We start from the raw sequence: 54568 nt of genomic DNA on the forward strand, positions 1-54568 counted from the left end.
AGCACCCATATCCACGGAGTGTGCTGGTCCGGGGGCCGCCGCACACGGCCGGTCCGGGTCGTGTGTCAACTCACCGGGCCGCGGACCGCGACCGGTGCGGCGCCCGCGAGCCGGGCCAGGCGGGCCATCCGGGAGCCCAGTCGGCGCGCGGCGTCCAGCACCGGGTCCGGACCCGGCCCGACGAAACGCCCCGGCGGCGCCGTCGGCCCGATCCAGCACATGTCCAACGCCTCGGCGAGAGCGGCCAGTTCGCGGAGGTGGCCCCGCGCGTCCCCCTCCGGGCGCACGAAACCGGCGGCCGGCTTCCCCCGCCAGTCCCCCCGCCCCAGCATCTGCGCCAAGGGGAGCGGGGCGCCGAAGAGGATGCCATCGGCCTGGGCCAGCACCTCCCACTGCGCCTCCCCCAGGTCGCCGGCGGCGACGAGGTGGCTGCGCGCACCGGCTTCCGCGGCGCCGTCGCGCGCCACGAAAGCCTGTGCGCAGGCCCGCCCCGCCCGCCCTTCGTGGACGACCGCGATCAGCGGGGGTGGGGTCACCCCCATCCCGTGTCACCGGCGGACGGGTGGCCGAGCGGGGCGGCCTGGCGGGTACGGGAGGTGGTGGCGTGGCTCATGAGGTGCACTTTCTGCGAGGAACCGGAGAAACATACCCGCCGGAATGGTGAGTGTTCGGGCGGGGCTAGGAAAAAAGACCGCAGTGGAGGAAAGCCCCCGCAAGCCCGTCAGACCGGCGCAAACCGCAGGTCAGGCAGCCAGTGGCAGGCTGGACGGCGGACCCGGCAGCAGCGCCCGGCGCAGGGCGCGGGTGGTGTCGCCCGGAGAGGACCCCAGGTCCGAACCGAGTGCTTCTGCGAGGGTTCGGTATGTTTCGAGGGACTTTCCGGCCGTTACGGCCCGCAATGCGGTCCGCAGCTCCCCGTGCCGGCCCAGCGCCAGCTCGGCCTCCACCCACTGCTTCAGCGCCGAGAGCCGGGTCGCCTCCAGGTCCGCGATGCGCGCCGCCAGCCGCGGACCGGCCTCGATCCCCTCGAAGGCCGGGCCCCGCCACAGGCGCAGCGCCCCGCGCAGCCGGTGGGCGGCGGTGGCGAAGTCCCCCCGTGCCATGGCCCGGTAGCCCGCTCCGGTCTCCCGGGCGAAGTCGCCCTGGTCACTGCGGCCGCCGTCGGTGTCCAGTAAGAATCCGCCGGGCAGCGAGACCAGAACGGCCTCGGGGGTGCGCCGCCCGGCGGAGTCGGTGGCTCCGGCCAGGAGTTCGCGTATCCGGCGGACCGAGGTCAGCAGGACCGAGCGGGCGTGTTCGCCGTCCTGCCCGTACGCCGACAGCTCCGCGGCCAGGACGTCGGTGGGCACCATCTGGTCGGCGTGGGCGGCGAGTACGGCGAAGACCTGGCGGGCGGGCTCTGCCTGCGGGACCACGGGAACGCCGTTTTCCAGGGCGCGAAACCCGCCGAGCACCTCGATGTCCATGAATCCCTCCCCAGGGTGCGACGCGTCACGGTCCACGCTCACGAGCGGACCCCGCCGGAAAAATGATACCCGGAAGTTTTTTTCATGGAAATGCCCCGGGCATCACGAATCACGTGAGCCGGGGCACAGGTGGCCCGGGGCGCGAAAAAAGGTCCTCCCCGCGAGGACGGGGAGGACCGGCGAGCCACGGGCGGGGACGCCCGTCAGGCGACGTTCCCCTCGGCTCCGGCATCGCCCGGGAACTGCCGCAGGTCGTCGCAGTCGCACAGGTGCGCGCCCTGCACCCCGTGGAGCGCCCGGCCGCCGCGGCCGGGAGCGGTGTCCAGCCGGATCGCCACGGCCGAGACGACCAGGCTGGGCATCACGCTCGTGTAGAGCGCCGAGACCTCGTCGTCCAGCGTGAGGCCGAGGGTCTGCGACATGACGTTGAGCCCGGCGAAGGAGCCGACGATCAGCCGGGACGGCTGCGCCGGGTCCACGTGCGAGAGCAGCTCCCCTCGGGCCTTGGCCTCGGTCATCAGCTCGGTGTGCAGGTCGATCCACCCCTGGTAGGGCGCGGCCCGGTCCAGGGAGCGGCCGTTCTGCTCCAGCGTGAGCCGCGCGCTGCCGCGCATCAGGACGTCGTGCTGGAGGCGGTGGGAGAAGATCATGCCGATGTCGACGAACTGCTGCGCCTTGAATTCCTGCGGGGTGAACACCGGATCGACGTTGACCTGGGCGTCGATGACCGCCTGCGCCAGGTCTTCCTTCGAGTCGAAGTGGAAGTACAGGGCGCCCTTGGTGACCCTGGCGATCTTGACGATGTCCGTCAGTTTCGCCGCGTCGTAGCCCCGGTCCTCGAAGACCAGCGCCGCGGCCTCCAGGATCGCCTGGCGCGTCCGCACGGCGCGGTCCTGCTTCACCTGGGGTCGTTCAGTCCTCATCAGCCGTTCTGTCCCTCTCCATGCCCCCGTTCGATCGGCATTACATGCCCCCGGGTACGTACCTCTGAGTACAGCTTCACACCATCGTGAAGCCTCCGTCCACCGGCATGGTGACGCCTGTGACGAAGGAGGCACGCGAGCTGCAGAGCCACGCGGCCGCCTCCGCGATCTCCGAGGGTTCCGCGGTCCTCGGCTGCGGGGTGGAGGCGTGCAGTTGCGCCTCGACGCCCGGTACGGCGGCGAACCACTGCTCGACCACCTCGGTGCGGGTGGTCCCCGGGGCCACCGCGTTGACGCGGATGCCCTGGGCGGCGTACTCGGCGGCGGCGGCCTTGGTCAGGCCGATCACGGCGTGCTTGGCGGCCACGTAGGGAGCGGCCACCGGGGTCGCCAGCAGGCCGCCGACGGAACTGTTGTTGACGATCGTGCCGCCGCCGGTCAGCAGCATGGCCCCGATCTCGTCCCGCAGGCAGTTCCAGGTGCCCCGGACGTTCACTTCCATGATCTGCTCGTACAGATCGTCACCCATCTCGTGCAGCGGCGAACGCCCCACGCCCCAGCCCGCGTTGTTGAAGGCGCAGTCCAGCCGTCCGAAGCGGCGCACCGCGACGGCGACCGCCGCGGCGGTGTCGGCGGCACGGGTCACGTCGGTGACGGCGTACTCGACCTCCGCCCCCTGCGCGCGCAGTTCCTCGGTCAGCGCCCCGAGGCGGTCCTCGCGGCGGGCGGCCAGCACCAGCCTGGCCCCCTCGCGGGCGAAGACGCGGGCGGCGGCGGCTCCGATGCCGCTGCTGGCTCCCGTGATCAGTGCGACCTTGCCGTCGAGCATCCGCTCCCCTGCCATTGCCGTCCCCATTTCGATGTCACCGCTCGTCTGATGTCTGTGGCTTGATCCGGCCGGTCCGTCCGGGTCCGACGGCCCGCTCCCGCGAGGTCACGCCGCCCAGGACCGCCCCGCCGCGGCCTCGTGGTCGAGGGTACGCAGGAGCCGCTCGTCGATCTCCTCCAAGGAGCCGACCAGGTGCCGGACGCCCGCCTCGCGCATCAGACCCGCCTGGTAGCCGTGCTCGAAGGGGCTCGGGTGGCCGATGAACGGCACCCGCAGCGCGCGGGCGGCCTCGGAGACGCGGGCGACGTCGTCGATGAAGAGCGCCCGGTCGTAGTCGACGCCGAAGGTGTCGACGGCTATCTCGCGGATGCCCGGCCGGAAATCGTTGGTGCAGACGTAGCCCGGCTCGTCGAAGAGGTGCGCGTAGCGGCCGAGGTACGTGTCGAAGTGGGCCCGGTCCAGGCCGCCGTAGCAGACCGTCCGCAGGCCCAGGGCGCGCAGCCGGTGCAGCAGCTGCTCGGCGCCGGGGAGCACCTCCAGCGGGTGCTCGGCCAGGTGGGCGGCGCGCTCCTCGAAGTACACCTCCAGCACCTTCTCGGGTGACCAGTCGACGCCGGCGGCGGCGCCGAGCGCGCGGGCGGCGACGGTACGGGACTGCGAGAAGACCGCACGCTCCACGCCGGCGTCGTAGGTGCCCCCGCGGCTGGTGACGAACCGGTGGATCACCGGGCTGAAGGTGTCGTTGAGCAGCACCCCGTCGATGTTGACGGCGGCGAGCCTCAAGTGCCCCAGCGGGCGGACGGCGTGGCGGGCGGGCATCGGTGTCTCCCATCGGCGGGGACCGCTTGGGGTGGCGGGTGGTGCGGGCGGGGCGGGTCGGCTGCCGACGGGCCCGTTCCGGACAGTTGCAGCCACCGGTGTACCAGGGCCCCCCAGAAAAATACTCTGAGGTACGCGGCGACTGCTCGGTAAAAGATACCGGACGCGTGTCCGGTTTCCTCCGTCAGGCCGAAAATCGACCGAGGGTGACAGGGTGATCCCTTTCCAGTGACTGACCTGCACATATGGCGCCCATTGCGGTCGGTTTCGCCCCCCGCACAGGTGTGGAGTGTGTCACTTCGAAGCCCTAGGCTGACCGATCATCGGGTAATTCTCTGGCTGTCAACCAAACCTGGAAGTACGTACTTGGTGACGGCACATCCGAACGACTTCCGGCCAAGATCCCAAGGGGCTCCATGACCACGACCCTGGAACCGGCGGCCGCGTCCGCGTTCCCCCACCCCTCCCTGAAGTGCGTCTGCCCGGGCGCGACCGGGCAGACCCGGACCAGCACCGTTCCCCGGGAACTCGTGCACCGGGCGGCCGTGGCCGAGGTCTTCCTCACCGGAATGTGCGCGCCCGCCCCCGACCGCTTCCACGTGCGCGCCCAACTCCCGCGCGGTCACAGCTTCTTCACCCCGATCGCGGGCACCCACTACGACCCCATGATGATCTGCGAAGCCATTCGCCAGGTCGGCTCCTACATCGCCCACGAGGCCTACGGGGTACCGCTGGGCCACCAGTTCCTGCTCTGGGGCCTCGACTACACCACGGTTCCCGAGCACCTCCTGATCACGGACGCCCCGGCCGACCTCGACCTGGAGGTCAGCTGCTCCGACATCCGCATGCGCGGTACCCACCTGCAAGCGCTGCGGTACGAAGTGACCGTGCTCCGGGGCGGCGTGGTCGTCGCCACCGGCGACGTCGGCTACACCGTGACCTCGCCGGCGGTCTACCGGCGGCTGCGCGCCGAGCAGCTGGACCGCCGTCCGATGCCCTCCCTGCCGTCCGCGCCCCTCCATCCCGCGCAGGTCGGCCGCTTCTCCCCCTTCGACGTGGTGCTCGCCGCCACCGCGCCGGCCGCCACCGGCGTCACCTGGCAGCTGCGGTACGACACCCGTCACCCGGTGCTCTTCGACCACCCCGGGGACCACCTGCCGGGCATGGTCCTGCTGGAGGCCGCCCGCCAGGCCGCGCTGGCCCTGACCCCGGCGCCCGCCGTCATGCCGGTGTCGGTCGAAAGCACCTACCAGCGGTACGCGGAGTTCGGCATACCGCTGTGGATCCACGCCGAGCGCACCGATTCCACCACGGTGCGCGTGACCGGCACGCAGGACGGGGAGCAGGTCTTCCTCGCGGTCGTGGGCACCGGTCAGGTGCAGGCGATGCCGTTCGGGATGACGGCCTGAGCGTACGGGCACGGGGGCACGTACACGCAGAAGGGCCCTGATCCACCGCTGACGACGCGGTGGATCAGGGCCCTTCCGACGTTTCCGCCGCCTACTTCAGGCGGGTACCGGTCGAGCGCAGGTTCGCGCACGCTTCGGTGACGCGCACGGCCATGCCCGCCTCGGCGGCCTTGCCCCAGGTGCGGGGGTCGTACTTGGACTTGGTGCCGACCTCGCCGTCGACCTTCAGGACCGCGTCGTAGTTGCGGAACATGTGGTCCGCGACCGGACGGGTGAAGGCGTACTGGGTGTCGGTGTCGAGGTTCATCTTCACGACGCCGTTCTCCAGCGCGGTGGCGATCTCCTCGGCGCTGGAGCCGGAGCCGCCGTGGAAGACGAAGTCGAACGGGGAGGACTTGCCGTACTTCTCGCCCACGCCGGCCTGGAGGTCCTTGAGGAGCTCGGGGCGCAGGACGACGTTGCCCGGCTTGTAGACGCCGTGCACGTTGCCGAAGGAGGCGGCCAGCAGGTAGCGGCCCTTCTCGCCGAGGCCCAGCGCCTCGGCGGTGCGCAGCGCGTCGTCGACGGTCGTGTACAGCTCGTCGTTGATCTCGTGGCTGACGCCGTCCTCCTCGCCGCCGGTCGGGGTGATCTCGACCTCAAGAATGATCTTGGCGGCGGCGGCCTTGGCCAGCAGCTCCTGGCCGATGGCCAGGTTGTCGGCGAGGGTCTCGGCGGAACCGTCCCACATGTGCGACTGGAACAGCGGGTTCAGCCCACGGGCCACGCGCTCGGCGGACACCTCGAGCAGCGGGCGGACGTAGCCGTCCAGCTTGTCCTTGGGGCAGTGGTCCGTGTGCAGCGCGACCGTGATGTCGTACTTCGCGGCCACGATGTGGGCGAACTCGGCCAGGGCGACGGCGCCGGTCACCATGTCCTTGTTGTACTGGCCACCCAGGAACTCCGCGCCACCGGTGGAGATCTGGATGATGCCGTCGCTCTCGGCCTCCGCGAAGCCGCGCAGCGCAGCGTGCAGGGTCTGGGTCGAGGTCACGTTGATCGCCGGGTAGGCAAACTTGCCTGCCTTCGCCCGGTCGAGCATCTCGTTGTAGACCTCGGGGGTTGCGATGGGCATCTGTCCGCTCCTTGGATGTGCGGGGAGTGTGCTTATTGCGGGCCCTGACCTGGGGTGCGACGTTGCCGTCGGGGCTATCTTTCCAGACTCCGCACCACACTCCACCTCGCCCGGCGGCCGGGCCCGGCCCGGGCGGGCGGAGTGTTTCACGTGAAACACTCCGCCTCCCGGTAAAGGCCCAGGTCAGAACCGGTACACGGAATTCCGGGACCTCAAGTCACCGGCTCCCGGGGGAGGCCTTCGCCGGGGAGAGCGTCTCGTCAGGAGAGACCGAGGTCCCCGAGCCGGTACCCGGTGAGGTAGGGCAGTCCGGCGTCGGCGATGGCGTCGGCCGCGCCGCGGTCCACGATCGTGGCGACGGCCACGACCTCGCCGCCGGCCTCACGGACGGCCTCGACGGCGGTCAGCGGGGACCCGCCCGTGGTGGAGGTGTCCTCGACGACCAGGCAGCGACGGCCCTTCACGTCGGTGCCCTCGATCCGCCGCTGCATGCCGTGGGCCTTCTGCGCCTTGCGGACGACGAAGGCGTCCAGGCGCCGGCCGCGGGCGGCGGAGGCGTGCAGCATCGAGGTCGCCACCGGGTCGGCGCCCAGGGTCAGACCGCCGACGCAGTCGAACTCGAGGTCGGCGGTGAGGTCGAGCATGACCTGGCCGACCAGCGGGGCGGCCTCGCCGTCCAGGGTGATCCGGCGCAGGTCGATGTAGTAGTCGGCCTCCCGCCCGGAGGAAAGCGTCACCTTGCCGTGCACCACGGCCTTGTCCTTGATCTGCTGGAGCAGCTCACCACGTACGTCACTCATGCCCATGAGCTTAGGGGGTGTCTGATGGCCCCCTAGAGCCCCGCGTCGGAGTCGAGGCCGGACGCCCGCAGGCGGCGCCAGGTCCAGGTGGTGGACAGCTCCAGCGGGTCGACGGGCGTGACCAGCTGCGGGAGGGTGTTCAGGCCGTTGGGCGGGCCGGACTGCGGCTCGACGCAGACGTACTCCTCGGGCTGGTCGTAGACCACCAGCCATTCGGCCCTGCTGGTCATGCGCAGCTCCAGGGCGCCGGGCCAGGTCAGGGTGACGTCGACGCCGTAGGGCATGCCGAAGCAGTCGTCCCAGGGCCCGGGCAGCGGCTCGATGCGGCGGCCGGTCGGGAGGTAGTCCTCGCCCCGCTCCTCCTGCCAGACCGGCTCGAAGGCGAGCCGCAGGTCCTCCCCCACCCCGAGGTTGCGGCGGAACCAGGGGTGCCAGCCGACCTGGGCCGGGAAGGAGTCGTCGTACGTCTCCACGCCCAGGGCGAGCGTGAGCGCCTCCGGGGTGAGGGCGAAGGTCTGGGTCACCCTGCCCGAAAACGGCCACGGTGCGGCGAGGTCGTAGGTGAAGGAGGCCTCGGCCCGGGCGTCGTCGGCGCCGGTTCCGGCGGGGCTCCAGGCGGCGTGGCGGCCGAAGCCGTGGATGGCGTGCGGCGGGTGGTCCAGCGGCATCTGGTGGAGCACGCCACCGTCCCGGAAGCGGCCCTCGCCCAGCCGCCCGCACCAGGGCACCATCGGGAAGGACCCGAAGTCATCCCCTTGGCGCAGCAGTTCCAGCCCGTCGACGCGCAGACTGCTGATCCGGCAGCCGTTCTTCTGGTCGACGGTCAGTTCGGCGCCACCGGCGCTCAGTCGCGTACTCATGCCCCGACCCTACGGGTCAGCGGCGGCGTCGCAGGGCACGCCCGAGGACGACCGCCGAGGCGAGGGCGAGGGCCGCGGCGGGGGCCAGCCAGCGCAGGTTCAGGGCCGGGGAGCCGGAGTCCGGCGCGGGGACCGGGGCGTAACGGCCGCGCGGGGGTGCGTGGTCGACCTCTTCGGCGCTGCGGCCGATCATCGTGCGGCGGGCGTGGGCGGCTTCGGCGGGCGCGCGCGGCGTGTCCCCCAGGTCGCCGAACTCGCTCAAGTCGTGGTCGAGGAAGGGGTCCAGGGACGGGGGCGGCACCTCGGCGTCGAAGACCGTGGCGGACACCTCGATGACGCCGGGCCCGTCCGGCCCGTCCGCGGGGTCCGTCCCGTCCGCCGGGTCGCCTTCCGCCGCTTCCGCGGCCTCCCCCGCTGCCACGGCGTCCTGGGGATCGTCCACGACCGGGGCGCCCGCGATCGGCGCGTCGACGACCGGCCCGTCCGCGGCAGACGAGGGCGCGGTCGGGGGCGTGGCGGCGGTCGTCAGGTTCGCCGCGGTCCGGTCCAGCAGCCGGTGCACCGAGGTCGCGGTCGCGTCCGGGGCGAAGCCCGCCGCCCGGCCCTCCGCGCTGCCTGCGGCGGTGACGGCCAGCAGGGTGCCGCCCTCCGCCGGGGCCAGCCGCAGCGTGAGCGAGACCTTCACGGAGCCCGAGCCCCGGACCTCCGCGCCCTCCCCCTCCGCCTCGAAGGTGTCCTCGCCCCGTTCGGTGACGGTCAGCGCGCCCCGGTAGGTCACGGTGCTGCCGCCGACCCGCAGCTTCAGCCGCCCGGCCAGCGGCCCCGAGGCGCCGTCGGCGTCCTGCTGGAAGCCGGGGACGCACCGGGCCAGGCGGGCGGGGTCCCGCAGCACCGCTCGGAGGTCGGCTGCCGGTACCGGAACGAACACCTGATGCTCCATGGCGCCGAGCCTACCGAGGGCTCGGCCCAACCGGGAGCTTTCGCCGCCCCGGGCCGCCGCCTTTCCAGGCGCCCGGCGGACGCCCCGGCACCCACCCGGCGCCTGCCCGCGCCCCGGGGTCCCGGGACTCCTAGGACGCGTAGCGCGGGTGCGGGAGGGTCGAGGGGGGCAGGTCGCGCATCCGGACCCGTTCGGTGTCGCGGGCCGCGTCCTGCAGGGCGCGGGTGGACAGCGAGCGCAGCACCGGGGCGTCGCTCTCGACCCGCAGCGCGGGGGTGCGCTCCCGGGCGGCCAGGACGAAGCCCCAGTCCTGCGCCGGGGTGACCGAGCCGCCCTGCGCGCGGTCGGGGCCCGCCGCGAAGCCGGTGAGCCGCCCGCCCGCGCTGTAGGGCGCGGTCCGCAGCCCCGCCGCGCGCAGCGTGGCCTCCACGGTCCAGTAGCTGCGCGGCCGGGAGGTCAGCGGTCCCGCGTGCACCGCGAGCCGCCCGCCCGGGCGCAGCGCCCGCGCGGCCAGCCCGTAGAACTCCTGGGAGTACAGCTTGGTGCTGGGCGTGATGCCGGGGTCGGGGAGGTCGGAGACGATGACGTCGTACCGGCCGGCCGCGCCGGGTCCGCGCAGCCAGCGGAAGGCGTCCGAGGCCACCACCCCGATGCGCGGGTCGGCGTACACGTGCGCGTTCAGCCGCGACAGCATCGGGTCGGTGCGGGCGAGCCGGACCACGCCGGGGTCGAGTTCCACGACGGTGACGGATTCGACGTCGCGGTAGCGCGCCACCTCGCGGGCGGCCAGCCCGTCGCCGCCGCCGAGGACGAGCACGCGGGCGTGCGGGCCCGCCATCGCCGGGTGCACGAGGGCCTCGTGGTAGCGGTACTCGTCGTAACCGCTGACCCGCAGCCGCCCGTCGAAGTAGAGGTCGAGGGAGCGCGGTGAGCCGGCGGCCGGCCCGGTGACGACGAGTTCCTGGACGCCGGTCTGGACGGCGACCCGCACCTCGTCCCCGTAGACCGCGCGCCGGGCCACCCGTTCGAAGTCCCCCGCCAGCACGGTGGCCGCGGCCAGGACGAGCAGCACGCTCACGTTGGCGGCGAGCAGCACCCAGCGCGCGCGGCGGCTCAGGTCGCGGCGGAACAGCCACAGGACGAGGGCACCGCCCGCCAGCGCGTTGACGGTGCCGGTGAGCATCGCGCCGGTGAGCTGGCCGAGCAACGGCAAGAGCAGGAAGGGGAAGGCGAGGCCGCCGACGAGCGCTCCGACGTAATCGGCGGCGAAGAGGTCGGCCACCGCGCCGCCCGCGTCCTGCCGCCGCACCCGCTGGATGAGGGTCATCAGCAGCGGGATCTCGGCTCCCATCAGCACGCCGATCACGAGCGAGAAGGCGACCAGCGCCGGTCTGGACTCGCCGAACCAGGCGAAGCACGCGTACAGCGCCATGGCGGAGAGCCCCCCGACGAGGGCGAGCAGCGCTTCGACGGCTCCGAAGCCGAAGGCGGGCCGCCCGCGCAGCCGTTTGGCCAGCAGGGAGCCGACGCCCATGGCGAAGACCATGACGGAGAGCACCACCGACGCCTGGGTGACGGAATCACCGATCAGGTACGAGCCGAGGGCGAGCAGTTCCAGCTCGTAGACGAGCCCGCAGGCGGCGCAGACGAACACGGTGGCCAGGACGAGGAGTCGGCCGGTCCGGGGCCGTACGGGGAGGGCGGCCGGGACCGTGACCCTGCCCCTCGGCTTCGCTGCCGGGAGCACGCCGCCGGGGGTGGAACGGTCGATCATGCAGCGAACCGTACGTCACAGCCCGCCCGCACCCCGTCACCCACATGGGTGCAAGTGGTGTGCCATGCCTGCCAGTTGGAGTAACCGCGGAGCACCGCGCGGGCGGTCGCGCGCCGGATCGCGCGCCACGCGGTCCGGGCCGCCGGTGCACCGGCCCGACCGGTACGCGCCCGCCCGACGCACGACACCGCCCTACAGCGCGGCGGCCGCCATCCGTACGCCCACCCGGGTCCGGGTCGCGACCAACTGCCCTTCCTGCGGGTACGCGTGCCAGGTCCGCCAGCGCACCTGCCCCTCGCACCGCTGCACGAGCAGCGCCGTGAAGGCGTGCGGACTGCCCGGAAAGGTTCCGGCGAGCCCGTTCGGGTGATCCGCGACGAGGGCGAGCAACTCCTGCGCGCGCCCCGCGAAAGAGCCCTCGGAGAGGGTCTCCACGCGGGCGGCGAACTCGTACTCCCAGTCACCCACCCGCTTGGCCACGCCGAGGGGCAGCGGGGTGCTGCTGCCGGGCATGCAGGCGACCGTCTCCGAGCAGAGCACCGCGCCTTCCTCCAACAACACCTGGTGGGAGGCGCCGAGCAGGCGCAGCTCCACCTTCGCGCCCTCCAGTTGGAGGTTCAGTACGGCCAAGGCGGGCAGCCGCTCCCGACCCAGGGCCCAGGCGAGGTCGGCGGCACGCGTGTCGGTATAGGTGGTCTGGAGGGTCGTGAGCATGAGTCGGCTCCGCAAACGCGCGAGGGGAGATGGGCCGGGTCCCGCCAGCGGTAGGCAACGGGTGGGGGATCACCGGCGGGTCCACAGGAAGTCCAGCGAGGTCCGAGGACTGGTCTACTCAACCGAGGGAATCATGAAAGGCACGGCATCCACAGCGTTTTTACCCAACTTGAAGGGGTTTACATCCCCCCGGGGGCTCCACAGTTCAGGTGTTCAACCAGCGGTCCCGCGCGGCGGTCCCACCACCGGCCCCAGCAGGGAATTACCGGGAAGGTGCCCGGCGGAAACCACGTCCGCCGGGCACCTTCCCTCCGCATATCCCATCCGCCTACTCCGGCCCGCCGGTCAGCTGCCCCCGCACCCGCCGCCCCCGCAGGAGGAGGACGATCCGCAGGAGCTGCTCGAACAGGACGACGACGAGGACGAGGAACAGGACGAGGACGATCCGCCGTCCGAGGACGCCCCGCCGTCACCCGCCCACCAGCTGCCGGAGCCGCAGGACGAGCCGGAAGAGCCGGAGGAGCCGGACCATCCCCGGGCCCCGCCCCGCACCAGCCACCAGAAGAACCCCACCAGCACTGCCGCGATACCAATGAAAAAGGCCAGGAACACGGTCCTCGCCCCCCTCCTGTACGCCTCGGTCCCCCGAGGAGCGGGATCCCCGCGTCCCGCGTGACGAGGGGATTCCCGCGGCCCGTTCCGGCCAAAGCACACTTGAGCAACTCCAGAGCTTGGCCAAGGATGACGCCCATGAGCGCACCCGCGGGCGGCAGCCGCCCCTTCCTGAACCGCCGTCTCGCCTCCTTCGGCACGACGATCTTCGCGGAGATGTCCGCGCTGGCCACGAGCACCGGATCGATCAACCTCGGGCAGGGCTTCCCCGACACCGACGGGCCCGCCGAGATCGCCGCGGCGGCCTCCCGCGCGGTGCTCTCCGGCCGCGGCAACCAGTACCCGCCCGGCCCCGGCGTCCCCGAGCTGCGCGCCGCCGTCGCCCGCCACCAGCGGCGCTTCTACGGCCTGTCCTACGACCCGGACACCGAGGTCCTGGTCACGGCGGGCGCCACGGAGGCCATCGCGGCCTCCCTGCTGGCCCTCCTCGAACCGGGCGACGAGGTCATCGCCCTCGAACCGTTCTACGACTCCTACGCCGCCTGCATCGCCATGGCCGGCGCCACCCGCGTCCCGGTCACCCTGCGCCCGCACGCCGGGGCCTTCGCCCTCGACCTCGACGAGCTGCGCGCCGCCGTCACCCCGCGCACCCGGCTGCTGCTCCTGAACACCCCGCACAACCCCACCGGGACCGTGCTCGGCGCCGAAGAACTGGCCGGGGTCGCCGCCCTCGCCGTGGAGCGCGACCTCCTGGTCGTCACCGACGAGGTCTACGAGCACCTGGTCTTCGAGGGCGCGCACATCCCGCTCGCCTCGCTGCCGGGGATGCGCGAGCGCACGGTGACGATCTCCTCCGCCGGCAAGACCTTCTCCTTCACCGGCTGGAAGGTCGGCTGGGTGACGGCGCCGCCCGAGCTGGTCGCGGCGGTCCGCTCGGCCAAGCAGTTCCTGACGTACGTCTCCTCGGGCCCCTTCCAGTACGCCATCGCCCAGGCCCTGGACCTGCCCGACGCCTACTACGAGGGCTTCCGCGCCGACATGGCCCGCAAGCGGGACATCCTCTCCACGGGCCTGAAGGCGGCCGGCTTCGAGGTGTACGCCCCTGCGGGGACCTACTTCATCACCACCGACATCGCCGCCCTCGGCGAGCGCGACGGCCTCGACTTCTGCCGCCGCCTGCCCGCCCTCTGCGGGGTCGTGGCCATCCCCAACCAGGTCTTCTACGACGACAAGGCCGCGGGCGCCACCCAGGTCCGCTTCGCCTTCTGCAAGCAGGACTCCGTCCTCCAGGAAGCCGCCACCCGGCTGGGCCGCCTCTCCCGGCTCTGAGGGCGCCGCCGGGCTGCCCGGAGGCCGCCCGGGCGCGCGGCCGGGCCGACTCGTAGGGTCTCCCCTGACGGCCTTCCATCAGCGGACGGACGCAGCACCGGAAGGCCGGGAACATGACCACGCGCACGGTGACGGCTGCGCCGCGGACCCGGGCGGCGGGGGCCCTGTCGGCCGGGGTGACCGCGCTGGCGGTGTTCGCCGCGGTGCGCGCCGCCGGGGTGCTCGTGATCGCGCTCGGCGCCTGGTGGGCGGGCAAGGACCCGCTCGCCGTGCTCGGGACCTCCTGGGACTCCGGCTGGTACGTCGCGATCACCGAGCACGGCTACGGGCGCAGCCTCGCCTGGCCGCACAGCGGCTCCGTGCAGAGCGATCTGGCGTTCTTCCCGCTCTACCCCTCCCTGATGCGGCTCACGACCCTCCTGCTGCCCGTGGGGGCCGCCGGGGCGGGGCTGCTGGTCGCCTGGGGGGCGGCCGCCGCGGCCGCGGTCGGGGTCTACCGGGTCGGCGAGCGGGTGGCCGGGGCGCGGACCGGGGTGCTGCTGGTGGCGCTGTGGGGGGTCCAGCCGCACGCGGTGGTGTTCACCACCGGGTACACGGAGTCGCTGCTGGCCGCGCTGGCCGCGTGGTCGCTGTACGCGCTGCTGCGGGAGCGGTGGCTGTGGGCGGCGGGGCTCGCGGTGCTGGCCGGGCTGACCCGGCCCACCGGCATCGCGGTGGCCGCGGCGGTGTCGGTGACCGCCCTGTACGCGCTGCTGGCGCGCGGGGGGCTGCGGCGGCCCGCGGTGTGGGCGGCCGGGCTGCTGGCCCCGGCGGGCTGGGCGGCGTACCTCCTGGCCGTGGGCGTCCGGCGGCGCGACCTGCTGGGCGGCTACTTCGCCGTGCAGGACTCCTGGGGCTCGCGCTTCGACTTCGGGGCCTCGGCGGTGCGCTCGGCCTCGCGGGTGCTCATGGGCCAGGGCTCGCCCAACTCCGCGATGACGCTCGTCGTCCTGGCGCTGGCGGTGGGCCTCGGCGTGCTGCTCGCCCTGGACCGGGCACCGCTGCCGCTGCTCGTGTACACCGCCGTGCTGCTGGTGATAACCCTCGGCGGCGCGGGGTTCTTCGACTCCAAGCCGCGCTTCCTGCTGCCGGCCTTCCCGCTGCTGCTGCCGCTCGCGGCCGCCATGGCGAGAGCCCGGCCGCGGACTGCGGTCGTGGTGACCGGGGTCCTGGCCGGGCTCTCGTGCGGCTACGGGGCCTATCTGATGCTCGTGTCCCACGTACCGCTGTAGGGCTCGTCCGTGCGCGCGGGACTCAGTTCCCCGAGTCGTCGCCCTCGGCGTCGCCCTTCTCGTCGGCGGAATCCGCCGAGTCGACGTCCTTCTCCAGGCCGAACTGCTCCAGGAGCCACTTGTCGAACTCGATGGAGGCGCGGACCCAGCTGACCGTGGAGGACACGAAGTGCTCCAGGGAGACGCCGGTGCCGATCAGCATCTGCGCCTCACCGATCAGACGGACCGAGCCGTCGTCGTGGGTGTGACTGTAGACCTTGGGCCACAGGGTGCGGCGGTTCCAGTCGTCGATGGCCTCGAGGAGCTGGTGCTTGTCCTCGATGGCGTGCGGACGGTCGTAGAACGTCCGCACCGAGAAGACCTGCTGCTCGTCTTCGCCCCGGAACATGAAGTACGTGCGGAAGTCCTCCCACGGCGCCGCGAGGTCACCCTCGTCGTCGACGACGTACTTCAGCTCCATCTGCTCCAGGAGCTGCTTGACCAGATCCTGGTCGGGGACGACGGGTCCCGCCGATCCTGTGGCCTGCGGTTCGGGCTGACCCCCGAAGTTCGGAATCGAGGCCGGGTCGATGCTCACCGTGTACTTCCCTTCGTGCGGATACCTTCATCCTCCCCCATCGCGCCCACCCCGTGTCCACCCCCGGACGCGCGATCCGCTCCGGGCGGACAGGCATAAGAGCTGGTTAAGGGCGTGTATGGCCCGACGTGTGCGGGCGCCGTCCGTCCGGACGGCGCCCGCGGGCGTCCTGCGGCGCCGCGGCGGCTACAGCGCCTTGCCGACCAGCAGGCCCTCGCCCGCCACGTCCACGCGGACGGTGTCGCCGTCCTTGACCTCGCCCGCCAGGATCTCGCGGGCCAGCCGGTCCCCGACCGCGGTCTGGATCAGCCGGCGCAGCGGCCGGGCCCCGTAGGCCGGGTCGTTGCCCTTGTCCGCGAGCCAGGCCAGCGCCGCCGGCGTGACGTCGAGGGTCAGGCGGCGCTCCGCGAGACGGGCCGCCAGGCGGCCGATCTGGAGTTCGGCGATGTGCGCCAGCTCGTCCCGGTCCAGGGCGGAGAAGACCACCAGGTCGTCCAGGCGGTTGATGAACTCGGGCTTGAAGCTCGCCCGCACCACCTCCAGGACCTGCGCCTTCTTCACCTCCGGCGAGGTCAGCGGGTCCATCAGGTGCTGGCTGCCCAGGTTCGAGGTGAGCACCAGGATGGTGTTGCGGAAGTCCACCGTCCGGCCCTGGCCGTCCGTGAGCCGCCCGTCGTCGAGGACCTGGAGCAGCACGTCGAAGACCTCCGGGTGCGCCTTCTCCACCTCGTCGAGGAGCACGACGGAGTACGGGCGCCTGCGCACCGCCTCGGTGAGCTGGCCGCCCTCCTCGTAGCCGACGTAGCCGGGCGGGGCGCCGACCAGGCGGGCCACGCTGTGCTTCTCGCCGTACTCCGACATGTCGATGCGGATCATGGCCCGCTCGTCGTCGAAGAGGAAGTCCGCGAGGGCCTTGGCCAGCTCGGTCTTGCCGACGCCGGTCGGTCCCAGGAAGAGGAACGAGCCCGTCGGGCGGTCCGGGTCGGCGATCCCTGCGCGGGTGCGGCGCACGGCGTCCGAGACGGCCTGGACGGCCTCCTTCTGGCCGATGAGGCGCCGTCCCAGCTCCTCCTCCATCCGCAGCAGCTTCTGCGTCTCGCCCTCCAGCAGCCGCCCGGCCGGGATCCCGGTCCAGGCGCCCACCACGTCCGCGATGTCGTCGGGGCCGACCTCGTCCTTGACCATCGTGTCGCGGGAGACCTCCGCCTCGGCCTCGGTGGCCTCCGCCAGCTCCCGCTCCAGCGCCGGGATCTCCCCGTACAGCAGCTGGGAGGCGGCGTCGAAGTCGCCGTCGCGCTGGGCGCGCTCGGCCTGCCCGCGCAGGTCGTCGAGGCGTTCCTTCAGCTCGCCGACCCGGTTCAGGGACTGCTTCTCCTTCTCCCAGCGGGCGTTCAGGCCGCGCAGCTCCTCCTCCTTGTCGGCGAGGTCCTTGCGCAGCCGCTCCAGGCGCTCGATCGAGGCCGGGTCGGACTCGTTCTTCAGCGCCAGCTCCTCCATCCGCAGCCGGTCCACCGAGCGCTGGAGCTCGTCGATCTCGACGGGCGAGGAGTCGATCTCCATGCGCAGCCGGGAGGCGGCCTCGTCGACCAGGTCGATCGCCTTGTCGGGCAGGAAGCGGGAGGTGATGTACCGGTCGGAGAGGGTCGCGGCGGCGACCAGCGCGCTGTCGTTGATGACCACCTTGTGGTGGGCCTCGTAGCGGCCCTTGAGCCCGCGCAGGATCGCGATGGTGTCCTCGACGCTGGGCTCGGCGACCAGCACCTGCTGGAAGCGGCGCTCCAGCGCCGGGTCCTTCTCGATCCGCTCGCGGTACTCGTCGAGGGTGGTCGCGCCGACCATGCGCAGCTCGCCGCGCGCGAGCATCGGCTTGAGCATGTTGCCCGCGTCCATGGCGGAGTCGCCGCCGGCGCCCGCTCCGACGACGGTGTGCAGTTCGTCGATGAAGGTGATGATCTGGCCGTCGCTGGCCTTGATCTCCGACAGGACGGTCTTGAGCCGCTCCTCGAACTCGCCGCGGTACTTCGCACCGGCCACCATCGCGCCGAGGTCCAGGGAGACGAGCCGCTTGTTCTTGAGGGACTCCGGGACGTCGCCCTTCACGATGCGCTGCGCCAGGCCCTCGACGACGGCAGTCTTGCCGACGCCGGGCTCGCCGATGAGCACCGGGTTGTTCTTCGTGCGGCGCGAGAGGACCTGGACGACGCGCCGGATCTCGTGGTCGCGGCCGATCACGGGGTCGAGCTTGCCCTCGCGGGCGGCCGCCGTGAAGTCGGTGCCGAACTTCTCCAGGGCCTTGTACTGGCCCTCGGGGTCGGGGGAGGTCACCCGCCGCCCTCCTCTTGAGGTCTCGAATGCGGACAGCAGCTTCTTCGCGGTGGCGCCCTGCGCGGACAGCACCTCGCCCGCCGGACCGCCCTTGGCGGCGATGGCGATGAGGAGGTGCTCGGTGGAGAGGTACTCGTCGCCGAGCCGCCCGGCCTCGCGGTCGGCCTCGGCGAGTACGGCGAGCAGGTCGCGGCTGGGCTGCGGCGGTGCGACCGTGGACCCGGTGACGCTGGGCAGCGCGGCCAGCAGGCGCTCGGCGCCGGCCCGTACGACGGCCTGGTCGGCCTCGGTGGCGGCGAGCAGGTCGGTGACGTTCTCGTTGTCCTCGCCCGTGAGCAGGGCCAGCAGCAGGTGGGCGGGGGTCAGGTCGGCGTGGCCGCCCCGGACCGCCCTGCTGGTGGCGGCGTTCAGGGCGGCGCGGCTCTTGTTGGTCAGCTCGGCGTCCACGTACGGCTCCTCTCCGTTCCTTCTTCCGTTCCTTCTCTGCCAAGGGAAGCGTGCACAAAGTTGAGTCTATTCCACTCAAGGGCAAGCTCGTACGCTTCGGCGCATGTCCCATGACGCACTCAACCCGACGGCCGAGTACCTCGCCTTCTGGCAGGAACGGCACGTCTGCACGCTGACCACCCCGCGCCCCGACGGGACGCCGCACGTCGTGCCCGTGGGCGTGACGTACGACCCGGAGGCCGGGGTGGCGCGGGTGATCAGCAACAAGCACAGCAAGAAGATCCGCAACGTCCTGGCGGCGGGGCCCGAGGGGGCCCGGGTCGCGGTGTGCCAGATGGCGGGGCGCCGCTGGGCGACGCTGGAGGGGCGCGCGCGGATCCTCGACGACCCGGCGTCGGTGGCCGAGGCGGTGGAGCGCTACGCGCAGCGGTACGGACGCGTCCCGTCGCCCAATCCGGACCGGGTCGTCCTGGAGATCACTCTGGAGCGCGCGATGGGCCGCGCCTGAGGGGCCGAGCAGGGGTGTGCCCCTCGGGGCGGCGCGGACGGCGGGCTCGGGGTGCGGCGCGGGGCGCGTCGCGGGCGGTGCGGGTGTGCGGGTGGTGCGGCGCAGGGGTGCGGCGCCGCGGATTCATTCGGGCCAATTCCGGAACGTTCCCGGTGCGAGCACTGGACGGGAGGAGCACAGCGGCGCCATCGTGTTCAGGTTCACGACGGCGCCGCTGTGTGGGGGAAGCGCCTGAGCGATCTGTGACGACGGGGGAATCGCTTCAGGCACTGCGGGGGGTGGCGGTGGTGGCATCGGGTTCGAAAAGCTGGTGGTCGCGCTGATCAAGGTTGACGAAGACCATCCCGTACCGCACCTCGCAGCGGACGGGCTGCGGCGCGCCCCGGGGACGGCGCAGGCAGCGGTAGGCACGGACGTCCTCGTCCTCCTCGCGCACGACGACGATCGGCTGGCCGAACAAGGTGACCATCAACGAATCGCCGGTGTGGGGGATGGCCGTGACGAGGTCGATGAACTGCCATCCGGATCGGTACGCCGATGCCATTTCGCGACGGAAGTCGCGGTCGTCGGGGGTCATGACGACACCGCCTCGGGGTGGGAGGTCCACCCGGTGTCTCCCCCGGTGCCCTGCGGAGAATCGGTCCAGCCCGTGTCGTCCTTCAGATCGTTCTTCAGAACCGGCCCGTTGGTCCAGCCGGTGTCGAACGATGTTCCTGCCGGCGCACTGGTCCAGCCGGTGTCATGGCTGGCCCTAGCGCTCCCCGCGTCTGTGTCGACGGCGCTGATTGCACCAAAAACCGCAACGGCGGAGAAAACAACGGCAAGCGCCGAGCGAAGCATTCTTTTGTACATGGTCGGCTTCGTCCTCACTTGATGGAATCCTCTCCCCCGCGTGTCCGACGATGGCTCATTCAGGCACGTCACTGCCACAGGGACGATGCATCATGTTCTTGCATGTTCAGGACCCTGGGGGGTGGAGATTTGCCCAGAAGTGGCACAAACGAGACACATCCCCACCCCGTCACGTCTCTGTGTGACGAGGGAGCGCGGCTCTACGCGGCGGCGCTCAGTACGGGCCGTATCGCAAGGGGAGAAGTTGAAAATGCCCCCTGCCTGCTTGAATTCGCTCTTCTGCAGCCCGATCCGGACGACGCGAACCAGCTGCGTCCGGTTCCTCCGTCCGTCGCATTGGCCCAACGGCTGCATCCGATTGAACGTGAGATCCAGGACCGCCGACGCAGCGCTGTAGATCTCACCGACGCTTTCGAGCCGTTCCTCGCCATCAGTGCCCAGAGCCCCGCCAACACCCACGCCATCACGGTGCTGGAGGGCTTCGAGCGGATCAACGCCGCCCTGAACCTGGCGACCGCCGAGTGCCACACCGAGGTGCTGACGGTCCAGCCGGGCGGCGCCCGGCCCTCGCTCGCCCTGACCCAGGCACTGGAGCGGGACGCCCCGCTGATCGACCGAGGGGTCAGCATACGGACCCTCTACCAGCACACCGCGCGGCACAGCCAGGGCACGCTGGCCTACGTCGACCGGATCTCCGCGGGCAAGGTGGAGATCCGTACGCTGGAAGAACTGATAGAGCGCCTCATCATCTTCGACCGCACCGTCGCCTTCATCCCCGCCAGCGACGACCGGCGGGTGGCGCTGGAGCTGCGGCACCCGGGCCTGGTCGAGTACCTCATCAAGGTCTTCGAGCAGCTCTGGCGGCGCGCTGTGCCCCTGCGCCAGGAAGTGACGTACCGGCACACCCCCGAGGGGATTTCCGGCGTCCAGCGCTCCATCGCGCAGCTCCTGGTCGAGGGGTACGTCGACGAGGCCATCGCCCGGCGGCTGGGAATGAACGTACGGACGGCACGCGCCCACATCGCGAAGCTGGCCACCGTCCTCGGCAGCGGGAGCCGCGCGCAGCTCGGCTACCTCATCGCCCAGTCGGGGATCCTGGACGGCCCGGGCAGCCTGCCGGGCGGCGGCGGCCTGACCGCCGAGCACGATCCGGACCCGGGCCTGGGCACCGGCCGCCTCGTGTGACGGCGCCGGCCGCCCCGCCCCCGTGTGCGCACGAAGGCCCCGCCCCCGGTGGGGGCGGGGCCTTCACCGCGTGCGGGCCGCCGGCGGCCGCCGGTCAGTCCAGCGGCCGCTTGGGGCGCCAGACCACCAGGGCGTTGCCCGGCTGCGGCGGCTGGTAGGGGACCAGGTCGCGCCGGTACGAGGCGTGCACCTGGGCCTCGCGCTGGCGCAGCACGGCCGCCGCCCCGTCCACGGCCGTGGACAGTTCGGCGACGCGCTGCTGGAGCGCGGCCACCTGGTTCTCCAGCTCGATGATCCGCTTGATGCCCGCCAGGTTGATGCCCTCGTCCTGGGACAGCGCCTGCACCGTGCGGAGCAGCTCGATGTCCCGGGCCGAATAGCGGCGGCCGCGCCCGGCCGTCCGGTCCGGGGAGACCAGGCCGAGGCGGTCGTACTGGCGCAGGGTCTGCGGATGCAGGCCCGAGAGCTGGGCGGCCACCGAGATGACGTAGACCGGGGTCTCGTCGGTCAGCTGATAGGGATTGCGTCGGCGGCCGTCCATGTCATGCTCCCTTCGCGGACTCGAACAGGGTGGAGCGCGGGTCCTCCGCGGCCGTGGCGTCGCGGAACGACTCCAGCGCCTCGCGGGCCTTGTCCGACAGCTCCGTCGGGACGGCCACTTCGACCGTCACCAGCAGGTCGCCGCGGGTGCCGTCCTTGCGGACCGCACCCTTGCCCCGGGCGCGCATCGTACGCCCGTTGGGGGTGCCCGGCGGCAGCTTCAGCGTCACCGCGGGGCCGTTCAGGGTCGGCACCTTGATGTCCGCGCCCAGCGTCGCCTCGGCGAAGCCGACCGGGACGGTGACCGTGAGGTTGTCGTCCTTGCGCCCGAACACCGGGTGGCTGCCGACGTGCACGACGACGTACAGGTCGCCGGCCGGACCGCCGCGCTCTCCCGGAGCTCCCTTGCCGCGCAGCCGGATCCGCTGGCCGTCGGAGACGCCCGCCGGGATCCGGACCTGCATGGTGCGCGAGGAACGGGCCCGTCCGCTGCCCTTGCAGATGTCGCAGGGGGTCTCGGCGATCAGGCCGCGGCCCTTGCAGTCCGCGCACGGATCGGTCAGCGAGAATCCGCCGCCGCTGCCGCGCGAGACCTGCCCGGTGCCGACGCAGGTCGGGCACACCCGGGGGGTGCCGTTCTTGTCACCGGTGCCCGAGCACGCCTTGCAGGGTGCCTGCGAGGACATCCGCAGCGGCACCGTGGCCCCGTCCACCGCCTCCGTGAAGGAGAGGGTGACCTCGGACTCGACGTCCTGGCCGCGGCGCGGCTGGGTGCGGGCGCCCGTACCGGCGCCCGCGCCACCGCGGTTGAACAGGCCGCCGAAGACGTCGCCCAGGCCGCCGCCGAAGCCGCCGGCGCCCGCTCCACCGCCCTGGGCGCCTCCGAAGAGGTCGCCCAGGTCGAAGTTGGAGAAGCCGCCGCCACCGCCGGGACCGGGGCGGAAGCCACCGTTCCCGAACAGCGCGCGGGCCTCGTCGTACTCCTTGCGCTTCTTGGCGTCCCCGAGGACGTCGTGCGCCTCGGAGATCTCCTTGAAGCGCTCCTCGGCCGAGGAATCACCCTTGTTGGCGTCCGGGTGGAACTCGCGGGCGAGCTTCCGGTACGCCTTCTTGACCTCGGCCTCGGTCGCGTCCTTCGGGACACCGAGGACCTTGTAGTAGTCCTTCTCGACGAAGTCCTTAGTGCTCATCCCCGGTGGCCCTCCTCTCGTGTGGTGCTGACATCAGCCCTTGTCGGGCCCGTCCGTATCCGTACCCGGCTCGGCCGCGTCCTCGGACTTGGCGGGAGCGGCCGCGCCCGGCTGGGGCTCGGCCACCGCGACGCGCGCGGGGCGGATCGTACGCTCGCCGATCCGGTACCCCGGCTGCAGGATCGCCACGCAGGTGTCCTCGGTGACGTCCGGCGCGTACGAGTGCATCAGGGCCTCGTGGATCGTCGGGTCGAAGGGCTCGCCCTCCTTGCCGAACTGCTGGAGGCCCATCTTGGCGGCGGCCGTCTCCAGCGATTCGGCCACCGACTTGAAGCCGCCGAGCAGTTCGCCGTGCTCCCGCGCCCGGCCGATGTCGTCCAGCGTCGGGAGCAGTTCGGTCAGGAGGGACGCGACCGCGATCTCCTTGACCGCGATCCGGTCCCGCTCGACCCGGCGGCGGTAGTTCTGGTACTCGGCCTGGAGCCGCTGGAGGTCCGCGGTGCGCTCGCCGAGCGCGGTGCGGGCCTGGTCCAGCTGCGCCAGGAGGGCCGTTTCCTTGCCGAGCGACTCGGCAGCTCCGGCGTCCCCGGCCGGGGCCGCCTCCTCCTTCTCGGAGGAGGCGGCGGCCTTCGGCTCGGCCGCGGCGTCATCCGCCTCGTCACCGGTGGGGACTACGGGCTCCTCCTCGAAACCCGGGGTCTCCTCCGACATCAGGCAGCGCCGCCCTTCGGCTTCTCGTCGTCGACGATCTCGGCGTCGACGACATCGTCATCGGCCTTGGCCTGCTGGGCACCCTCGGCGCCCGCGGCACCCTGGGCGGCCTGCGCGTCGGCGTAGATCGCCTGGCCGAGCTTCTGGCTGACGGCGCCGAGCTTCTCGGTCGCGGTGCGGATCTCGGCGGTGTCCTCGCCCTTGAGCTTTTCCTTCAGCTCGGCGACGGACGCCTCGACCTCGGCCTTGACGTCAGCCGGGACCTTGTCCTCGTTGTCCTTGACGAACTTCTCCGTCTGGTAGACGAGCTGCTCGCCCTGGTTGCGGGACTCGGCCGCTTCCTTGCGGCGCAGGTCCTCGTCCGCGTACTGCTCCGCCTCCTGGCGCATGCGGTCGACCTCGTCCTTGCCGAGCGAAGAGCCGCCGGTGACGGTCATCTTCTGCTCCTTGCCCGTGCCGAGGTCCTTGGCCGTGACGTGCATGATGCCGTTCGCGTCGATGTCGAAGGAGACCTCGATCTGCGGGACACCGCGCGGGGCCGGCGGCAGGCCGGTCAGCTCGAACATGCCGAGCTTCTTGTTGTACGCCGCGATCTCGCGCTCGCCCTGGTAGACCTGGATCTGCACGGACGGCTGGTTGTCCTCGGCCGTCGTGAAGATCTCGGACCGCTTGGTCGGGATCGTGGTGTTGCGCTCGATGAGCTTGGTCATGATGCCGCCCTTGGTTTCGATACCGAGGGACAGCGGGGTCACGTCGAGGAGCAGGACGTCCTTGACCTCACCCTTGAGGACGCCGGCCTGGAGGGTCGCGCCGATGGCGACGACCTCGTCCGGGTTGACGCCCTTGTTGGCGTCCTGGCCGCCGGTCAGTTCCTTGACCAGTTCGGCGACGGCGGGCATGCGGGTCGAACCGCCGACGAGGACGACGTGGTCGATCTCGGACAGGTTGATGCCCGCGTCCTTGATGACGTTGTGGAACGGCGTCTTGCAGCGGTCCAGGAGGTCCGCGGTCAGCTGCTGGAACTGGGAGCGCGTGAGCTTCTCGTCCAGGTGCAGCGGGCCCTCGGCGGACGCCGTGATGTAGGGCAGGTTGATCGAGGTCTCCGTAGAGGAGGACAGCTCGATCTTCGCCTTCTCGGCGGCCTCGCGCAGACGCTGCAGGGCCATCTTGTCCTTGGCGAGGTCGACGCCGTGGCCGTTCTGGAACTGCTTCACGAGGTACTCGACGACGCGCTGGTCCCAGTCGTCACCACCGAGGTGGTTGTCACCGTTGGTGGCCTTGACCTCGACGACGCCGTCACCGATCTCCAGGAGCGACACGTCGAAGGTGCCGCCACCGAGGTCGAAGACGAGAATGGTCTGGTCGTCCTTGTCGAGACCGTAGGCCAGGGCGGCGGCGGTCGGCTCGTTGACGATGCGCAGGACGTTCAGACCCGCGATCTCACCGGCCTCCTTCGTCGCCTGACGCTCGGAGTCGTTGAAGTAGGCCGGGACGGTGATGACCGCGTCCGTGACCTTCTCACCCAGGTAGGCCTCGGCGTCGCGCTTCAGCTTCTGCAGGATGAAGGCGCTCATCTGCTGCGGGTTGAAGTCCTTGCCGTCCAGGTTGATCTTCCAGTCGGTGCCCATGTGGCGCTTGACCGACCGGATGGTCCTGTCGACGTTGGTGACCGCCTGGCGCTTGGCCACCTCGCCGACGAGGACCTCGCCGTTCTTGGCGAAGGCGACGACGGACGGCGTGGTCCTGGCGCCCTCGGCGTTGGTGATGACGGTGGGCTCGCCGCCTTCAAGAACGCTGACGACCGAGTTGGTGGTGCCCAGGTCGATGCCGACCGCACGTGCCATTTTGATTCCTCCAGCAACACTGACTTGAGTGGAACAGGCTCAAGGATGCCGCATCCTCCGCGACGCGTCAACAGACCTGAGCCGGACGGGCTCAACTTTTAGGCCGTCCTTACGCTCACAAGGTCTCTGGCCTGGGGTTACGGCACGGAGTACGGGGGTGCGCTCAATCGCCGCGCAGGCTGGAGGTGCCGCCCATGCGCCTGCGTGAGCCGAATCCAGCCCCGCCGGCGTTTGAGGCGCGGGGGTCCAGGGGCGGAGCCCCGGGCGGTTCCAGCCCCGCCGGCGTTTGAGGCGCGGGGTGGGGGGCGGAGCCCCGGCAGGGCCAGGCGGGCGATCGCCCGCGGCCCCGCAGCGCGCCCCCCACCCCCCGCCGGAGGCGTACGGCACGGTGCACCCATGCCGCTGCTGCCGCCCCTCCCCCTCCCCGCGCGCCCCGCGCTCCGGCTCCCCGCCCCGCCCCCGGCGAAGCGCGTCGCCGACCTCCTGGGCGCGGCCGTCCTGCTGGCCCTCCTGGCCGTACCGCTGGCCGCGGTGGCCGCCGCGCTGTACGCCGCCCCCCGCGCGGGCGTCTTCGTACGGGAGACCCGCGCCGGCCTCGGCGGCCACCCCTTCCGCACCTGGCGCTTCCGCACGGACGGCCCCCGGCTCGGCGCCGCCCTGGACCGGTACGCCCTGGACGGCCTCCCGCAGCTGCTGAACGTGCTCCGCGGCGAGATGTCCCTGGTCGGCCCCCGCCCCCTGGCCCGCGCGGACCACCCCGAGCGGCTGCTCGTACGCCCCGGGATGACGGGCCTGTGGCAGGTGAGCGCGCGCTCCGACCTGCCCTGGGAGGAGATGGACCTGCTGGACCGCCACTACGTGGAGAACCACTGGCTCGGCATGGACCTGGCGATCCTGGCGCAGACCCCGCGCGCCCTGCTGCGCGCGGCCGCCCCGCAGCGCCCCGCACGGGGGCCCGTACCCGACCGCACGCAAGACCCCGCGCAGGACCCCGCACGAGACCCCACGCCGCAAAGGGTGGCCTGAGCGACACAGATCACCGCGCGCTCGGCTACATTGCGGTCCGGGAAATGGGTAATCTCAAGGCTTGACTGACTAAGTTACTGCTTAGTAAGTGCCCGAGTGCCCGCCCTGGCCCGCCCGAGGAGCCTTCCCATGCAACTCGCCGCGATCATCGTGTCGCTGGTCCTGACCGTGGTCGGCGTCGCGCTGCTCGCCCGAGCCGTGGCGCAGATCTACCGGTTCGTGAAGCTCGGCCAACCCGTACCGGCGGGCAGCCGCACGGACCGGCCGAAGGAGCGGACCCTCACCCTGGTCCGGGAGTTCCTCTTCCACAGCCGGATGAACCGCTGGGGCATCGTCGGCTTCGCGCACTGGTTCGTCGCGATCGGCTTCCTGACGCTGCCCCCGACGCTCGCGCAGGCCTACGGCCAGCTCTTCCAGGCCGACTGGACGCTGCCGGTCATCGGCGGCTTCCTGCCGTTCGAGCTGTACATCGAGTTCATCGGCGTGATGACGACCGTCGGCATCCTGGTGCTGATGGCCATCCGACTGGCCAGCCTGCCCTCGCGGGCCGGCCGCAAGTCCCGCTTCGCGGGCTCGAAGGCCTGGCAGGCGTACTTCGTCGAGTACATCATCCTCACCATCGGCCTCGCGATCCTCACCCTGCGCGGCCTCGAAGGCGCGATCCACCACGTCGACCACTACGAGCCGGCGTACTTCCTCTCGTACCCGCTGGTGCTGGCCTTCAAGGGCCTCTCGGTCTCCACGCTGCAGACGCTCATCTACTTCACCGCGATGATCAAGATCGGCACCTCGCTGATCTGGATGATCGTCGTCTCGCTCAACACCAACATGGGTGTCGCCTGGCACCGCTTCCTCGGCTTCCCGAACATCTGGTTCAAGCGGAACGCCGACGGCGGGGCGGCGCTCGGCGCCCTCCAGCCGATGACGAGCGGCGGCAAGGAGATCGACTTCGAGGAGCCGGGCGAGGACGACGTCTTCGGCGTCTCCCAGGTCGAGCAGTTCTCCTGGAAGGGCATCCTCGACTTCTCCACCTGCACCGAGTGCGGCCGCTGCCAGTCGCAGTGCCCGGCCTGGAACACGGGCAAGCCGCTGTCCCCGAAGCTCCTGATCATGTCCCTGCGCGACCACGCGCACGCCAAGGCGCCGTACCTGCTCGCGGGCGGCGGCAAGGACATGGAGGGCAACGAGAAGGCGACCCCGGAGCAGCTGAAGGACGTACCGGCGGCGGCCCTGGCGGAGGCGGAGCGTCCGCTCATCGGCACCGTCGAGGAGAACGGCGTCATCGACCCGGACGTGCTCTGGTCCTGCACCAGCTGCGGCGCGTGCGTGGAGCAGTGCCCGGTCGACATCGAGCACATCGACCACATCGTCGACATGCGCCGCTACCAGGTGATGATCGAGAGCGCGTTCCCGTCCGAGGCGGGCACGATGCTCAAGAACCTGGAGAAGAAGGGCAACCCCTGGGGGCTGGCCAAGAAGCAGCGCGTCGAGTGGACGAAGGAGGTGGACTTCGAGGTCCCGATCATCGGCAAGGACGCGGAGGACCTCTCCGAGTTCGACTACCTCTACTGGGTCGGCTGCGCCGGCGCGCTGGAGGACCGGGCCAAGAAGACCACGAAGGCCTTCGCGGAGCTGCTGAACATCGCGGGCGTCAAGTTCGCGATCATGGGCGGCGACGAGAAGTGCACGGGTGACTCCCCGCGCCGCCTCGGCAACGAGCCGCTCTTCCAGCAGCTCGCCCAGGAGAACGTCGCCATGCTGAACATGGCCTTCGGCGAGGACGACGAGGACCCGGAGACGAAGAAGCCGAAGTCGGCGAAGCGGATCGTCTCGACCTGCCCGCACTGCTTCAACACCATCGCGAACGAGTACCCGCAGCTGGGCGGCGAGTACGAGGTCATCCACCACACGCAGCTGCTCCAGCACCTCATCGACGAGGGCCGCCTCACGCCGGTCACCCCGGTCGACGGGCTGATCACCTACCACGACCCCTGCTACCTGGGCCGGCACAACAAGGTCTACACGCCGCCGCGCGAGATCATGTCGGCCGTCCCGGGCCTGCGCCAGCAGGAGATGCACCGCCACAAGGAGCGGGGCTTCTGCTGCGGCGCCGGTGGCGCGCGGATGTGGATGGAGGAGCGGATCGGCAAGCGCATCAACAACGAGCGCGTCGAGGAGGCCCTGTCCCTGAACCCGGACATCGTCTCGACCGCCTGCCCGTTCTGCCTGGTCATGCTGACCGACTCGGTCAACGGCAAGAAGAACGACGGCCAGGCCAAGGAGTCGGTGCAGGTCGTCGACGTGGCGCAGCTGCTGCTGGAGTCGGTACGGACCCCCGCGGAGCCGGAGGCGGAGCCCGCGGCCGAGCCCGCGAGCTAGCGGGGGCACACGCACGACGGAGCGGCCGGTACCCCTGGGCAAGGGGGACCGGCCGCTTCGCCGTCCCGGCGCACGAGACGCAGGACTACGGGGTTCCCCTAGGGGATGTCACAGGTCAGCCGCAAAGGCCCCCGGTTCCGGCCGCCCGCGCACCACCGGCCGCCGGACCGGGTACGTTCGATCACGTGGCAGGATTCAGGATGGGACGCGGCCGGAACAACAACCGCTCTCCGCAGCAACCCCCGCAGCAGCAACCGCCGTACGGGCAGCAGCAGGCGCCGCCGTACGGCCGTCCGGCGCACCCCCCGGCGGGGCCGCCGTCGCAGCAGCAGTGGCCCCAGCCGTCGCCCGGCGGGCACGGCGAGCCGGAGTACTTCGACCCCCGCGCGGGCGCCCCGGGCGGGCCTCCGTACGCGGGTGGCCAGGGCGGTCCCCCGTACGCGGGCGGCCAGGGTCACGACGGCTACGGCGGGCAGGGCGGTCACGGCGGCGGTTCGTACGCGGACAACCCCGGCTACACGCAGGCCTTCGCCGTCGGCGAGGACCCGTACGGCCAGGGCGCGACCTACCACGCGGGCGGCGCCCAGGCCCCGGTCGGGCCCAGCGGTCCGCGACTGGAGTGGAAGGACCTGCTCCGGGGCATCGTCATGCGGCCCGGCCCGACCTTCCTCCAGATGCGCGACCACGCCGTCTGGGGTCCGGCTCTGATCGTGACGTTCCTGTACGGCCTGCTCGCGGTCTTCGGCTTCGACAAGGCGCGCGAGGACGTCATCAAGGCGACCCTGGCCAACGCCGTCCCGATCGTGCTCAGCTCGGCGGTGGCCTTCGTCATCTGCGGTCTGATCCTGGGCGCGGTCACGCACACCCTGGCCCGCCAGCTCGGCGGCGACGGCGCGTGGCAGCCGACGATCGGCCTGTCGATGCTGGTCATGTCGGTCACGGACGCCCCGCGCCTGCTGTTCGCCCTGTTCCTCGGCGGCGACAACGTCCTCGTCCAGATCCTGGGCTGGGCGACCTGGGTGGCGGCCGGCGCCCTGTTCACCTCGCTGGTCAGCAAGTCGCACGACCTGCCGTGGCCGAAGGCGCTCGGCGCGTCCGCGATCCAGCTGATCGCCCTGCTGTCGATCATCAAGCTCGGCACCATCTAGCCGGCGGCTCCGCGCACGTCATGGGGGAGGGCCCGTACGCCATGCGTACGGGCCCTCCCCCATGACGTGCGCGGCTCAGGCGTCGAGGACCTGGCCCTCGCGCTTCACGACGGGCGGCTCGACCGACCAGGGGAAGTTGATCCACTCGTCGGTCTTCTTCCACACGTACTCGCACTTCACGAGGGAGTGGGACTTCTCGTAGATCACGGCCGACCGCACCTCGGCGACGTGGTCGAGGCAGAAGTCGTGCACCAGCTTGAGCGTCTTGCCGGTGTCGGCGACGTCGTCGGTGATCAGCACCTTCTTGGCGGTGAAGTCGATGACCTCGGGGACGGGCGACAGCATGACGGGCATTTCGAGCGTCGTGCCCACGCCGGTGTAGAACTCCACGTTCACGAGGTGGATGTTCTTGCAGTCCAGTGCGTACGCCAGGCCGCCCGCGACGAAGACGCCGCCGCGCGCGATGCTGAGGATGATGTCGGGCTCGTAGCCGTCGTCGGCGATGGTCTGCGCCAGCTCGCGGACGGCGCGTCCGAACCGCTCGTAGTCGAGGTTCTCGCGTACTTCGCTCATGCCTGGTGCCTCACCTGGGTGCGGTGGAAGTTCTGGAAGGACCGCGAGGCCGTCGGGCCGCGCTGCCCCTGGTAACGGGAGCCGTAGCGCTCGCTCCCGTACGGGAACTCGGCGGGCGAGCTGAGCCGGAACATGCATAGCTGCCCGATCTTCATACCGGGCCAGAGCTTGATGGGCAGCGTCGCGACGTTCGACAGCTCCAGCGTGACGTGCCCGGAGAAGCCCGGGTCGATGAACCCGGCGGTCGAATGCGTCACCAGCCCCAGGCGGCCCAGGCTGGACTTCCCCTCCAGCCGGGAGGCGAGGTCGTCGGGCAGCGAGATGACCTCGTAGGTCGAGGCGAGCACGAACTCGCCCGGGTGGAGGATGAACGCCTCGTCCCCCTCGGGCTCGACCATCCGGGTCAGATCCGGCTGCTCGGTGGCGGGGTCGATGTGCGCGTAGCGGTGGTTCTCGAACACCCGGAAGAACCGGTCGAGCCGTACGTCGATGCTGGAGGGCTGCACCATCGAATCCTCGAACGGGTCGATGCGAACCCGTCCGCTGTCGATCTCGGCACGGATGTCTTTGTCGGAGAGAAGCACGTCCCGAGGATACGCAGAGCGCGCGGGCCACCCCCAATCGAGTGCGCCCGCGCGCGTCCGCTCCGCTCCTGCTCCGGGCCCGTGCCCGCCGCGGCTACCGCTTGGCTGAGCCCACGGGCACCGCGTGCCGCAGCCGCGCGCACCGCGGGCACCGGATGAGCCGCCCCGGACCGATCCGGCCGGCCCCGAGCTGCTGCATCGGGAACGAAGCGGTACTGAATACATGCCCTTCGGCACAACGGACGACGGTGTGCTCCATCGAGTCCCTTTCCCCAACGAGCCGTGCTGCGACGAATCGCCACATTAGGGGATGAAGAACACCCACTCCAGTCGCCGCTCCGCACCCCAACGGTACGCCCCAACTCCCGCCCCCACAGGCCCCGGTACCCCCACCACCACCCGAGCCCCGCGGGTCCGAATTCACCGACAAGGGATCATGGGGTACAGTGTGCAACGATGCGGCACCAGCCAATTGGCCCGCTGCGCGGATGTAGTTTAATGGTAGAACATGAGCTTCCCAAGCTTATAGCGCGGGTTCGATTCCCGTCATCCGCTCTTGCAAGAAGGCCCAGGTCAGCGACCTGGGCCTTCTTCGTTGTCTAGACCTCTCAGCCCTTGCCGTGCCCTCCACGTGCCCCAACTCGCGGGAAAGCCCTGGCCAGAGGGCCCTTCGCGCACCACTTGCGCCACGGGAACGCGCTTCCGTCCCGCTCCGCGAGCGGCAATTCGCATGATCCACGCCACAGGCCCACTCCCACGCGCCCGTTCGCACCCTGAAATGCGGACGATCAACCACCCGCCCGCGCTGCTCAGTTCGCGAGGGCACAGCAGCGAGGGCACAGCACCCCCACCGAGCCCGGGCGCCCCAGTCGTCCGAGGCTGTCCCGTCAAGCAGTTGGGCGCGGGAGAACTGCACAGAGGCACGCCCGCTCCGAGCATCCCGGGCCGCCTCCACGGAAACAACGGCGAGCAGTTAAAAAGCGCTGCGCTCGGGGTGAATCAATATCTGTCGCCGCAACCTGAGAATTTAACGGATCCCGCGGGGAGGGTTCCTACCGCCGTGCGGCGGCCGGAAATACTCGGCACACAAAGGCCGCTGTAACGTGCTACTGTCGTTCTCGGTTGCAGTTTTGGTACCCAAGAACTTCAAGCGCCTCCAGCTGGAATTCATTCCACATGGGAGCGCTTTGTATTTCCCGGTCTTTTACCGGGCGGGGCATCATCGCGGCGACGCGGCATCCGCACAGTGCAGACGCCGATGTATTGCCCCAAAGGAGATATGACATGACTGCTGGTACCGTGAAGTGGTTCAACGCGGAAAAGGGCTTCGGCTTCATCGAGCAGGACGGTGGCGGCGCTGATGTGTTCGCCCACTACTCGAACATCGCCGCCCAGGGCTTCCGCGAGCTGAACGAGGGTCAGAAGGTCACCTTCGACATCGCGCAGGGCCAGAAGGGCCCGACGGCCGAGAACATCGTTCCCGCCTGACGCTGACACGCGTTCTGCAGCTGGGGCCCGCATCCCTCGGGGTGCGGGCCCCAGCTGCATGCATTTCCCGCGGTGCGTTCACCCGCGGTCTCAACCATTGAGAGATCGGCCGACCGGCCCTCTCGTGGTTGCACTCGATTTCATTTTCTTGGTTGTCGCGCCCACACGGCGCCACCTTATTTCAGCGTCTGAGCCCACAGATTCCCTGTCCGCCAGATCTGCTTTCACATTCGATTCGGCCCGTTCTCGCAATTCCCTGCGCCGCTCCTACGCTGCGGGAATTCCTTGATAGGTGCCGTCAAGGAAGGTTCCGCATGAACCCCACACGTACGAACGAGCGCTCTTCTCGCACCCGCGGCCGCACCGGCGGCCCCGCCTTCGCCGCCGGCTCCGGTTCGGGCCGGGGCAGCCGCTTCGGCCCGTCGGCCCCGAGCCGCTCCGGAGGTCCGAGCCGCTCCGGAGGCCCGAGCCGCTCGGGCGGCTACGGCCGCCGGCCCGCCGCTGTGCAGGGCGAGTTCGCACCGCCGAAGACGATCACCCCCGCGCTCCCCGCCGTCGAGGCCTTCGCCGACCTCGCCATGCCGGTCCAGCTGCTGGCCACGCTCGGCCGCGAGGGCATGGCCACCCCGTTCCCGATCCAGGCCGCCACGCTGCCCAACACCCTCGCGGGCCGCGACGTCCTGGGCCGTGGGCGCACCGGATCGGGCAAGACCCTGGCCTTCGGCCTCGCCCTGCTGGCCCGTACGGCGGGCCAGAGCGCCGAGTCGGGCCGGCCCCTCGCGCTGATCCTCGTACCGACGCGTGAACTCGCACAGCAGGTCACCGCTGCCCTCACCCCCTACGCCCGGGCGGTCAAGCTGCGCCTGGCCACCGTCGTCGGCGGCATGCCGATCCACCGCCAGGCCGGTGCGCTGCGCGCCGGGGCCGAAGTGGTCGTCGCCACGCCGGGTCGTCTCAAGGACCTCATCGACCGCGGTGACTGCCGGTTGAACCAGGTCGCCATCACCGTCCTGGACGAGGCCGACCAGATGGCCGACATGGGCTTCATGCCCCAGGTCACAGCCCTCCTGGACCAGGTGCGCCCCGAGGGTCAGCGGATGCTGTTCTCCGCCACCCTCGACCGCAACGTCGACCTGCTGGTCCGCCGCTACCTGACCGACCCGGTCGTGCACTCCGTCGACCCCTCGGCCGGGGCCGTGACCACGATGGAACACCACGTCCTGCACGTCCACGGCGCCGACAAGCAGCGGACGACGACGGAGATCGCGGCCCGCGACGGCCGGGTGATCATGTTCCTGGACACCAAGCACGCCGTGGACCGCCTCACCCAGGACCTCCTCGACAACGGGGTCCGCGCCGCCGCCCTGCACGGCGGGAAGTCGCAGCCGCAGCGCACCCGCACCCTGGCCCAGTTCAAGACCGGACACGTCACCGTGCTGGTCGCCACCAACGTGGCGGCGCGCGGCATCCACGTCGACAACCTGGACCTCGTCGTCAACGTCGACCCGCCGACCGACCCCAAGGACTACCTGCACCGCGGCGGCCGTACCGCCCGCGCCGGTGAGTCCGGCAGCGTCGTCACCCTCGTCACCCCCAACCAGCGCCGCGAGATGGCCCGGCTGATGGCGGCCGCGGGCATCACCCCGCAGACCACCCAGGTCCGCTCGGGCGACGAGGCCCTGAGCCGCATCACCGGCGCCCAGGCACCCTCCGGCATCCCGGTCACCATCACCGCCCCGGTGTCCGAGCGGCCCAAGCGCAGCACCTCCTCCCGCGGCCGCCGCGGGAGCGCCTCGGCCGCCCGGCGCACGAGCGCACGTCAGTCCGCCTACGACGCGGCGGCCTGACAACGACGTGATCCGGAACCTGACCCGCCACTGCAGGAGGCACCTTTTGACGCTGGTCCAGATGCAGACCCGCCCGGCACCCGCCGAGGCCCGTGCCGACCTCGTCCACCGTGCCGACCTCGTCCACGCGACGGTGGACGACGCCATGAAGGCGGCCGGTCCACAGGTCTGCGACGACATGACCGTCGAGGTGGCCCTGGCCGTCATGGCCGGCTCCCGCGCGGACCATCTGCTCGTCTGCGACGAGGACGGCCTGTGCACCGGGCTGGTCACCCGCGTCCAGCTCGCTGCCGTCCGCGACAGCACGGCGTACACGGACCGGCTCCGCCTGCGCGATGTCCCCGGCGACCGCGGAGCGTTCACCTCGCCCATGACCACGACGGCCGAGGCCGAGCACGCGATGCGCTACCGCAAGCTGGCCGCCCTGCCCGTCGTCGATGAACAAGGCAGCGCCCTGGGCGTCCTCGCCCTCGCCCGCTGAACCACCTCACCGTGGTCGGACCGTTCCCCTCTTCTCCCTGTGAGGCAACATGCGCTGTGTCATCGCCCGCTTCCCGTTCGACCTGACCAAAAGCGGTGTCCTGGAGTCCATGAAGGGCGTCAAGCCGGAGCAGGTCCTCGGCGAGTCCGTGATCATCGGCCGCCGCACCTACCCCGTCAAGCAGGTCGGCCAGGTCGTCACCCGCCAGGACCGCCGCGACTTCAGCATCGGGGAAGTCGTCCGCGCCATGACCCAGCTCGGCTTCACCTGCCGCGGAGGCCTTCCCCGGACCGCCGTGGCCACTCGCGTGCTCAGCCCCCTCCAGCGGGCCTCCTCGATGCTCGGCACCCCGGTGACCGCCTGACGGGTGGGCCCTGCGCCCGCCGCCACCCGAACAGCGAAGAGGGCCCGACCGGCACACGCCGCTCGGGCCCTTCCGCGTACCCGGAGTCCCTGCGGAAAGGCGCTGCGTCGGCTGCTCGCCCGCGGGCCGCGGCTATCCGCGGGTCCGACGGGGCAGGAGGGCGCGTACGGTCTTGCCGCCTTCGGGCGTGGGCGTGACGATGGTGGCGCGGGCGAGGTCGTTGACCATGTGCCAGCCGAACCCGCCGGTGCCGTCCACGAGGTCGGGTGTGCGCATGCGCGGCGGGTGGTGGCTGGAGTCCTCGACGGAGACCTCGATGGTGTCGGGTTGGGCGGCCAGCCGGAGCGTGTGGACACCGCCGCCGTGGCGCAGCGCGTTGGTGACGAGCTCGGAGACGACCAGGATCACGGCGTCGGCGCATTCCGGTTCGATGGCCGTCCGCCCGAGCGCTCCGAGGAAGGACCGGGCAGTCCGACGCGCCTCGGCGACGGCGGCCAGAGGACGAAGTGCTGTGCGCTCGGCGCTCATCGCGGTCATCGCGCGCTCCTGGTCTGTTGTCGGTGTCCGGCCTTGCCTGCCCGGCCGTTGTGCCCTCCCCCACGACTGCTCAATCTGACGGAACATGATTACCTCAGTGGCGCGCACTCAAAAATCTATCCTGGCTGGAGTAGACATTGGGCGGTGGCGTGGTTATGGTTTCTCTCGTAGCCCAGAGAGACAGCAGGGCTTGGCAGAGACGAACTGCCAGGCAGCAGTACACGCAGTACCTGTAGGTGCAGTGCGCAGGACGGTGCGGTGGTGGAGTTTCGAAGCCAGAGCTTTGCAGGACGGCGACGGGACTGACGACCGGACCGGGCAGCCCGCAGTGATCAGGGGCCACCACAGGCAGTACCCAGCAGTGAAGTCAGCGAGCAGCACCTTGGTGAAGGCGTCGGCTGCGGACGCGCGCACCGGGAAGTTCGGCAGTGGGGTTCCAAGCCAGAGCAGACGCAGGATGGGCAACGGGGCTGGCTGCCGAAGCGGCGCTAGGTCAGGCCGCGAGTAGTGCAAGCGGGCAGCGGTACCAGCAGTAAGCATCACCAGCATTACCCAGTCTCCCCGCTTGAGTAGTTGATCACCGAGGGAAGAACGGAGGAGCTTGGCGCCATCAGGATCGCCCCGGGCCGGCAGGTCGAAGCCCGGGTACCGCAGGACATCGTTAGTGAGGTGGTCTCCGGTCGATCAACCGCGATCCCCGCACCCCGATCTCGTATGACTCGGGTCTGCGGACACAGAAGGCCGGCGCAGTAACAGGGTCGGCAGATGGTGTAGCAGTTCCTTCGGGGCCCTGGTGCCATAGGTACCAGGGCCCCTCCACGCGTTCCGGAAAAATGACAGCAGATGATTCGTTCGGCCGTCTCGATGACGACGACTACCCCGCTTACACCACGGTCCGGGCCGCAGCGATGCTCGGCACCACCAAGGTTTCCTCCGCGCCCTGGACGAGGCTCGCCTCATCACCCCGCTCCGCTCGGACGGCGGTCACCGCCGCTACTCCCGCTACCAGCTGCGCATCGCCGCCCGCGCCGTGAACGGAGAGTGGATCTACTCGGACAGCGGCTACACGTCCGGGCAGTCACTGGTGGGATTCACCATGGAAGCCACTGACGGTGTCATCGGGAACGTCGACCGACAGCAGGACCAGCCCGGCATGCAGCACCTGGTCGTCGACACCGGCGTGTGGGTGTTCGGCAGGAGCGTCCTGATCCCGGCCGGCGCCATCACCCTCATCGACACCGAAGCGCAGGTGGTGACGGTCTCGGCCACGCAGGAAGACATCAAAGCCGCGCCCCGGTTCACCACCGACAGCGAAACGGCCGACCAGGCCTACCTGTCCGCGGTCGGCGACCACTACGTCTCCCTCCACCGCCCGCCCGCGCCCTGACCCCAAGCCGGCCGGCAACTCACCGGCCCCACACAAATGGGCGGGTACGCATCAACACGTCGTCACGCTCACCCGGCAGCGACGAAGACGGCGGTGTAATGCGCCGCGAAAGCTGCCACGGTCAGGGCGTGGAACACCTCGTGGTAGCCGAACCAGCGGGGTGAGGGGTCGGGACGCTGGAGGGCGTACACGACCGCGCCCGCGCTGTAGAGCAGCCCGCCCGTCACGATCAGGGTGAGTACGGCCGCGCCGCCGTTGTGCAGGAAATCGGGCAAGTAGCGCACCGGTGCCCAGCCCAGGGCCAGGTAGCAGGGGGTGTACAGCCAGCGGGGCGCTCCGATCCACAGGACGCGGAAGGCGATGCCGGCCAGAGCGCCCGTCCACACGATCCACAGGAGGACGGAGCGCTGGTCAAGGGCGAGCAGGAGCACGGCCAGCGGGGTGCAGGTGCCGGCGATGATCAGGAAGATGTTGGCGTGGTCCAGGCGGCGCAGGACGGCCTCGCCGAGCGGTCCCCAAGTGCCGAGGTGGTAGACGGCACTCGTCCCGAACAGCAGCCAGGCGGTGACGGCGTACACCGTGCAAGCCACAGTGGCCTGCGGTGTGCCCGCCAGACAGATCAGGACGATGCCCGCGGCGAGAGACGCCGGGACCATGCCCGCATGGAGCCAGCCCCGTAGCTTCGGCTTGATCGGCTCCACCAGATCGGCCGCGCGCTCGAACAGGTCGGCGGGAGGCTCGGAGCCCTCGCTTCCACCATCCGTCGGTGCGGAGACAACATGGCCGGCTACGACGTCGTCCCGGGGCACTTCTTCCCGTCCTGACACGTGCTGCTGGGCATCACTGGCAACCATGAGTCCATGCTAGGAGCCTGTCCGGAGCGGCATTGCCCGAGGGGCGTCGCAGTCTCCGGCGCGGCATCAGCGGGCGGGGCCGGTTCGGCCCCCTCGAGTTCCGCTCCCACGCGTCCACCCCCCTTTCCCATCAGCTGGAACAGCGGCTGGGACTGGACCCACACCTCGAAGCCGGCCGAATCGATGTGGAGCGCGTCGCGGACATCGCCGTCGTCGCTTCGGCACACTCCGACGGATACGCGGCCACCGCACACCTCCTCGGCCTACTGGCCGCGCTCCCCGCCCCCACCGAGTCCGGAGAGCACTTCTGGTCGGACCTGTGGAGGTCCTCGGGCTCCCTCTACTTGCTGCCCGCCAACATCAAGGCGTGTGTGCTCAGTTCACTGGCAGGAGAAGGCACCGGCCTGGCCGGCCAGATCCTCTCGGCCTTCGACGAGATGACCCCGCCCCAGCGCATCGCGGCCGGAGAGGTCATCGGCCAGGCACTCGCCGAGTCCGACCACCTCCCCGATCTCAAAACACAGGTCATCGGCGAGCTGTGGCTCCGCGACCTCGAGCTCACCGCCTGGCGCGTCCTGCACGCGGACCACAAATCAGCCGATCCGTCCAGGCGGGAAGCCTTCTTCGACGCATGGAAGAGTGTCTGATCCGTTGTCGCGGGCAGTCCGAACCCGGGCGTCGATGCCCCGGGCGACCTCCTGCTGGCGTTCGTCGCGCCGGACTGGGTGGAGAGGGTGTGGCCGGTGTGGCTCAGGTCGTAGAAGCGGAAGTCCTTCGGCAGGCCGACCTGCGCGCGGGCTTTGGCCCGCTTGCGGCCGAAGGACGTGCGCCGGAACGGCGCTCCCTTCTTCCCCACGAACAGCAGCCACTTGGCGACCGTCGTGGCACCGGTGGCGGCCAGTCGCTCGGGCCGCCAGGTCCGCACGGTCGGCGGGGTGATCTCGTCCAGGTCGAGGTCGCCGAAGCCGGGGAGGACGTGGATGCGTAGGAGGCGGCGGTACAGCTCGTCCGTGGTGGCGGCCAGGCCCCGCTCGTTGACCCACTTCAGCGCATACGCCTCGAAGTTGACCTTGCCCATGTCGGGGTCGGTCCAGTGGTTGCGCTGGATGTCCGCCTTGGTGAGGGTGAGCCGGTCCTGGGCGTCCGTCTTCGTTGCGAAGGTCTCCGGGGCCTTGCGGCGGCTGCCGTCGGGTGCCCAGTAACGCGCCTGCCAACGGCCGGACGGAAGCTGGCGGGTGGTCCCGAATTCGCGCCGACGCTGCGGCTTACGGGCCGCCGTCAGGCCGCCATCCCGAAGCCGGAACGGGCGTCGCGGAGGGTGGGGACGGTGCTCGCGGCGATGTACGCGGCCAGCACGCTGTCGGCGATGCGGACGTGCTTGCCGAACTTGGCGTAGCCGATGCGGCGTTCCTGGATGAGGCGCCGAATGAAGCGCACGCCGGTGCCGGCGGTAGGAACCGTGGCCGCCCAGCTCGCCGCCGCCGGCGAAGTCCTGGACGCCCTCGCCAAGACCTCCGCCGCCCGCACCCGCGCCCAGCTGCGGCAAGCGGCCATGGCCTTCGAACGGGCGGCCCGCTCCCACGTGCGCGCCGACCGCGGCCGGGACCAGGCCCTACGGCAGGCTGCCCGCGATCTCGTGCACAGCGGTCCGGCCCTGGGTCGGGGTGAAGACGGTGCCACGGGCGCGATGCTGATCGACACGGCGTTCTTCCTCGCCGCGGCGGCGTCCGCCTGGCACGCCGGCGTTGGCCCCGGCGACATGTCCACATGCCGTACGACTAGGCCACGGCCCCCGCCGCGAGAGTGCCGGCGCCGATGGCGCCCCGCAGAACGTGGGCGATCTCGTTTGGCTTGAGGTAGATGCCGTCGAGCCCCTCCGCTGTCAGCGGGATCTCCTCCAGCGCGTACTCGCCGCGTCCCGCGGCGCTGAACTCGGGGCCGGTGCGGTCTTCGAAGGACCACGTCGCGATGCGGGCGAGGTAGAAGAGCCGGCGCTCGTCGTCGGACTCCATCGTGTGCAGGAGGCGGACGGGCCGAAGAGCACCTCCACCTCGCCCTGGACATCCACGTCCTCGACCGCCGCCGCACCCGCGCCATCGTCCTCGCCGACCTCGGCGGCGTACGCCTCCGTCAGGGCGACGTGGACGGAGCCATGGCCACCTGGCGCGACTTCCTCGACTGCGCCGACGGCATCCGCTCCGTGAAGGTCCAGGCCGCCCTCCAGGACATGCGCGTCCGCCTGCGCCGGTACAGCGGAGTGCCGGAGGCCCAGGAGCTCCGAAAGCGCGCGGCTCGCGTTTCGGAGTGACCAGGAGGGACTCGGGCGAACCCCACGTTCACCGAGGTGCTTGGCAGCCGGGATCTCGAAGGCCCTGCCGTTTGAGCGCTGCAAGGACAACGCGCGGGCGGATGAGTGTGGTGGGCGGAGCGCTCAGGCCCGCCACGCGGATCAGGGCGTCCGTGGCAGCTGAGTCGTGTGGTGCAGCACCGTGCAGCCGGGTCACGTATGCGTTGCCCAGACGGGCGGCGAGAGCGCGCACTCCCTTACCTCCGGTGTGCTGCAAATCTCTCGTCGTCGACAGGAACCACGGGCGGTTGATGATCCTGCCGACGTCGCGCACGAAAGCCTGCGAGCTCGGGTCGGTGCCGCGGCCGAGATGGGCTCGCAGGGCCATGACTTCCATCGCGGCCACGGTCATGCCCTGGCTGTAGCTGGGGTTGAGGCTGCACACGGCGTCGCCGAGCACGAGCAGCCGCTCTGGGAAACGGGACAGCCGCTCGTAGCGTCTGCGTACGCTCGCCGGAACGTGGAAGGCGATCGGATCCGTTAGCGGCGTAGCACCGCGAATGCGTTCGTACACCTCGGCGGCGGGCAGAGACCTGCAGAACTCGAGGTATCCGTCCGGGTCGACGGGCGGATGATCGCCGAGGATCCCCGTGAGAGACAGGTAGTAGGTGTCGTCGCCGGCACGGCCGAAGACCGCCCCCCGCGGGTTGGTGCGTGAGGCCAGACACGTAAGGAACTGGGCGCCGTTGAGGGACTTCGGGCTGCGGTACAGGCGTGTGACGTAGGCGAGGCCGATGGCCATGCGCTCCTCGGGCGGCCGTTCGTAGCCCAACTGCTCCAGCCACACGGGCGTGCGCGACCCACGGCCGCAGGTGTCGACGACGAGGTCGGCGCCGAGGCTGAATTCGCCAACGGCCCCTGCAGCTGCCGACCGCAGTCGGACACCGGTCACGCGGCCTCGGCACGGGGTGGCCTCCAGTCCGGTCAGCTCGGTCCGCTCCAGGAAGGTGACGCCCGGCCGCGCGACCACCTTGCCGCGGATGTAGTCCTCCAGCACGGGGCGCTGTGTGGTCACCGTCGGCAGACCGGTGCGCGCGGCGCGGAACCGGTCGCCGTTGAAGTACCAGTGCTGCTCGCCCAGGTCTCCCATCGGGAAACGCGCACGTCGCATCTCGTCGAGGATGCCGGGAAACAGTTCCTCGAGGATCATGCAGCCGCGGGCGTGCAGGCCATGGGCGTGATCCGCATGAGGGGTTCCGCGCCGCGAGTCCCGTACGCCGACGACCTTGTCGCGTTCGACGACGATGACCTCGCGGTAGAAGTCGGACAGCACTCTGGCCGCGAGCGTGCCGCTGATGCTGCCGCCGACCACGACGGCCCGGTCGCCGACCGGGCCGTTCATGAGGGGTGTCCGACGATCAGCGCGGCGGCGAGGCCTACGGAGCCGAGGTCGATGGAGAGCAGCACCAGGAACCGGGCCGTACGCAATCTCCGCACGTACACCCCGTACCAGAGTTGGATCAGGTGCAGGACGACGACCGGAGCGGCGAACACGAGCGTGCCGGGCCTCAGCGGCGTCGCGCCGAACAGCACTGCCAGCAGCACCGCGTGCACCGCCACCAGCATGTGGAGAGCGACGGCGAACCACAGCGGGGGCAGTATGACGGCGAGGGTCTTGCGGCCCACGGCTGCGTCGCCGGACCTGTCGGAGGCGTTGCCGTACGACACGACCAGGAGCAGCCACAGTCCGAACAACGCGCCCACCAGCAGGGCCTCGCGGCTGACCGTGCCGGCGACGATCCAGTAAGGCATGATCACCGTCCAGGCACCGGTGACCAGGATCGCCGATTCAAGCCCCAACGGCCGGTAGCTGAGCTTGATGCCGCACGAGTACTGGACGCCCAGGACCTGTACGGCGAACGCGACCGCGATCGCCGGCGCGGGTACCCGCCAGCCCAGAATGCCCGCCCCCACCGGGATGGCGAGGACGCCGACGGTCCCGGTGACGAGGGCGAATCCGACGGCCTGGGGCAGGGACAGCTCACCGGTGATCAGGGGTTTCCTGACCCTCGTCACCCGAGGTCTGCCCTGGTAGTTGTGCTCGTCGCTGCCGTTCAAGTACCCGGTGACGTCGTCAGCGGCCGCCGCACTCCACTGCACTGCCAGGGTGCCGACCAGCACACAGGCCAGGGCGAGCACGTCCTCTCGGCTCGCGTCGCTGAGGAAGCCCTCCGATCGCAGGAGCAGCAACCCGAGGGCCCAGCCGTAGATGTAGTGGTACATCCGTGCCTTGCCGAGCCTGAGGTAGCTGACGATCCCCGGCCGGGCACGGATCGACGTGGCGACCGATGGTGCGTACACGGGGATCACGCGGCCTTCGAGCCGCTGGACCGCGTCACCTCGAGCAGCTGGAACGTGACGGGGACACCTCCCGCGTGGAAAGTCCGCTCTCCCTTCGCGGTGGACGAGCCTTCTGCCAGTCACGGACAGGGGTCGGTTCACCGCGCCGAGTCGATACCGGACTCGGCGAGCACGCGGAGCGGTGTCTGACGGGATGGCGCTCAGAAGGCGTTCAGGGCGTCGCGGGTGTTCGTGCGGTACAGGCCGACCTTCGGGTGGGCGACGGTGCCCGGCTTGGCCAGCCGGAGGTTGACGCCGTCCGCGTTCGGCATGTGCTCCTCGTCGGCCAGGACGTTGACCTCGTCGGCCACGGGGCCGCTGCCGGCCGTCGGGTTGAGGTTCACGGCGGCGTACGCGGTGGCGCCGGGGCGCACCGGGTACGCCGGGGCGCCGCCCAGGCCGCCGGGGGCGGTGGCCTGGAGACCGAGCGCGCCGCCCTTGGCGCTGAAGCCGATGGTGGGGAAGTAGTCCAGGCCGCAGGAGGTCGAACCGTTGTTGGTGACGGTGATGATGCGGACGGTGGCCGGAGTGCCCGCCGGGGAGGTGACCTTGACGGTCAGGTTCCGCGCCGAGCAGGGGTGGGTGTAGGCGTAGGCGTCACCGGTGGTGCTCCCCGTGTCCTTGCCGCCCGCACCGGCCTTCGCCGGGGTGACGGTGGTGCCCGTGCCGGTTCCGGTGACCTTCCCGGTGGACGAGGCGGCGCCCTCCCCGGACGGCGTCACGGTCCCGGTCGAGGCCGGCTTGTCGGCGCTCTTGGTCGTGGCGGGGTCCGCGGCCGGGCCGGCGGCGCTGTGCGAGCCGCCGCCGCAGGCGGTCAGGGCCAGAGCGAGGCCGGCGGTGACGGTGGCCAGGGCGGTGGTGCGGAGTCGGTAGGTGCGCATGGGGAACTCTCCGTATCGGTGCGGTCGTCAGGCGGAGGGTTTGCGTTTCCCGGCTGACGAGACGTGGGGTGCGGCTGCTGTTCCGGTCGGCTGCTGCCGCAGGCGGCCGAGGGTGGCCCGTGGGCGCCCTCCCGTTGCGACCGCCGGATCCGACCGGCGATCCCATCGGCGGACCGACGGGTTGATGACGCAACTGTGGGGCCGGTTTCGTCCCAGTGGCGGTCGGCCCGGGATAGTAGGGACCCTGGAACGCTCCCGACCCCTCTCACCTGGGCGATCGGGCGAGCCTGGAACGTGCTTCCGGGATGAGGGGGAGGGTGGAATGGCCACGGAGACGGAGCGGTTCGCGGAGCTGATGCGCGGATTCAAAGAGCGCTCGGGTCGCAGCTACGGCACGCTCGCGAAGCGGCTGCACTCCAGCAACTCGACGCTGCACCGCTATTGCAGCGGCACTGCGGTGCCCACGGATTACGCCCCGGTGGAGCGGTTCGCCCGGGTCTGCGGTGCCTCGGCCGACGAACTGCTCGCGCTGCACCGGCAGTGGCTGCTGGCGCTGGTGGAGCGGCGGCGGGGGGTGACGCAGGGGCAGGACCCGGCGGCGGGGGCGGCGAACTCCGCGGCTCCGCGGGGCGGTGACGCCGCGCCTGAAGCACCGGCTTCTTCGGCGGATGTGGTGGCCGGGGAGGCCTCGGAGGTCCGGCCCCCGGCGGAGACCGGCCCCGTACCGGTCCCTACGCCCGCCCCCGACCCCGCACCGGCACAGGCACCGACGGAGGCCCCCGCCCCCGCACCGCAGGAGCCCGCACACGCCCTCGGCGCCCTCATCCAGCCGGGCTCCGCCCGGGCCTCCGTACCGGCGGCCCGGCGTCCTCGGCTGCTGCTGGCCGTTGCGGCCGCCGTGGCCACCGTCGCGGTGGCGGGAACCGCCGCCGCCCTCTCCGCCATGGGGGATGCGGGTCACGCGGACCCGCGCCACGGCGCCGCCCAGCCGTCCTCGCGCGAACGGGCGGCGGCGGGCCCGGCCCTGCCGTCCGGCGCGCCGTCTTCACCCACGCCCGCAGCCGGTTCCGCATCCCCGTCCGGCCCCGGACCCTCGTCCCCCTCGGCGACGCCCGGGACCGCCTCGCCGGCCGCCGGCCGGGAGGGGGCCTCCGCCACCGCCCCGTTCACGGTCAACGTGCTGCCCGACAACTGGGGCAGCCCCTGCGACCAGTGGTTCGCCCTGGACAAGGCACCCGGTACGGTTCCCCCGCCCCCCGCCGGGCAGGCGACCGAAGGGTGGGCCCGGACCCTGGGCGCCGTCCCCGCGGGGCATCTGCGCCTGCAGCTGACCGTCCAGGGCACCGAGGGCAAGCCCGCGGTCCTGCACGCCCTGTACGTCCACGTCGTGAGCGGCCGCAAGGCTCCCGGCTGGAACGCCTACACCATGGGGTCCGGCTGTGGCGGCGCGCTGGTGCCGGCGTCCTTCGCCGTGGCCCTGGACGATGCCTCCCCGCGGGCCAGGTCCGTACCCGGCAAGGAGGGCGAGCGGCCGACGGCGTCGACCGACTTCCCGTACAAGGTCTCCGCCACCGACCCCCAGGTGCTGAACATCGACGCCGCCACACTCGGTCAGGACGTCAGCTGGTACCTGGAGCTGGCCTGGAGCAGCGGCGACCGCCACGGCACCACCCGCATCGACGACCACGGCCGCCCGTTCCGCACGGTCGCCATGAACGCCGGCCACGGCTACTGGTACGACGAGAACCACAACGCCTGGCTCCCGCACACGGGCTGAACCTAGTCCCAGATGTCGGTGTCGGTCGGGGGCAGGGGCCGCAGGGTGGGCCATTGGGCGAGGAGGCGGGTGGCGAGGGTGGTGCTGAGGTGGCCCAGGGCGTGCAGGTGGTCGTGGGTGCGGGTCAGGCCGGCCACCGCGCGCAGGCGGTGGAGCAGGCGCTCGCGGGCGGAGACGTAGCCCCACTCGAAGTCCTCGGTGGGGATGCGGGCGAGGTGGTCGACCGTGCCGCGGTGGGCCCGTTCGACGAGGGCGTCGCCCTGGATCAGCCAGGCCGCGCACGCGTCGGCGAGGTCACCCGGGACGTCCTTGCCGGTGAGGTCGCGCCAGGTCGTCCGGTAGACGTCCTCGGCTTCCGCGAGCGGGGCCGGGGCGACCGACATGGCACATCCGCAGGTGGGGAAGCCGATGCGGAGGTAGGCCAGTTCCATCAGGCCGTTGCCGAGCGATGCCCGCTCGAAGTCGATGAAGCGGAGGCCGTCGGCGCTGTACAGGTCGTTGCCGGGACAGGGGTCGCCGTGCAGCAGTGCGTGGTGCCCGGCGGGGTCCAAGCGGTCCAACAGGGCGGCGAGTTCGTCGGGGACCGCCGGCGGGACGGGCACGTCCAGTGCCCGGGCCAGGGCGAGGAAGGACTCCGCGTCGGCGGCCGTGGGTCCCGACCAGGCCGGCAGCGCGCCCGCGTCGGCGGGGCCGGTCAGGGCGTGCAGCCGGGCCAGTGACTCGGCGTACCCCGGCATCCAGTCGGCCGTCCTGCCGAGGTCGTCCACGTGCTCCAGGACCAGCACCCGCGAGGGCGGGTCCGTGGCCAGCAGCGCGGGGGCCACGGCGGGTCCGGCGGCCCGGCCCGCCAGCCGCAGGGCGGCGACCTCGCGCGCGAAGCGGGTGGGGGCGTCGGCGTCCGCATCACCGACCTCGGTGATCTGCTTGACGATCACCAGCTGTCCGTCGGCCAGCCGCACCCGCCACACCCGAGAACGGGGGCTGCTCTCCAGGAGTTTGCTCTGGTCCGGGGTGCCCACGGTGGTGAGCAGCGCCTCGTCGAAGGGGACAGGATTCGGCATGCCGGTGAGCGTATCCGCCGGTCAGCGCATGCGCGCGGGCCTTTTCCCGGGCACTGACGCCGAGCACTCCTTCAACGCGATCGACGGCGACGAGCGGCACGGTGGCGCCGGCTTCTGCACCGAGGAGCGGGAGCAGCTGTGCGACTACATCGACCGCAGCCTGACCGGGAGCGGTGTGGACGTGACCGCGCTCGCGGCGAGGCGGGGCATCGACCGGTCGGAGATAACCGACCGGTGGCGCGACTGGTGACGACGCCCGCGCGGCCGGGTCTCAGCAGCCGCCGGAGGGGCCGGACGCGCCGATCGTGAGGGTGGGCGGGGCCGCGCAGCAGCCACCGGCGGGGGCTCCGGTGGCTGCTGCGGATCCGGGCTGACCCCGTCCCGCTGACCCCGTCCCGCTGACCCCGTCCCGCTGAACCCTTCCCGCCGACCTCCCCACCGCGGCACCCCGGAGGCGCTTAGGATCGCGGCCATGGCGCTGACCGTGAGTGACGTCGACCGTTTCGAGGCTGCCCGGCCCCGGCTGGAGGCCATCGCCTACCGGCTGCTCGGCTCGGCGAGCGAGGCGGAGGACGCCGTCCAGGAAACCTTCCTGCGCTGGCAGGCGGCCGATGTCGGGCGGATCGAGGTGCCCGAGGCCTGGCTGACGAAGGTCCTCACCAACTGGTGCCGCAACCAGCTCACTTCGGCCCGCGCCCGGCGCGAGACGTACGTCGGCAGGTGGCTCCCCGAGCCGCTGCTCGGCGGGGACCCGATGCTCGGCCCGGCCGACACCGCCGAGCAGCGGGATTCCGTGTCGTACGCCGTCCTCGTCCTGCTGGAGCGCCTGTCGCCCGACGAGCGGGCGGTGTACGTGCTGCGCGAGGCCTTCGGCCACCGGCACCGGGAGATCGCCGAGATCCTGGAGATCACCGAGTCCGCCGCCCAGCAGATCTACCACCGGGCCAAGAAGCACATCGCGGACGGCCGGGCGCGCACCGAGACCGACGGGGCCACCGCCCGCAGGATCGTCGAGGAGTTCCTGGCCGCGGCGACCAGCGGCCGGACCGAACCGCTCCTGCGCCTGCTCACCCAGGACGCCGTCTCGGTGGGCGACGGCGGCGGGAAGGTCCCGGCCCGCGCGAAGGCGTTCGAGGGCGCGCTCGCGGTCGCCACGTTCCTGCGCGGCCTGTTCAAGCCCAGCGCGGCCAAGCGGGCCCACATCGGCGGCGCGGCCGACTTCCACGCCACGACCGCCAACGGCGGGCCCGCGCTCCTGGCGGTCGTGGACGGCCGGGTCGCCGGGGTCATCTGCCTGGAGGTCACCGCGCAGGGCATCAGCGCGGTCCGCAGCCAGGTCAATCCGGACAAGCTCGTCCGCGCGACCGAACGGTGGGCCGCCGACGGCCGCGGCGAGGCTCCGCTCCACACCCTCTGACGCCGGGCCGCGACGATGTGACGCAGACCACGGTCTCCACCTGTCAGGGAACGGCCGGCTGTCCGGTTCAAGGGGCGAAACCCTGCCGGACCACGGCAGCCCCGCCCAGACAGGAGCACGGACATGGAGCACCGCATCGTCGTCCTCGGAGCCGGCTACACCGGGGCCCTCGTCGCCGGCCGCCTCGCCAAGCGGCTGCACTCCGACGGCGTCGGCATCACCCTCGTCAACCCCGAGCCCGACTTCGTCGAGCGCGTCCGGCTGCACCAGCTCGCGACCGGCCAGGAGCTGCGGCCCCGCCCGCTCGCGCAGATGTTCGCGGGCACGGGCGTGGCGCTCAAGCTCGCGACGGTCACCGCCGTGGACGTGGACCGCAGGACGGTGACCGTCGCCCCCGCGAACGGCACCGGACCGCAGGAGCAACTGGCCTACGACACCCTGGTCTACGCCCTCGGCAGCGGCTGGAACGACGGGGGCGTCCCCGGCGCCGCCGCCCACGCCCACGAGGTCGCCGGCCGCCCCGGCGCCCTCCGCCTGCGCGAGCGCCTGGCCGCCCTGGAGGCCGGCCGGCCCGTGGTCGTGGTCGGGGGCGGTCTGACGGGCCTGGAGGCCGCGACCGAGATCGCCGGGGCGCGCCCCGACCTCGACGTGGCCCTCGCCGCCCAGGGCGCCCTCGGTGACTGGCTCTCCGCGAAGGGCCGCGCCCACCTGCGCAAGGTGGTGGCCGGGCTCGGCATCACGGTCCACGACCACACCGCGGTCAGCGCCGTGGCGGCGGACGGCGTGACGACCGCCGACGGCCGGGTCCTGCCCGCCGCGGTCACGGTCTGGACCGCCGGTTTCGCCGCGCACCCCATCGCCCGGGCCACCGCCCTGGAACTCGGCGACGACGGCCGCATCCTGGTCGACACCACGATGCGCTCGGTCTCCCACCCGGACGTCTACGTCGTGGGCGACGCGGCGCTGGCGACCCGCCCGGACGGCACGCCGCTGCGCATGGCCTGCGCCACGGGCGTCCCCATGGCCTGGCAGGCCGCCGACGCCCTCGCGGCCCGCCTCACCGGCGCCAAGGTCCCCCGCACCGCGATCCGCTACGCCCAGCAGTGCGTCTCCCTCGGCCGCGAGGAGGGCCTGATCCAGTTCGTCACCGCCGACGACCGCGCGGTCGACCGCGCCCTGACGGGCCGTGTGGCCGCCCTCTACAAGGAACTCGTCTGCAAGGGCGCGGCCTGGGGCGTCGCCCACCCGACCCTGGGCATGCCCGTCCGGCGCCGCCGGATCGTACGGCAGGAGACCCGCAGCCGGGCCCGGGCGCAGGCCCCGGCCTGACCTCGCCGCACCCCCGAAGCCAACGGCGGCGCACGGTGCCGGGGGCGTCGTGCGCTCCCGGCATACGATGCCGACCGTGACGCACGACCACGGTGAGCTGGACAGCCTCGTACGCAAGCGGATCCGGGCCCTGCGCGTGGCCCAGGGCTGGTCGCTGGCCGAACTGGCCGCCCGCGCCCACATCAGCCAGTCCACCCTCAGCCGGATCGAGAACGGCGGCCGCCGCCTCGCGCTGGACCAGCTCGTCACCCTCGCCCGCGCCCTGGACACCACCCTGGACCAGCTCGTCGAGACCGGCGCCGACGACGACATCGTCAGCAGCCCGGTGATCGACGCGGCCCACGGCCTCATGCGCTGGTCCATGAAGTCGGACCCGCGCGTGAGCGTGGTGCGCCGGCGGATGACGAACCCGCCCCCCGGCGACCCCGCGACCATGCGGGCCCATCCGGGGCGCGAATGGCTCGTCGTCCTGTCCGGCACCGCGGTGCTGCTGCTGGGGAACCGGCGCGTGCGGGTGGAGACGAACCAGGCGGTGGAGTTCCCCACGATGCTGCCGCACGCCATCGGAGCCGAGGGCGGCCCCTGCGAGATCCTGGGCATCTTCGACCAGGACGCCCGCCGCGGCCACCAGAGCGGTGACGACTGACGGTTTCCCGGCCCCCGTTTGCGCGTTCGGCAGCCCGCCGGGGCTCCTTCTTGCGAATACAGGGATACGTGATGCCGTAACGGCATCACCGTCCTAGCGTGGGTCCCATGCCCCACGCCTCCCACGCTTCCCCCTCACCTCACGATTTCCACGACCAGACGGAGCTCCTCGACCTGGACGCCGACGTCCTCGCCGGACACACCGCGTCCCTCGTCGCGTGGCTGCCCGTCCCGACCCCGCCGCGCCACATCGTGGACCTGGGCTGCGGCACGGGCGCCGGTACCTTCGCCCTGCTCGCGCGCTTCCCGGAAGCCGAAGTGACGGCCGTCGACGCCTCGGCCGCCCACCTGGACCGCCTGCGCGAGCGGGCCCGGGCGCTCGGCCTGGCCGACCGGGTGCGCACGGTGGCGGCCGACCTCGACGCGAACTGGCCCGGCCTCGGCCGCCCCGCGCTCGTCTGGGCGTCGGCCTCCCTGCACCACATGGCCGACCCCGGCCGCACCCTGCGCGCGGTGCACGGCCTGCTGGCGCCCGGGGGACTCTTCGCCGTCGTCGAGACGGCCGGCTTCCCCCGCTTCCTGCCCGCCGACGCCCCCCGCGAACGGCCCGGCCTGGAGGACCGCTGCCACGCCGCCCTCGCGCACCACCACGCCGAGCGCCTGCCGCACCGCGGCGCCGACTGGGCACCGCTGCTGGCCGCCGCCGGTTTCACCGTCGAGGACGACCGTACGATCACCGCGCGCGTCGACGGCTCCGCCGGCTCGGGCGGCGAAGCGGTCGGCCGCTACGCGCTGAGCGCCCTGGGACGGCTGCGCGCCGCCGCCGCCCACGTCCTCGGCGCCGAGGACCTCGGCGCCCTCGACCGGCTGCTCGACACCGGCGGCCCGGGGAGCATCCTGCACCGCGACGACCTCGCGGTCCGCACCGAACGCACCGTCTGGGCCGCCCGCCGCGCCTGACGCCACACCCGAGGCCGCACCCGGACCCGTGCCGGACGCCCCGGCGCCCGGTCAGGCGAGGTCAAGCCCGGTCAGGCGCGGTCGATGTGGACGCTTGTGGACTTCACCCGGGCCGTGGCCCGCATGCCCACTTCGAGCCCCATCTCCTCGACGGCTTCGCGGGTCAGCAGCGAGACCAGGCGGTGCGGCCCCGCCTGGATGTCCACCTGCGCCGCGACGTCGCCCAGTTTCACGGCCGTGATGATCCCCGGAAAGGAGTTCCGGACGGAGCTGTGGACCTGCTCCTCCCCGTCCTGGTCGCGCTGCGCCAGATCGACGGCGAACGCCGCGAGGTCACGGCCGTCGATGAGCCGGCGCCCCGATCCGTCGGGGCCCTCGCGGAACGTGGGCACCTTGCCCGCGTCGGCCCAGCGGCGGGCGGTGTCCGTACTGACGCCCAGGAGACGCGCGGCCTGACCCACGGTGTAGTGCTGCATGGGCGACACGTTAGGGACGTGCGGACCGCATCGGCAATACGAGCGGACCGACGCCGCCCCCGCACGGGCGCCGGGCCCCGTCGGCGGGGCGCGGCGGCCCCGGATCCTGACGATATGCTGGCGTTTCTTTGCTTCCGGGGGGTGCAAGCAGGTGGAGTTCCGGCTGCTCGGATCGGTGTCCGTCGCCACGGAGGCGGGAGCCCTGCCGCTCGGCCCGGCCAAGCGGACGAGCCTGCTGGCCGCCCTCCTGCTGCGGCCGAACCATCCCGTCCCGCTGCGCCGGCTCATGGCCTCGCTGTGGGACGGCGAGCCGCCCGCCCGCGCCCGGAGCGTGATCCAGGGGCACGTGTCCCGGCTGCGCACGCTGCTGGACAGCGCCCAAGCCGGTTCCTACGGCGTCGAGTTGGCGACCGAGGGCGCGGCGTACGTGCTGCGGATGCCCGAGAAGCTGCTGGACGCCCACCGCTTCGAGGAGCTGGTCACCCTCGCCCGGGACCAGTCGTCGGTCGGGGACGCGGTGGTCATGTACCAGGAGGCCCTGGCCCTGTGGCAGGGGCCCGCGCTGACCGGCGTCCATCCGACGCCCCCGCTCCAGACGGCCGCCGACGCGCTGGAGGAGCTGCGCCTCACCACGGTCGAGCACCTCGCCGCCGGGTACGGGCGCCTCGGCGCGCACGCGCAGGCGGCAGCCGTGCTGCGGGCCGAGGCGAGCGCCCACCCGCTGCGCGAATCGCTGGCCACCGCCCTGGTGACGGCCCTCCAGCGGGCGGGGCGTCGCTCGGAGGCGCTCGACTGGTTCCACCACACCCGGCGCCTGCTCGCCGAGGAACTCGGCGTCGATCCGGGGCACGAGCTGTGCGACGCCTACGCGGTGGCCCTGCGCGGCCGAAGCGTGCACGAGGTCCACGAACTGCACCGCGGCGGCGCGGGCGCCGGTGACCCCGTACCCGCGGGAGCGGCCGCCACGGCCGGGGCCCCGGCGCCGTCCCCCCGCTACGGCGACACCCTCGACCTGCTGCCCCGCGCCCCCCGCGGTTTCCACGGGCGCGCGGCGGAGCTGGCGGCGCTGTCGCGGGCCGCGGCCGCGGAGGCGGCCGTATGCCTGGTGACCGGGCCCGCCGGCGTCGGCAAGAGCGCGCTGGCCGTCCACTGGGCGCACCTGCACCACGAGCGGTTCCCGGACGGCCGGCTCCACGCCGACCTGCGCGGATTCAGCGACACCGGGGAGCCCGCGCCGATCGACGTGCTGCGCGAGTTCCTGCTGGCGCTCGGCGTCGCACCGCTGAGCGTCCCGGAGTCGCCGACCCGGGCGGCCGCCCTGTTCCGGTCGCTGACCGTCGGGCGCCGGCTGCTCGTCGTCCTCGACAACGTGCGCGCGTCCGAGCAGGTGCGCCCGCTGCTGCCGGGCGGCAGCGAATGCGTCACCGTCGTCACCAGCCGCCACCGGCTGCGCGGCCTGATCGCCTCGGACGCGGCCCGGCCGGTGCCGCTCGACGTCCTGGGACCGCAGGACGGTACGGACCTGCTCGCCGCGGTGCTCGGCCCGGACCGCGTGCACGCCGAACCGGCGGCCGCCCGGCAGCTGGCCCGGCTGTGCGACGGGCTACCCCTCGCCCTGCGGGTCGCCGCCGCCCGGCTGGCCGACCAGCCGCACCTGACCCTCGCCGCCATGGCGGCGGAACTCTCCGACACCACGCGCAGGCTGGCCCTGCTCGACGCCGAGGACACCGGGGTCCGGGCCGCCCTGCACCTGTCGGTGCGCCGCCTCCCGCCGGGCGCCGCGCACCAGCTCGCGCACCTGGGACGGCACCCCGGCACGTACATCGACCGCGGGGTCGCGGCGGCCCTGGCGGGCACCGGCCCGGCCCGGACGGAGGCGGCCCTCGACCAGCTCGCCGCCGCCCACCTGCTGACGTACGCGGCGCCGGGGCGGTGGGCGATGCACGACCTCGTGCGGCTCTACGCCCGCGACATGGAGAGCGGTCCGCACGCGCTGGAGCGGCTGCTCGACCACTACGTCGCCACCGGCCTCGCGGCGGCCCGGGCCGCCGAACGGGACGGGCAGCCCTGCTTCACGACGCCCGGGGACTTCCACCCCTCGCCGGATGCGCGGGAGTTCACCGACCGCGACGAGGCGATGGCCTGGTACGCGGCCCACCGCGAGGACCTCGCCCTCGCGGCGGCGGCCGCGCACGACGCCGGCCTGCACGGCCGGGCCTGGCGGATCGCGCTGTCCCTGTGGCCGCTGATGGTGTGGCGGGTCCTGGACGGGTGGGCGCCGCTCCTCTACACGGCCCTCGACTCGGCCTGGGCCGACGCGGACCTGGACGGCCAGTCCCGCGTCCTCGCCCTCCTCGGCTGGGTCCTGACCGAGGAGGGGCGGACCGAGGAGGCGCTGCCCCACCTGGAGGCGGCCCCCCTGCTGGCCGCCCGGTCCGGCGACCGCAGCGCCCAGGCCACCGCGCTGGTCAACCTCTCCCTGGCGCAGGCCGCGCTCGGCGAACTCGACCTGGCGGCGCGGGGATGCGTACGGGCGGCCGAGCTGGCCAGGGAGGCCGGCGACCCGACCGCGGAGCGCCTGGCCCTCTACCACCTCTCCCGGCACCAGCTCGATTCCGGGGACTGGAGCCAGGCCCTGGAGAGCACGACGGCGGCCCGGGCCGTCCGTGCGCCGGACGCGCGGTCCCCCACGCGGGTGCTGCTGCTCGCCGCGACCGGGGAGGCCCTGGTGGGGCTCGGTGAACGGACCGAGGGCATCCGGTGCCTGGACGAGGCGGCGCGGGAGGCCGAGTCGTCGGGGTACGACGAAGGCGCGGAGCGGGCGCTCGGGGCGCTGCTCCAGCTGTCGGCGCGCGAGGCGGGGGCGGCCGGGCGGCGGGACGGGGCGCAGGACCCGGCGGCCGACGCCGGGTACCGCGCCCGGTACGACAAGGTGCGCGCGCGGCAGACCGTACGGGCGTGAGAGGGCGTACGGTCCTGGGGTGAGCGGGCGCACCGCCGCGGCCCGGACGCCGTACGGGGCCGGCTCGCCCGCGTCCGTACGGGTGGACGCGCCCGCGGATCGGGGGGACGTCAGCGGAACGTCAGCGTCGCATGATCACCACGACAGCGGCGCCCGGCACAGTGGTGCTCACGCGGCGAGCTTTCCGCGTGCCGACCGTTCCGCCTTCGGGGAGTTCCCTCATGCGCACCACCCGCCGCCGCCCGCGCACCGCCACCGCGGCCGCCACCGTGACCGCCGGTCTCGTCCTGGCCCTCACCGCGTGCGGCGGCTCGGACGGCGCGGCGGCGCAGCCCGGCGCCGGCCGGAGCGCGGCCCCGGACGCGGCCAAGGGCGGGGACGCGTCGGCCCCGGCCGGCACCGCGGGCGGCGCCTCGGCGTCGGGCGCGGGAACGCAGGGCGCCAGCGGCACCCCGGTGAAGAGCGGCGCGGGCACGACCGGCGGGAACGACAAGACCGGTGACGCGTACGCGTACTCCCACCCCTGCGCGGCGAAGAGCCTGACCGTCAAGGTCACCTCCCCGCAGGGCTTCCCGGCCTCCGTCCGCGTCGTCACGGTGACCAACAACGGGTCCGCCTCCTGCGGCCTGGACCACCACCCGACCGTCGGTTTCAGCGCGAAGGGCG

54 protein-coding genes, 1 tRNA gene and 3 pseudogenes (2 of these 58 cut by a window edge) are annotated in these 54568 nt (G+C 72.0%); 26 read left to right on the forward strand and 32 right to left on the reverse strand.

Annotated elements, in window-relative coordinates:
- The 6 genes from AC0693_RS22030 to AC0693_RS22055 all read right to left on the reverse strand — a co-directional run.
- Window positions 1-9 carry the 5' end (the start) of a hypothetical protein gene (locus AC0693_RS22030; protein WP_478802637.1) on the reverse strand. It extends 819 nt beyond the left edge of the window, so only the first 9 of its 828 coding nucleotides appear in the window; it begins with the start codon at window positions 7-9; its stop codon lies off the left edge, out of view.
- A gap of 56 nt (window positions 10-65) precedes the next feature.
- Window positions 66-536 (reverse strand): flavodoxin family protein, encoded by a 471-nt coding sequence (locus tag AC0693_RS22035; RefSeq protein WP_469319796.1) that lies wholly within the window; start codon window positions 534-536, stop codon window positions 66-68.
- Between the two features lie 207 nt (window positions 537-743).
- Window positions 744-1466 (reverse strand): AfsR/SARP family transcriptional regulator, encoded by a 723-nt coding sequence (locus AC0693_RS22040; protein ID WP_478738021.1) that lies wholly within the window; start codon window positions 1464-1466, stop codon window positions 744-746.
- A gap of 203 nt (window positions 1467-1669) precedes the next feature.
- On the reverse strand, window positions 1670-2389 hold the full coding sequence (locus tag AC0693_RS22045) for a ScbR family autoregulator-binding transcription factor (RefSeq protein WP_356406361.1): 720 nt from the start codon (window positions 2387-2389) through the stop codon (window positions 1670-1672).
- Window positions 2390-2465: 76 nt separating this feature from the next.
- Window positions 2466-3233 (reverse strand): glucose 1-dehydrogenase, encoded by a 768-nt coding sequence (locus tag AC0693_RS22050; RefSeq protein ID WP_469319798.1) that lies wholly within the window; start codon window positions 3231-3233, stop codon window positions 2466-2468.
- A 90-nt stretch (window positions 3234-3323) separates the two neighbouring features.
- Window positions 3324-4037 carry an HAD family hydrolase gene (locus AC0693_RS22055; RefSeq protein ID WP_478802638.1) on the reverse strand — a complete coding sequence of 238 codons (714 nt, stop codon included), beginning with the start codon at window positions 4035-4037 and terminating at the stop codon, window positions 3324-3326.
- A 416-nt stretch (window positions 4038-4453) separates the two neighbouring features.
- On the opposite strand from AC0693_RS22055, the gene AC0693_RS22060 reads away from it, so the two are divergent.
- On the forward strand, window positions 4454-5446 hold the full coding sequence (locus AC0693_RS22060) for a ScbA/BarX family gamma-butyrolactone biosynthesis protein (RefSeq protein ID WP_478802639.1): 993 nt from the start codon (window positions 4454-4456) through the stop codon (window positions 5444-5446).
- A gap of 91 nt (window positions 5447-5537) precedes the next feature.
- Here the strand turns inward: AC0693_RS22060 and fbaA are convergent, their stop codons facing one another.
- From fbaA to AC0693_RS22090, 6 genes are all read right to left on the reverse strand, one after another.
- Window positions 5538-6560, reverse strand: coding sequence for a class II fructose-bisphosphate aldolase (gene fbaA / locus AC0693_RS22065; protein WP_356406350.1), 1023 nt, complete (start codon window positions 6558-6560; stop codon window positions 5538-5540).
- Between the two features lie 260 nt (window positions 6561-6820).
- Window positions 6821-7360 (reverse strand): orotate phosphoribosyltransferase, encoded by a 540-nt coding sequence (gene pyrE / locus AC0693_RS22070; RefSeq protein WP_478802640.1) that lies wholly within the window; start codon window positions 7358-7360, stop codon window positions 6821-6823.
- A 32-nt stretch (window positions 7361-7392) separates the two neighbouring features.
- The gene (locus AC0693_RS22075) at window positions 7393-8220 is read right to left on the reverse strand and encodes an aldose epimerase family protein (protein WP_478802641.1); all 828 of its coding nucleotides are present in this window, start codon (window positions 8218-8220) and stop codon (window positions 7393-7395) included.
- A gap of 16 nt (window positions 8221-8236) precedes the next feature.
- On the reverse strand, window positions 8237-9160 hold the full coding sequence (locus tag AC0693_RS22080; RefSeq protein WP_478802642.1) for an SRPBCC family protein: 924 nt from the start codon (window positions 9158-9160) through the stop codon (window positions 8237-8239).
- 130 nt (window positions 9161-9290) lie between these two features.
- Window positions 9291-10934 (reverse strand): polyamine aminopropyltransferase, encoded by a 1644-nt coding sequence (locus tag AC0693_RS22085; RefSeq protein ID WP_469316097.1) that lies wholly within the window; start codon window positions 10932-10934, stop codon window positions 9291-9293.
- Window positions 10935-11126: 192 nt separating this feature from the next.
- Window positions 11127-11648, reverse strand: a complete 522-nt coding sequence (locus AC0693_RS22090) for a DUF2617 family protein (RefSeq protein WP_356406336.1) — start codon at window positions 11646-11648, stop codon at window positions 11127-11129.
- Between the two features lie 741 nt (window positions 11649-12389).
- Here AC0693_RS22090 and AC0693_RS22095 point away from each other — a divergent pair.
- Both AC0693_RS22095 and AC0693_RS22100 read left to right on the forward strand, forming a co-directional pair.
- Window positions 12390-13589, forward strand: coding sequence for a pyridoxal phosphate-dependent aminotransferase (locus AC0693_RS22095; protein WP_478802643.1), 1200 nt, complete (start codon window positions 12390-12392; stop codon window positions 13587-13589).
- Between the two features lie 113 nt (window positions 13590-13702).
- Entirely contained in the window at window positions 13703-14860 is a 1158-nt protein-coding gene (locus AC0693_RS22100) for a hypothetical protein (RefSeq protein WP_478802644.1), read from the forward strand.
- A 22-nt stretch (window positions 14861-14882) separates the two neighbouring features.
- On the opposite strand, the gene AC0693_RS22105 is transcribed toward AC0693_RS22100, so the two are convergent.
- Window positions 14883-15437: a type III secretion system chaperone family protein gene (locus AC0693_RS22105; protein ID WP_356406324.1), complete on the reverse strand. Its 555-nt coding sequence runs from the start codon at window positions 15435-15437 to the stop codon at window positions 14883-14885.
- A 186-nt stretch (window positions 15438-15623) separates the two neighbouring features.
- A complete protein-coding gene (gene clpB, locus AC0693_RS22110) occupies window positions 15624-18209 on the reverse strand; it encodes an ATP-dependent chaperone ClpB (protein WP_469316094.1) in 2586 nt (861 codons plus the stop codon).
- A gap of 103 nt (window positions 18210-18312) precedes the next feature.
- Between clpB and AC0693_RS22115 the strand changes: the two genes are divergently transcribed.
- Window positions 18313-18717: a pyridoxamine 5'-phosphate oxidase family protein gene (locus AC0693_RS22115; protein ID WP_469316093.1), complete on the forward strand. Its 405-nt coding sequence runs from the start codon at window positions 18313-18315 to the stop codon at window positions 18715-18717.
- 262 nt (window positions 18718-18979) lie between these two features.
- Here the strand turns inward: AC0693_RS22115 and AC0693_RS22120 are convergent, their stop codons facing one another.
- Entirely contained in the window at window positions 18980-19294 is a 315-nt protein-coding gene (locus AC0693_RS22120; RefSeq protein WP_356406318.1) for a (2Fe-2S)-binding protein, read from the reverse strand.
- Window positions 19291-19569, reverse strand: a complete 279-nt coding sequence (locus AC0693_RS22125; protein WP_468469752.1) for a hypothetical protein — start codon at window positions 19567-19569, stop codon at window positions 19291-19293. Before AC0693_RS22125 ends, AC0693_RS22120 begins: the two co-directional genes overlap by 4 nt.
- Before the next feature lie 102 nt (window positions 19570-19671).
- On the opposite strand from AC0693_RS22125, the gene AC0693_RS22130 reads away from it, so the two are divergent.
- Window positions 19672-20754, forward strand: a complete 1083-nt coding sequence (locus AC0693_RS22130) for a helix-turn-helix transcriptional regulator (protein ID WP_356406315.1) — start codon at window positions 19672-19674, stop codon at window positions 20752-20754.
- A gap of 94 nt (window positions 20755-20848) precedes the next feature.
- On the opposite strand, the gene AC0693_RS22135 is transcribed toward AC0693_RS22130, so the two are convergent.
- Genes AC0693_RS22135 through dnaK form a run of 4 tightly spaced genes read right to left on the reverse strand, consistent with a single transcriptional unit; the run spans window position 20849 to window position 25039 of the window.
- The gene (locus tag AC0693_RS22135; protein ID WP_283454134.1) at window positions 20849-21295 is read right to left on the reverse strand and encodes a heat shock protein transcriptional repressor HspR; all 447 of its coding nucleotides are present in this window, start codon (window positions 21293-21295) and stop codon (window positions 20849-20851) included.
- A gap of 1 nt (window position 21296) precedes the next feature.
- Window positions 21297-22484 carry a molecular chaperone DnaJ gene (gene dnaJ, locus AC0693_RS22140; protein WP_469316092.1) on the reverse strand — a complete coding sequence of 396 codons (1188 nt, stop codon included), beginning with the start codon at window positions 22482-22484 and terminating at the stop codon, window positions 21297-21299.
- Between the two features lie 33 nt (window positions 22485-22517).
- Window positions 22518-23195, reverse strand: coding sequence for a nucleotide exchange factor GrpE (grpE, locus tag AC0693_RS22145; RefSeq protein ID WP_356416928.1), 678 nt, complete (start codon window positions 23193-23195; stop codon window positions 22518-22520).
- Complete coding sequence (gene dnaK / locus AC0693_RS22150; RefSeq protein WP_356416926.1) at window positions 23195-25039, reverse strand: molecular chaperone DnaK; 1845 nt, start codon at window positions 25037-25039, stop codon at window positions 23195-23197. The genes grpE and dnaK overlap by 1 nt, the downstream gene beginning before the upstream one ends.
- A 396-nt stretch (window positions 25040-25435) precedes the next feature.
- Here dnaK and AC0693_RS22155 point away from each other — a divergent pair, with 396 nt between their 5' ends.
- The 3 genes from AC0693_RS22155 to AC0693_RS22165 all read left to right on the forward strand — a co-directional run bounded on the left by AC0693_RS22155 (window position 25436) and on the right by AC0693_RS22165 (window position 29592).
- On the forward strand, window positions 25436-26065 hold the full coding sequence (locus tag AC0693_RS22155; RefSeq protein ID WP_478802645.1) for a sugar transferase: 630 nt from the start codon (window positions 25436-25438) through the stop codon (window positions 26063-26065).
- 129 nt (window positions 26066-26194) lie between these two features.
- Window positions 26195-28444 carry a heterodisulfide reductase-related iron-sulfur binding cluster gene (locus AC0693_RS22160; protein WP_478738042.1) on the forward strand — a complete coding sequence of 750 codons (2250 nt, stop codon included), beginning with the start codon at window positions 26195-26197 and terminating at the stop codon, window positions 28442-28444.
- Between the two features lie 185 nt (window positions 28445-28629).
- Window positions 28630-29592: a Yip1 family protein gene (locus AC0693_RS22165; RefSeq protein ID WP_478802646.1), complete on the forward strand. Its 963-nt coding sequence runs from the start codon at window positions 28630-28632 to the stop codon at window positions 29590-29592.
- A 75-nt stretch (window positions 29593-29667) separates the two neighbouring features.
- On the opposite strand, the gene AC0693_RS22170 is transcribed toward AC0693_RS22165, so the two are convergent.
- Entirely contained in the window at window positions 29668-30165 is a 498-nt protein-coding gene (locus AC0693_RS22170) for a phosphoribosyltransferase (protein WP_356402761.1), read from the reverse strand.
- The gene (dcd, locus tag AC0693_RS22175) at window positions 30162-30749 is read right to left on the reverse strand and encodes a dCTP deaminase (RefSeq protein WP_356402764.1); all 588 of its coding nucleotides are present in this window, start codon (window positions 30747-30749) and stop codon (window positions 30162-30164) included. The genes AC0693_RS22170 and dcd overlap by 4 nt, the downstream gene beginning before the upstream one ends.
- A 484-nt stretch (window positions 30750-31233) precedes the next feature.
- Here dcd and AC0693_RS22180 point away from each other — a divergent pair.
- The 5 genes from AC0693_RS22180 to AC0693_RS22200 all read left to right on the forward strand — a co-directional run bounded on the left by AC0693_RS22180 (window position 31234) and on the right by AC0693_RS22200 (window position 34929).
- Window positions 31234-31304 (forward strand) — tRNA-Gly (locus AC0693_RS22180).
- A gap of 729 nt (window positions 31305-32033) precedes the next feature.
- Window positions 32034-32237, forward strand: a complete 204-nt coding sequence (locus AC0693_RS22185; RefSeq protein ID WP_469316087.1) for a cold-shock protein — start codon at window positions 32034-32036, stop codon at window positions 32235-32237.
- Window positions 32238-32551: 314 nt separating this feature from the next.
- Window positions 32552-34084 (forward strand): DEAD/DEAH box helicase, encoded by a 1533-nt coding sequence (locus tag AC0693_RS22190; protein WP_478802647.1) that lies wholly within the window; start codon window positions 32552-32554, stop codon window positions 34082-34084.
- A gap of 46 nt (window positions 34085-34130) precedes the next feature.
- Window positions 34131-34565 (forward strand): CBS domain-containing protein, encoded by a 435-nt coding sequence (locus AC0693_RS22195; RefSeq protein WP_469316085.1) that lies wholly within the window; start codon window positions 34131-34133, stop codon window positions 34563-34565.
- Window positions 34566-34614: 49 nt separating this feature from the next.
- On the forward strand, window positions 34615-34929 hold the full coding sequence (locus AC0693_RS22200) for an SCO5918 family protein (protein ID WP_469316084.1): 315 nt from the start codon (window positions 34615-34617) through the stop codon (window positions 34927-34929).
- A gap of 132 nt (window positions 34930-35061) precedes the next feature.
- Here AC0693_RS22200 and AC0693_RS22205 read toward each other — a convergent pair whose 3' ends face one another.
- Complete coding sequence (locus AC0693_RS22205; RefSeq protein ID WP_478802648.1) at window positions 35062-35466, reverse strand: ATP-binding protein; 405 nt, start codon at window positions 35464-35466, stop codon at window positions 35062-35064.
- 833 nt (window positions 35467-36299) lie between these two features.
- On the opposite strand from AC0693_RS22205, the pseudogene AC0693_RS22210 reads away from it, so the two are divergent.
- Both AC0693_RS22210 and AC0693_RS22215 read left to right on the forward strand, forming a co-directional pair.
- Window positions 36300-36496, forward strand: a pseudogene (locus AC0693_RS22210) (MerR family transcriptional regulator); the annotation flags it as partial.
- Window positions 36497-36562: 66 nt separating this feature from the next.
- A complete protein-coding gene (locus tag AC0693_RS22215; RefSeq protein WP_478802830.1) occupies window positions 36563-36853 on the forward strand; it encodes a PRC-barrel domain containing protein in 291 nt (96 codons plus the stop codon).
- Window positions 36854-36921: 68 nt separating this feature from the next.
- Here the strand turns inward: AC0693_RS22215 and trhA are convergent, their stop codons facing one another.
- Window positions 36922-37707, reverse strand: a complete 786-nt coding sequence (gene trhA, locus AC0693_RS22220) for a PAQR family membrane homeostasis protein TrhA (RefSeq protein ID WP_469331248.1) — start codon at window positions 37705-37707, stop codon at window positions 36922-36924.
- Between the two features lie 32 nt (window positions 37708-37739).
- Here trhA and AC0693_RS22225 point away from each other — a divergent pair, with 32 nt between their 5' ends.
- Window positions 37740-38354, forward strand: coding sequence for a hypothetical protein (locus AC0693_RS22225; RefSeq protein ID WP_478802649.1), 615 nt, complete (start codon window positions 37740-37742; stop codon window positions 38352-38354).
- Here AC0693_RS22225 and AC0693_RS22230 read toward each other — a convergent pair.
- Window positions 38301-38989: pseudogene (locus AC0693_RS22230) on the reverse strand (tyrosine-type recombinase/integrase). The gene AC0693_RS22225 and the pseudogene AC0693_RS22230 sit on opposite strands and share 54 nt — an antisense overlap.
- Window positions 38986-39144 (reverse strand): excisionase, encoded by a 159-nt coding sequence (locus AC0693_RS22235; protein WP_478802831.1) that lies wholly within the window; start codon window positions 39142-39144, stop codon window positions 38986-38988. The pseudogene AC0693_RS22230 and the gene AC0693_RS22235 overlap by 4 nt, the downstream one beginning before the upstream one ends.
- Window positions 39145-39160: 16 nt before the next feature.
- Between AC0693_RS22235 and AC0693_RS22240 the strand changes: the two are divergent.
- Window positions 39161-39448 (forward strand): annotated as a pseudogene (locus AC0693_RS22240) (mobilization protein); the annotation flags it as partial.
- Between the two features lie 37 nt (window positions 39449-39485).
- Here AC0693_RS22240 and AC0693_RS22245 read toward each other — a convergent pair.
- On the reverse strand, window positions 39486-39719 hold the full coding sequence (locus AC0693_RS22245; RefSeq protein WP_478802650.1) for an NUDIX hydrolase: 234 nt from the start codon (window positions 39717-39719) through the stop codon (window positions 39486-39488).
- Between the two features lie 140 nt (window positions 39720-39859).
- On the opposite strand from AC0693_RS22245, the gene AC0693_RS22250 reads away from it, so the two are divergent.
- On the forward strand, window positions 39860-40015 hold the full coding sequence (locus tag AC0693_RS22250; RefSeq protein ID WP_478802651.1) for a hypothetical protein: 156 nt from the start codon (window positions 39860-39862) through the stop codon (window positions 40013-40015).
- A 28-nt stretch (window positions 40016-40043) separates the two neighbouring features.
- On the opposite strand, the gene AC0693_RS22255 is transcribed toward AC0693_RS22250, so the two are convergent.
- The 3 genes from AC0693_RS22255 to AC0693_RS22265 all read right to left on the reverse strand — a co-directional run bounded on the left by AC0693_RS22255 (window position 40044) and on the right by AC0693_RS22265 (window position 43275).
- A complete protein-coding gene (locus AC0693_RS22255) occupies window positions 40044-41396 on the reverse strand; it encodes an FAD-dependent oxidoreductase (RefSeq protein ID WP_478802652.1) in 1353 nt (450 codons plus the stop codon).
- Entirely contained in the window at window positions 41393-42355 is a 963-nt protein-coding gene (locus tag AC0693_RS22260; protein WP_478802653.1) for a prenyltransferase, read from the reverse strand. The genes AC0693_RS22255 and AC0693_RS22260 overlap by 4 nt, the downstream gene beginning before the upstream one ends.
- Window positions 42356-42555: 200 nt before the next feature.
- Window positions 42556-43275 (reverse strand): DUF4232 domain-containing protein, encoded by a 720-nt coding sequence (locus tag AC0693_RS22265; protein WP_478802654.1) that lies wholly within the window; start codon window positions 43273-43275, stop codon window positions 42556-42558.
- A gap of 322 nt (window positions 43276-43597) precedes the next feature.
- Here AC0693_RS22265 and AC0693_RS22270 point away from each other — a divergent pair, with 322 nt between their 5' ends.
- Window positions 43598-45052: a helix-turn-helix domain-containing protein gene (locus tag AC0693_RS22270; RefSeq protein WP_478802655.1), complete on the forward strand. Its 1455-nt coding sequence runs from the start codon at window positions 43598-43600 to the stop codon at window positions 45050-45052.
- 2 nt (window positions 45053-45054) lie between these two features.
- Here AC0693_RS22270 and AC0693_RS22275 read toward each other — a convergent pair whose 3' ends face one another.
- Entirely contained in the window at window positions 45055-46113 is a 1059-nt protein-coding gene (locus AC0693_RS22275; RefSeq protein ID WP_478802656.1) for a phosphotransferase family protein, read from the reverse strand.
- On the opposite strand from AC0693_RS22275, the gene AC0693_RS22280 reads away from it, so the two are divergent.
- The 5 genes from AC0693_RS22280 to AC0693_RS22300 all read left to right on the forward strand — a co-directional run bounded on the left by AC0693_RS22280 (window position 46112) and on the right by AC0693_RS22300 (window position 50464).
- Entirely contained in the window at window positions 46112-46363 is a 252-nt protein-coding gene (locus AC0693_RS22280) for a hypothetical protein (RefSeq protein WP_478802657.1), read from the forward strand. The two genes, AC0693_RS22275 and AC0693_RS22280, sit on opposite strands and share 2 nt — an antisense overlap.
- A 222-nt stretch (window positions 46364-46585) precedes the next feature.
- Window positions 46586-47530 carry an RNA polymerase sigma factor SigJ gene (gene sigJ / locus AC0693_RS22285; RefSeq protein WP_356402818.1) on the forward strand — a complete coding sequence of 315 codons (945 nt, stop codon included), beginning with the start codon at window positions 46586-46588 and terminating at the stop codon, window positions 47528-47530.
- A gap of 123 nt (window positions 47531-47653) precedes the next feature.
- Entirely contained in the window at window positions 47654-48859 is a 1206-nt protein-coding gene (locus AC0693_RS22290; protein WP_478802658.1) for an NAD(P)/FAD-dependent oxidoreductase, read from the forward strand.
- A gap of 67 nt (window positions 48860-48926) precedes the next feature.
- Window positions 48927-49505: a helix-turn-helix transcriptional regulator gene (locus AC0693_RS22295; RefSeq protein ID WP_356402823.1), complete on the forward strand. Its 579-nt coding sequence runs from the start codon at window positions 48927-48929 to the stop codon at window positions 49503-49505.
- 107 nt (window positions 49506-49612) lie between these two features.
- Complete coding sequence (locus AC0693_RS22300) at window positions 49613-50464, forward strand: class I SAM-dependent methyltransferase (protein WP_478802659.1); 852 nt, start codon at window positions 49613-49615, stop codon at window positions 50462-50464.
- 71 nt (window positions 50465-50535) lie between these two features.
- Here AC0693_RS22300 and AC0693_RS22305 read toward each other — a convergent pair whose 3' ends face one another.
- Window positions 50536-50940: a TOBE domain-containing protein gene (locus AC0693_RS22305; protein WP_356402828.1), complete on the reverse strand. Its 405-nt coding sequence runs from the start codon at window positions 50938-50940 to the stop codon at window positions 50536-50538.
- Between the two features lie 151 nt (window positions 50941-51091).
- On the opposite strand from AC0693_RS22305, the gene AC0693_RS22310 reads away from it, so the two are divergent.
- Both AC0693_RS22310 and AC0693_RS22315 read left to right on the forward strand, forming a co-directional pair.
- Window positions 51092-53902: an AfsR/SARP family transcriptional regulator gene (locus AC0693_RS22310; protein ID WP_478802660.1), complete on the forward strand. Its 2811-nt coding sequence runs from the start codon at window positions 51092-51094 to the stop codon at window positions 53900-53902.
- A gap of 221 nt (window positions 53903-54123) precedes the next feature.
- Window positions 54124-54568, forward strand: partial view of a DUF4232 domain-containing protein gene (locus AC0693_RS22315; RefSeq protein WP_478802661.1) — the 5' portion only. The gene runs 272 nt beyond the window's last position; only the first 445 of its 717 coding nucleotides appear in the window; the start codon lies at window positions 54124-54126; its stop codon lies beyond the right edge, outside the window.

It is taken from the genome of Streptomyces sp. NPDC043876 (genome assembly GCF_056435825.1).

Excerpts from the sequence above, each read along its gene's own strand:
- AC0693_RS22040 (WP_478738021.1), bottom strand. The coding sequence starts at position 1,466 with ATGGACATCGAGGTGCTCGGCGGGTTTCGCGCCCTGGAAAACGGCGTT.
- AC0693_RS22045 (WP_356406361.1), bottom strand. The coding sequence starts at position 2,389 with ATGAGGACTGAACGACCCCAGGTGAAGCAGGACCGCGCCGTGCGGACG.
- AC0693_RS22050 (WP_469319798.1), bottom strand. The coding sequence starts at position 3,233 with ATGGCAGGGGAGCGGATGCTCGACGGCAAGGTCGCACTGATCACGGGA.
- AC0693_RS22055 (WP_478802638.1), bottom strand. The coding sequence starts at position 4,037 with ATGCCCGCCCGCCACGCCGTCCGCCCGCTGGGGCACTTGAGGCTCGCC.
- AC0693_RS22060 (WP_478802639.1), top strand. The coding sequence starts at position 4,454 with ATGACCACGACCCTGGAACCGGCGGCCGCGTCCGCGTTCCCCCACCCC.
- fbaA (WP_356406350.1), bottom strand. The coding sequence starts at position 6,560 with ATGCCCATCGCAACCCCCGAGGTCTACAACGAGATGCTCGACCGGGCG.
- pyrE (WP_478802640.1), bottom strand. The coding sequence starts at position 7,360 with ATGAGTGACGTACGTGGTGAGCTGCTCCAGCAGATCAAGGACAAGGCC.
- AC0693_RS22075 (WP_478802641.1), bottom strand. The coding sequence starts at position 8,220 with ATGAGTACGCGACTGAGCGCCGGTGGCGCCGAACTGACCGTCGACCAG.
- AC0693_RS22080 (WP_478802642.1), bottom strand. The coding sequence starts at position 9,160 with ATGGAGCATCAGGTGTTCGTTCCGGTACCGGCAGCCGACCTCCGAGCG.
- AC0693_RS22085 (WP_469316097.1), bottom strand. The coding sequence starts at position 10,934 with ATGATCGACCGTTCCACCCCCGGCGGCGTGCTCCCGGCAGCGAAGCCG.
- AC0693_RS22090 (WP_356406336.1), bottom strand. The coding sequence starts at position 11,648 with ATGCTCACGACCCTCCAGACCACCTATACCGACACGCGTGCCGCCGAC.
- AC0693_RS22095 (WP_478802643.1), top strand. The coding sequence starts at position 12,390 with ATGACGCCCATGAGCGCACCCGCGGGCGGCAGCCGCCCCTTCCTGAAC.
- AC0693_RS22100 (WP_478802644.1), top strand. The coding sequence starts at position 13,703 with ATGACCACGCGCACGGTGACGGCTGCGCCGCGGACCCGGGCGGCGGGG.
- AC0693_RS22115 (WP_469316093.1), top strand. The coding sequence starts at position 18,313 with ATGTCCCATGACGCACTCAACCCGACGGCCGAGTACCTCGCCTTCTGG.
- AC0693_RS22120 (WP_356406318.1), bottom strand. The coding sequence starts at position 19,294 with ATGACCCCCGACGACCGCGACTTCCGTCGCGAAATGGCATCGGCGTAC.
- AC0693_RS22125 (WP_468469752.1), bottom strand. The coding sequence starts at position 19,569 with ATGTACAAAAGAATGCTTCGCTCGGCGCTTGCCGTTGTTTTCTCCGCC.
- AC0693_RS22130 (WP_356406315.1), top strand. The coding sequence starts at position 19,672 with ATGTTCAGGACCCTGGGGGGTGGAGATTTGCCCAGAAGTGGCACAAAC.
- AC0693_RS22135 (WP_283454134.1), bottom strand. The coding sequence starts at position 21,295 with ATGGACGGCCGCCGACGCAATCCCTATCAGCTGACCGACGAGACCCCG.
- dnaJ (WP_469316092.1), bottom strand. The coding sequence starts at position 22,484 with ATGAGCACTAAGGACTTCGTCGAGAAGGACTACTACAAGGTCCTCGGT.
- grpE (WP_356416928.1), bottom strand. The coding sequence starts at position 23,195 with ATGTCGGAGGAGACCCCGGGTTTCGAGGAGGAGCCCGTAGTCCCCACC.
- dnaK (WP_356416926.1), bottom strand. The coding sequence starts at position 25,039 with ATGGCACGTGCGGTCGGCATCGACCTGGGCACCACCAACTCGGTCGTC.
- AC0693_RS22155 (WP_478802645.1), top strand. The coding sequence starts at position 25,436 with ATGCCGCTGCTGCCGCCCCTCCCCCTCCCCGCGCGCCCCGCGCTCCGG.
- AC0693_RS22160 (WP_478738042.1), top strand. The coding sequence starts at position 26,195 with ATGCAACTCGCCGCGATCATCGTGTCGCTGGTCCTGACCGTGGTCGGC.
- AC0693_RS22170 (WP_356402761.1), bottom strand. The coding sequence starts at position 30,165 with ATGAGCGAAGTACGCGAGAACCTCGACTACGAGCGGTTCGGACGCGCC.
- AC0693_RS22185 (WP_469316087.1), top strand. The coding sequence starts at position 32,034 with ATGACTGCTGGTACCGTGAAGTGGTTCAACGCGGAAAAGGGCTTCGGC.
- AC0693_RS22190 (WP_478802647.1), top strand. The coding sequence starts at position 32,552 with ATGAACCCCACACGTACGAACGAGCGCTCTTCTCGCACCCGCGGCCGC.
- AC0693_RS22200 (WP_469316084.1), top strand. The coding sequence starts at position 34,615 with ATGCGCTGTGTCATCGCCCGCTTCCCGTTCGACCTGACCAAAAGCGGT.
- AC0693_RS22205 (WP_478802648.1), bottom strand. The coding sequence starts at position 35,466 with ATGACCGCGATGAGCGCCGAGCGCACAGCACTTCGTCCTCTGGCCGCC.
- AC0693_RS22215 (WP_478802830.1), top strand. The coding sequence starts at position 36,563 with ATGGAAGCCACTGACGGTGTCATCGGGAACGTCGACCGACAGCAGGAC.
- trhA (WP_469331248.1), bottom strand. The coding sequence starts at position 37,707 with ATGGTTGCCAGTGATGCCCAGCAGCACGTGTCAGGACGGGAAGAAGTG.
- AC0693_RS22245 (WP_478802650.1), bottom strand. The coding sequence starts at position 39,719 with ATGGAGTCCGACGACGAGCGCCGGCTCTTCTACCTCGCCCGCATCGCG.
- AC0693_RS22250 (WP_478802651.1), top strand. The coding sequence starts at position 39,860 with ATGGCCACCTGGCGCGACTTCCTCGACTGCGCCGACGGCATCCGCTCC.
- AC0693_RS22255 (WP_478802652.1), bottom strand. The coding sequence starts at position 41,396 with ATGAACGGCCCGGTCGGCGACCGGGCCGTCGTGGTCGGCGGCAGCATC.
- AC0693_RS22265 (WP_478802654.1), bottom strand. The coding sequence starts at position 43,275 with ATGCGCACCTACCGACTCCGCACCACCGCCCTGGCCACCGTCACCGCC.
- AC0693_RS22270 (WP_478802655.1), top strand. The coding sequence starts at position 43,598 with ATGGCCACGGAGACGGAGCGGTTCGCGGAGCTGATGCGCGGATTCAAA.
- AC0693_RS22280 (WP_478802657.1), top strand. The coding sequence starts at position 46,112 with ATGCCGGTGAGCGTATCCGCCGGTCAGCGCATGCGCGCGGGCCTTTTC.
- AC0693_RS22275 (WP_478802656.1), bottom strand. The coding sequence starts at position 46,113 with ATGCCGAATCCTGTCCCCTTCGACGAGGCGCTGCTCACCACCGTGGGC.
- sigJ (WP_356402818.1), top strand. The coding sequence starts at position 46,586 with ATGGCGCTGACCGTGAGTGACGTCGACCGTTTCGAGGCTGCCCGGCCC.
- AC0693_RS22290 (WP_478802658.1), top strand. The coding sequence starts at position 47,654 with ATGGAGCACCGCATCGTCGTCCTCGGAGCCGGCTACACCGGGGCCCTC.
- AC0693_RS22295 (WP_356402823.1), top strand. The coding sequence starts at position 48,927 with ATGCCGACCGTGACGCACGACCACGGTGAGCTGGACAGCCTCGTACGC.
- AC0693_RS22300 (WP_478802659.1), top strand. The coding sequence starts at position 49,613 with ATGCCCCACGCCTCCCACGCTTCCCCCTCACCTCACGATTTCCACGAC.
- AC0693_RS22305 (WP_356402828.1), bottom strand. The coding sequence starts at position 50,940 with ATGCAGCACTACACCGTGGGTCAGGCCGCGCGTCTCCTGGGCGTCAGT.